The following is a 50,495-nucleotide window of genomic DNA, read 5'->3' as shown; positions in this document are numbered from 1 at the left end:
GGCTGAGACAACCGAGCCGTCACCCACGGCCCGAAATCGCGCCACAGAACCGGGAACGACGGCCGGACTGCCCCAATCGTCCTCACCCCGAACTGACCAAATCGTCCTCGCCCCAACTGCCCCGATCCGAGCCGCCCGCCCCCAACCGACCCGAACTGTCCTCGCCACGAGCCGTCCTCCATAGCGACACGAGTGCCAGAACCGCTACCCGACGACGCGACGACGGCCGAACGAGCCGAACCGTCCGTCCGTCTGTCCGGGCAGAGCGTCCGGGCAACAGTTCACGGCTCGCTAGACACGTTTCGTCGTCAGGGTCCACATGGCGACTTCAGCCGCCCACCACGCCCGTAATCACCACACCCACCCGAGCGTGGTGATTACGGGCGCCCACCACGCCCGTAATCACCACACCGCCACGGGTGTGGTGATTACGGGCGCCCAGCGCGCCCGAAATCACCACGCAGACCTTGACCGCGAAACGTGTCTAGCCCGCCGTGAACTCAGAGGGCCATCGAAGTCAGCCGCATATGGGCGGCCGCCACGAACGCCTTCTCGTCGTCCGCATGCAGCCGCAGCTGGGTGACCGGCGGGCTGGCGCCGGCCGGGAGTGGCAACGCGACCGGCGACCGCAGGTGGATGTCGACGTTCGTCTCGCTGCCGGCGACGAGGTGCAGGGCGCCGTCCTCGACCTGGATGCTCTTCGACGACGGCAGTGGGCGCACACTGCGTGTCACCGTGGTGATCTGCTCCCACGGCACGGTGATGTCGACGCCCAGGGCGGTGCGCGCCCGGATGCCGGCCGGGCCCACCACGTGGGGGGTGCGGCGCATCGCGGCCAGTAGGCCCAGCATCCACAGCAGGCCCCAGAGGCTCAGCGCCAGGGTGATCCAGCGGGCCGGTGGCCATGGGATCACGTGGCTGACGATCACGTCGAGGATCGGAATCTCGACGATCGACATGCCGATGAAGGCGCCGAGGATCGGGTTGACGATGCGGTGGTGGGTGAAGGCCTGTTCGCCGGGGGCCAGGTCGAGTGGGGCGCGCCGGAGCCATTGGAACAGGCTGCGCCACATCATGGCTTCGACCGCGGCCATTCTGCTCATCATCGTGACCTCCCCCGAACCCTTTGCAATACGACTGCAATGTAACCGGGGAACGGCTCGGGGCGCAAGGCGCGGCAGGGCGGTGACCAGGCACGGGAAGATCGCGTTGGGGGGTACGGGACTCCCCATCACGCGTACGAAAAAATGAAGAACGGCCTGGACCGAATCGCCCAGGCCGTGCCGAAAGAGAGATCTAGTGATGTGAGGGGTGGTCGCCGAGCAACTTGGTGGCCAGCACCGCGGCCTGCGTGCGACGCTCCAGGCCGAGCTTGGCCAGCAGGCTGGAGACGTAGTTCTTGACCGTCTTCTCGGCCAGGAACATCCGGCCGGCGATCTCCCGGTTGGTCAGGCCCTCGGCGACCAGTTCCAGGATGCGGCGTTCCTGATCGGTCAGCGACGCCAGCTCGCGGGGCTGCTCGACGCCGTTACGGATGCGTTCGAGGACACGCTGGGTGACCGCCGGGTCGAGCAGGGACTGGCCGGCGGCGACCCGGCGGACCGCGTCGACCAGGTCGGTGCCGCGGATCTGCTTGAGGACGTAACCGGACGCGCCCGCCATGATCGCGGCGAACAGGGCCTCGTCGTCCTCGTAGGACGTCAGGATGAGGCCGTTGATCGACGAGTCGACGGCGCGCACGTCGCGGCAGACGTCGATGCCGTTGCCGTCGGGCAGGCGGGCGTCGAGGACCGCGACGTCGGGGCGCAGTGCGGGGATACGCCGGGCCGCCTCCCGGGCGGAACCCGACTCGCCCACGACCTCGATGTCGCCGCCCGCCTGGAGCAGATCGACGAGGCCGCGGCGGACGACCTCGTGGTCGTCGAGGAGAAAGACTCGGATCATGTCTTATTCATACCGCCCGCCCGGCCCCACACCTAGGGCACAAGGTCCCGGCGACCCGGATCTCCCGACCGGCTAGCCTCGGACACGTGTCAGACGGATCTCCGCCCACCCTCGGCCTGAGCCCCCTGTCCCGCATCCGCCTGGACGAGCTGTTGCAGGAGATGCAGAACCGGGTGGGCGCCATCGTGTCCAGCCGGGAACGGCTGCGGGCGCTGCTGGACGCCGTGGTCGGCATCGGCACCGACCTGGATCTCAACAGCACGCTGCAGCGGATCGTGGAGGCGGCGTGCGCGCTCGCCGACGCGAGGTACGGGGCGTTGGGCGTGCTGTCGCCGGACGGTCCGAGCCTGTCCGATTTCGTGACGCACGGCATCGATCCGGCGACCCACGCCAAGATCGGTGACCTTCCGCACGGCCGGGGTGTGCTGGGCCTGCTGATCACCGAGCCGCGGCCGGTCCGGCTGCCGGACATCACCCAGCATCCGGACTCGTACGGCTTCCCGGCGCACCACCCGCCGATGCACAGCTTCCTCGGCGTCCCGGTCCGCACCCGCGACCAGATCTTCGGCAACCTCTACCTGGCCGAGAAGATCGGGGCCGCCGAGTTCACCGAGGATGACGAGGAGATCGTGGTGGCGCTGGCTGCCGCGGCGGGCGTCGCCATCGACAACGCCCGGCTCTACGAGGTGGCCCAGCGCCGGCAGCGCTGGCTGGAGGCGGCCGGCGAGATCACCGGGGTGCTGCTCGGGACCGTCCGCCGGACCGAGGCGCTGCGGCTGATCGCCCGCCGGGCCCGCGAGGTCGCCGACGCCGAGCTGGTCATGGTGCTGCTCTACGACGAGGAGAACGACCGCTACACCATCGAGGTGGTGGAGAGCGCCGACGCCGACTGCAAGGGCATGACCGGCCGGGTGCTGCCGGTCGACGGCCTCGGCGCGCAGACCTTCGGCACCGAGCGCTACCTGATGCTGGACAACCTGCGTGAGGTCGCCGAGTGGCCCGGTCCGGTGCCGGGGAGCGCCGCGCTGGCCGCCCCGCTGGCCGGCGCGGACATGCCGCAGGGCGTGCTGATCGTCAGTCAGGCCGTGCACCGGGCGATCCTCACGTCCGACGACGCGGTGCTGCTCTCCACGTTCGCCGGGCAGGCCGCGCTGGCCCTGGAACGTGCCCGTGCCCAGGAGCAGCGGGAGCTGCTGGCCGTCCTGGAGGACCGCGAGCGTATCGCCCGCGACCTGCACGACGTGGTCATCCAGCGGTTGTTCGCCACCGGCATGCAGCTGCAGGGCGCGGCCGCGCAGGCGTCCGGGGCCAAGCCGGAGGTGCTGCGGCGGGTCAACGCGGCGGTCGACGACCTGGACGCCACCATCCGCGACATCCGCCGGTCGATCTTCGAGCTGCGCGCCCCGGTCGGCGCCACGCTGCGCACCGAGCTGCGCGACACGGTCGACGCCGCCTTCGACACGCTGGGCTTCCGGCCGGTGCTGGAGACGTCCGGGCCGGTGGAGAGCGCCGTGCCGGACGACATCGTGCCGGAGCTGATGGCGGTGCTGCGCGAGGCCCTGGCGAACGTGTCCCGGCACGCGAACGCGACCGCCGTCCGCGTCTCGGTGCGTGCCGCCGGCGGCGAACTGATCCTGCAGGTCGAGGACGACGGCGTGGGCATCGACCCGGCGCTGGCCCGCGGCGGCATGGTCAACATGGGTGAGCGCGCCCACGACCTCGGTGGGGCCTTCGAGATCGCCACCCGGCCGGACGGCACGGGGGCCATGGTCACCTGGCGGGTTCCGCTGTCCGGTTGAGGGGGACTTTCGGCCCTTAACGGACCGGGCACCGGCACGGCACGGTGGAGGTACACCGTGAAGGAGAATCAGCCGTGACGCGCTACGACGAGTCCGACCTGCGGCGCGCCGCCGCGGCCGGGATCCATGCCCCATCCATGTACAACAGCCAGCCGTGGATGTTCCGGCTCCGCGACGGCGCCATCGAGGTCCTCGCGGATCCGGGCCGGCACCTGGCCGTCGCCGACAACGGCGGCTGGGCGATGCGCCTGGCCTGCGGCGCGGCCACGTTCAACGCCCGGCTGGCGCTGGCCTGGGCCGGCACCCCGGCCGAGGTGCGCCTGCTGCCCGACGGCCACGAACCCGAGGTGATCGCCCGGCTGACCCCGGGACGGCAGCGCCCGCCCACCTACATCGAACGTGACCTGCACGCCGCGATCGAACGCCGGCACAGCAACCGGGAGCCGTTCTGGCCGGACCCGGTGCCCGCCGACGTCCGGGTCCGCCTGATCGAGGCGGTGCAGGCCGAGGGCGGCTGGCTCGATCTGCTGGTCGGGATGACCGCACTGACCGGCTTCTCGGAGATCGCGCACAGCGCCGACCGGGTGCTGCGCCGCGACGTGCGCTACCAGTCCGAGCTGATCACCTGGACCGGCGCCGACACGGCCGAGGACGGCATCCCGGTGGCCGCCGGCGCGCCGGTCGCCGAGCACCAGGACCTGATCCCGCAACGGTCGTTCGCGCAGCGGCACCGGTCGCCGGGACGCGACTACGAGCCGGAGCCGCTGGTCGGCATCCTGGGCACCGCCGGGGACCGCCGGCTGGACCAGGTGATGGCCGGTCAGGCGCTGCAGCGGGTGCTGCTGGCCGCGACCGACGCCGGGCTGACCGGTTCGCTGATCTCCCAGCCGATCGAGGTGCCGGCCGCCCGCGACCAGTTGCGGCGGTCGCTGGGCCGCAGCGGGTTCCCGCAGATCGCGTTCCGGGTGGGCTACGGCTATCCGGGTCACCCGTCCGCCCGCAGGGACGTGGCGGACGTGCTACTAAGCTGACGGCATGAGCCTGCACCTCGACCGGGAGAGCCCGATCCACCGGCTCTCCCCCGAGGTGAAGATCGTGGCGATGCTGCTCTTCACCGTGCTGGTGGTGAGCACGCCACGCACCGCGTTCGCCGCGTTCGGCGGCTACCTCCTGCTGCTCGCCGTCGTCGCGGTGATCGCCCGGGTGCCGGCCGGCTGGCTGGCGAAACGGGCCACCATCGAGCTGCCGTTCGTGGTTCTGGCGGTGGCGCTGCCGTTCGCCGGGCGCGGCGAGCGGGTCGACTGGCTGGGCTTCTCGCTGTCGGTCGACGGCCTGCACGGCGCATGGAACATCTTCGCCAAGGGCACGCTGGGGGTGCTGGCGTCGCTGCTGCTCGCCGCGACCACCACGATGCGGGACCTGATCCTCGGGCTGGACCGGCTGCGCTGCCCGGTGGTGTTCACCCAGATCATGACGTTCATGCTGCGCTACATCGACGTGCTCGCCGACGATGCGCGGCGGATGCGGATCGCCCGGCTCTCCCGGGCGTACGATCCGCGGTTCCTCTGGCAGGCCAAGGCGTTCGCGGTCGGCGTCGGGTCGCTGTTCCTGCGCTCCTACGAGCGTGGTGAGCGGGTCTACCTGGCGATGCTGTCGCGCGGCTACACCGGTCGTCTCCCGGCCGTCTCCGACTCCCGGGCGCCCGCCCGGGAATGGGCGTTGTCGGCCACGCTCCCGGTCGCCACCGCCGCGATCCTGGCCGTGGTCCTCGCCAGGGGCATGTGACTCCTCCTCGTTCACACCCGCTGCGGGTGTGACCGGCTCCGCCTCTAGCATCATCGGCATGACCCCGGCCCTGAGCATCACCGGACTGCGTTTCGCCTATCCCGACGGGCGCGAGGCGCTGCGCGGCGTCGATCTGAGCGTCGCGCCGGGCGAGCGGGTGGCCCTGCTCGGGCCGAACGGGGCCGGCAAGACCACGCTGGTGCTGCATCTCAACGGCATCCTGCACGGCGGCGGCGGGCGGGTGGAGATCTCCGGGATGCCGGTCGCCCCGGGCGACCGGGCGGCGATCACCGAGATCCGGCGCCGGGTCGGCGTCGTCTTCCAGGACCCCGACGACCAGCTCTTCATGCCTTCGGTCGCGGAGGACGTCGCTTTCGGCCCGGCCAATCTGGGGGTACGCGGTGCCGAGCTCACCGCACGGGTGGACGAGGCGCTGGCCGCCGTCGGCATGACCGGGCACCGTGACCAGGTGCCGCACCACCTCTCGTTCGGGCAGCGGCGCCGGGTGGCGGTCGCGACCGTGCTGGCGATGCGCCCGGAGATCCTGGTCCTCGACGAGCCGTCGTCCAACCTCGACCCGGCCAGCCGCCGCGAACTGGCCGAGATCATCGAGTCGTTGCCGGTGACCGTGCTGATGGTGACCCACGACCTGCCGTACGCCCTGGAGCTCTGCCCCCGCTCGGTGATCCTGGACGCCGGCCGGATCGTCGCCGACGGCGGCACGCAGGCGCTGCTGGCCGACCGTGAGTTGATGGCCGAGCACCGCCTGGAGCTGCCGTTCGGCTTCGACCCCGCTATGCGGCGCGGCTGAGCGGGGCGCTGACGCCGCCGATCAGGGCCTGCCACGTCTTGGGCCCGATCACGCCGTCGACGGCGATCGGGGTGCCGCTCGCCAGGACCGCCGCCTGCACCTCACGGACCGCGTCCTGGGTACGCGGGCCGTACTCCCCGTCGGGTTCGACCGTGACGCCGGCCCGGTGCTGGACGCCGCGGACCGCGTTGCCGCGCGATCCCGGGGCGACCTCGACGAGCAGGGCGTGCCAGGTGTCCGGGCCGACGACGCCGTCGTCGGTGAGTCCCCGGGTCCGCTGGTAGGCGCGGACGGCCTCGCCGGTCTGCGGTCCGAAGACTCCGTCGACGGTGACCGTGTGGCCGTGCGCGAGCAGCAGGTATTGCAGGGTCGGGACGGGGTGGTCCTTGGTGCCCTGCCGGGTCGTCGGCCAGGGGTTCAGGGTGTCGGTCATGGGGGTCCCCTTCCTCATCGTCGAGCGACGGGTATGTGGTGCCTACCCCACCCTCTCTTCTAGAACCGTCGATTGAAAGGGTGAAGAATCTCTCGACCACGGAATCTTCGGCTCACCTGTTCGTAAGCGTTCGTTCAGCACGGAGATCACGCAGATGCGAACACAGAGTCGACAGACCGTGACACGTAGTGGGAAATGGCACGAGCCCGGCCCCTTGAGAAGGGCCGGGCTCGCCGTCGATGATGATCAGTTCTCCGCCCAGTCCCCCAGGGACCAGTCGCGGACCTCCGGCATGTCCTCGAGGTGCTCGACGACGTACCGCTCGTGACGCTCGAGCTGCTTCTCGCACCACGCCTTGACGTCCGACGCGCCGCTCGGCAGCCGACCCGCGTTGTTGATCGCGTCCATCACCAGGTGGTAACGCGACGCCCGGTTGCGGACCGTCATGTCGAACGGGGTCGTCGTGGTGCCCTGCTCGATGAACCCGCGCACCCGGAACCGGTCGGCGTCCGGCCGGCCGTGCACCAGCTGGTGGATGGCGCCCGGGTAGCCGTGGAAGGAGAAGACGACGTCCACGTGGTCGGTGAACAGCTCCCGGAACATGGTCTCGCTCATGCCGTGCGGGTGGTCCTTCGGCCGGGGCAGGGTCATCAGGTCGACCACGTTGACCACCCGGACCTTGAGCTGCGGCAGCTTCTCCTTGAGGATCTGCGCCGCCGCCACCGTCTCCATGGTCACCACGTCACCGGCGCAGGCCAGCACGATGTCCGGGTCGCTGGAGCCGTCGTCGGTGCCGGCCCATTCCCAGATCCCGGCGCCCTTGGTGCAGTGCTCGATCGCCTGGTCCATCGTCAGCCACTGCAGCTGCGGCTGCTTGTCGATGACGATCAGGTTGATGTACGACCGCGACCGGAAGCAGTGGTCGGCGACCGAGAGCAGGGTGTTCGCGTCCGGCGGCAGGTACACCCGGGCCACGTCGCCGCGCTGGGTCAGCACGTTCTGGATCAGGCCGGGGCCCTGGTGCGAGAAGCCGTTGTGGTCGTTGCGCCAGGCCGTCGAGGTGAGCAGGATGTTCAGGCTCGGCACCTTGGCCCGCCACGGCAGGTGGCTCGCCTCCTGCAGCCACTTGCCGTGCTGGATCGTCTGCGACGCGCTGACCATCGCGAACGCCTCGTAGGTGGCGAACATGCCGTGCCGCCCGGTGAGGTTGTACCCCTCCAGCCAGCCGTGGCAGTTGTGCTCGGACAGCACCTCCATCACCCGGCCGTGGCGGCTGATCTTGACGTCGTCGCCGGTGACCGACTCCATGAAGCCGCGGTCGGAGACGTCGAAGACCGCGCCGAGCCGGTTGCTGTTGGTCTCGTCCGGGCAGAACAGCCGGAACCGGTCGTCGTTACGCTGGTAGATGTCGCGCATCATCTCGCCGAGCTTGCGCGTCGACTCGGCACGCCCCTGGGCCGGCCGCTGCACGTCGATCGCGTAATCCCGGAAGTCGGGCATGTCGAGATCCCGGGTGAGCAGTCCACCGTTGGCGTGCGGGGTGGCGCTCATCCGCAGGTCGCCGTCCGGGTTGATCGAGCGCACCACGTCGGTCGGTGAGCCGGTCGCGTCGAAGAGCTCCTCCGGACGGTACGACCGCAGCCAGGTCTCCAGATCGCGCAGGTGCTCGTCGTTGCCCTTGACACCGGAGAGCGGCACCTGGTGCGAGCGCCACGTGCCGGTCACCGTGATCCCGTCGATCTTCTCCGGGCCGGTCCAGCCCTTCGGCGTACGCATGATGATCAGTGGCCAGTGCGGGCGCTGCCCGTCCCAGGTGCCGTTGCGGGCGGCCGTCTGGATCGCCCGGATCTTGCCCCACGCCTCGGCGAGCACCTGCGCGAACCGGTGGTGCATGCCGGGCAGGTCGGAGCCCTCGATCTCGATGACGTCGTAGCCGTGGCCCTCGAGCAGCTTGCGCACCTCGGCCGGGTCCTTGCGGGCCAGCACCGTCGGTCCGGCGATCTTCGCGCCGTTGAGGTGCAGGATCGGCAACACCGCGCCGTCGTGCTCCGGGTTGATGAAGGAGACGCCCTTCCAGGAACCCTCGAGGGGGCCGGTCTCCGCCTCGCCGTCGCCGACCACCGCGATGGCCAGCAGGTCCGGGTTGTCCATCACCGCGCCGAACGCGTGCACCAGGACGTACCCGAGTTCGCCGCCCTCGTGGATGCTGCCCGGGGTGGTCACCGAGACGTGGCTGGGGATGCCGCCCGGGCTGGAGAACTGGCGGAAGAGCGTGAGCAGGCCGTCCTCGTCCAGGCTGACCTTCGGGTAGACCTCCGAGTAGGTGCCCTCGAGGTATCCGGCGGCCACCAGCGCGGGACCGCCGTGACCGGGACCGGCCAGGTAGATCGCCTGCTGGCCGGTGGTCTTGATCAGGCGGGAGACGTGGGCGTACACGAAGCTCAGGCCCGGGCTGGTGCCCCAGTGGCCGAGCAGACGCGGCTTGATGTGCTCGGAGGTCAGCGGCTCCCGCAGCAGGGGGTTGCCCTGCAGATAGATCTGGCCGACGGTGAGATAGTTGTTCGCCCGCCACCAGGCGTCGAGGCCGGCGACCTCGGACTCGTCGGGAGCGGCGAGCTTCCGCACGAGTGCGTCCTGGTCGAGCGTGGCGGCCCGGTTTTCCGAAACGGCGGTCACGGTCATTCCTCTCGGGAGAAGCGTGTTCGCGTCCTGACGTGCTCTTCGCGTTCTTTCAAGGTCGAATCTAGGCTTGCGGAAGCACGGCCGCAGGGGGCCAAAGACATCGGTCCCGGGTCTTTCGGCCCACCCGCCCGGGACGTTACCCACCGCCGGGTCCCGTATGCCGTTCCGGGCCTCCCGATCAGGGACACTTGTCGATATGATCGGCCGCGTGCCCGCCGTCGAATCGGTTCTGGTGGTCGGTGCCGGTGCGGCCGGCTGTGCCACCGCGATCCTGCTGGCCTCGGCCGGCGTCACCGTCGATCTGATCGACTCCCGCCCCACGGTCGGCGCCGTGGGCTCCGGGATAACCCTGCAGGGCAACGCGCTGCGCGTCCTGCGCACCCTGGGCGTCTGGGAGGATCTCCGACCTCGGGGGTACGCCTTCGACGGCCTCGGCATCCGCGCACCCGGCCCGCAGGCGGCCCTGCTCGGCGAGGTCACCGACAACCGCACCGGCGGGCCCGACCTGCCGGCCACCTTCGGCACGTACCGCCCGGTGCTGGCCCGCATCCTGGTCGAGCGGGCGGCGGCAGCCGGTGCCCGCATCCGGTACGGCACCGCCCTGACCGGCCTCGACCAGGACGCCACCGCGGTCACCGCCCACTTCGCCGACGGCACCTCCGGCGTCTACGACCTGGTGGTCGGCGCCGACGGCCTGCACTCGACGACCCGGTCCGCGGTCGGCATCGACCTGCCCACCACCGACGTCGGCATGGACATCTGGCGTTTCGTCGCGCCCCGCCCGCCCTCGGTCACCCGCACCGAACTGATCTTCGGCGGTCCGCTCTTCATCGCCGGCTTCTGCCCCACCGGCGACGACTCCCTCTACGGTTTCCTGGTCGAACGCCCGCAGAACCGCGGCGACCTGCCCCCGGCCGAGGCGCTGGAGCTGGTGCGGTCCCTGGCCGAGCCCTACCACGGCCCGTGGGACGACATCGTCGCGTCGTCCCCGGTGAACTTCACCCGCTTCCAGGTCCACCTGCTGCCCCCACCGTGGAACCGCGGCCGCGTCGTCCTGATCGGCGACGCCACCCACGTCTGCCCGCCGACGGTCGCCCAGGGCGCCGCCCAGTCCCTGGAGGACGCCGCCGTCCTGGCCGAACTGCTGACCACCCGTCACACCGTGGACGACGACCTGTGGACGGCGTTCACCGAGCGCCGCTACGAACGGGTGAAGACCGTCGTCGACGTCTCGATGCAGATGTGCCACTGGCTGCTGGAGGGGGTGCGCGGCGACGTACCGGGCCTGCACGCCCGCGTCTTCCAGGCCGTCTCCCACCCCGCCTGACCCGCTTGCATCGACCTCCATGATGGAGGTTATGCCCCGGTCACTGAGTTACGCGGATGCCGTCCGTCTCCTGGGCGGCCAGGACAGCAGGACCGTCACCGCCATCGAGAGGGTCGCCGGTGCCCTGATGCTCGGCACCGCGCCGGTGGTCTCCGAGGTACTGGGCTGGTTCGACGCCAAGGGCGAACTGGTCCGGCTGAGCCACGACCTGGTCCGATCCCTCTCCGAACGCCGCAGCGGCCTGTCCCGCCACTCCCGCACCGAACGCCTGGAGGCCGCCCACACGGTCCTGGTGATCACGTCGTTCTTCGAGGCCCTGAACGACGTGCGGCTGCCACTGACCCTCGACGAACTGGCGCTGACCGCCGAGGAGCAGGCCGGTCTCACCGGCCGGCGCACCCTGGAACCCGGCAGGTCGATGGTGTTGATCCTGCAGACCAGCGGCCAGCCCCAGCCACAACCGCAGGAGGCGCCCGAGGCGTTCCGGGGCCGGCTGCTCGTCCACTACACGATCCTCCGCGGAGTCCTGCAGAAGTTCGTCGACGGGCTCTCCGTCGTGGACAGCCTCGACGACACCGGGAGGCGGCGACTCTCCGAAGCCTTCGACCGCGTCCCCGAGCACGCCTGCCGGCGCTACGACGAGTCGTTCCGGCGGTTGGCGGCCGACTTCCCCGAGGTCGCGTGCTGGGCCGGGCAGCGGGAACACCGGGCCACCCGGGCGGCCCTGGCCGAACTGGAGGAGGCACTCCAGGCGATCTCCACCGGCCGGGCGCCGGACGAACGCCGCGAAAGCCTGGCCCGGGCCTACCAGGCCGAGCTGAAACGGCCGGTCGTCGAGTCCGGGGACGCCCCGGAGGGGATCGTGGTGCCCGCCCTGTGCGAGGCCTACCTCCCGCCCCGCTTCCGGGCGGCCGGGGTCTCGCCCGCCGCCCGGATCAGCGAGGAGTCCTGGTGGTCCGCGCTCCCGGTCCGCGACGACCTGCGGGAGTTCCTGATCGGGCACCTGACGTCCCCGCAGGCCGTCCGGGCGCCGCTGCTCGTCCTGGGCCAGCCCGGTTCGGGCAAGTCGGTGCTGACCCGGGTGCTGGCCGCCCGGCTGCCGGCCGCCGACTTCCTGCCGGTCCGGGTGGTGCTGCGCGACGTCACCGCCGCCGAGGACTTCCAGGACCGTCTCGAACACGCGGTCCGCAAGGCCACCGGCGAACGCGTCGACTGGCCGGCCCTGATCCGCTCGGCACCCGACACCCTGCCGGTGATCCTGCTGGACGGCTTCGACGAACTCCTGCAGGCGACCGGCGTCAGCCAGACCGACTACCTGGTCAAGGTGGCCGCCTTCCAGCGCCGCGAGGCCGAGCAGGGCCGGCCGACGGCGGTGATCGTCACCAGCCGCACGGCGGTCGCCGACCGGGCGCGTACCCCGGAGGAGACCGTCGCACTACGCCTGGAACCCTTCGACGACGGCCAGGTGCGGGCCTGGCTGGACATCTGGAACGCGGCCAACCCCGGCACGCCGCCGGTCCCCGCGGCGACCGTGCTGGCCCACCCGGACCTCGCCGAACAACCGCTGCTCCTGCTGATGCTCGCGCTCTACGCGGGCGGCGGCGGCACTCTCCAGCAGGGCCTTCACACCCACCAACTGTACGAACGGCTGCTCCACGACTTCGCCGAACGCGAGGTCGCCAAGCACCGTCCGGGCCTGCCCGGCCGCGAGTTCCGGGACGCCGTCGAGAACGAGCTGCGGCGCCTGTCCGTGGTGGCGTTCGCCATGTTCAACCGGGGCGCGCAATGGGTCACCGAGGCCGGCCTGGACGACGACCTCACCGCACTCCTCGGCCACCCGGGTGCCGCCCCGGCCAGCGGCCTGCGCCCGGCGCTGCGGGACGCCGAACGCCAACTCGGCCGGTTCTTCTTCATCCACCGCGCCCGGGCCGCACACGACGACACCCGGATGGAGACCTACGAGTTCCTGCACGCCACCTTCGGCGAATACCTGGTCGCCCGCCTGACCTGCCAGGTACTGGCCGACATGGCCGCCCGCGAGTCCGCCTCGACGATGTCGTTCGGCGCGGCCGAGGCCGACGACGACCTGCTCCGCGCCCTGCTGTCGTTCCAGCCGTTGAGCGCCCGCACGCCGATCATGACCTTCCTCGCCGCCCTGGCTCCGGCAGATGGCCGCGATAATTTACGCAATATCCTGATCCGTCTGTTTCGAGCGGTCCCCTACACACCACCCGCCCACCGATTCGCCGCCTACCGGCCCAGCCCCGCGAGCGAGCCCGCCCGATACGCCGCCTACAGCGCCAACCTTCTCCTGTTGTGCGTCTTCCTCACCGGAGAGCTGGCAGCCTCCGATCTCTACGGGCCCGACCGCGACATCTACGACGCCTGGCACAGCGACACTCTCCTGTGGCACTCCCAGCTCTCCCACCCGAGCGGCTGGATCAGTCTGACCGAGACGATCGAGTTGGACCGGATCTGGTCCGGCGGACGGCGCGACCTACGGCTCGCCGCCCTGCCTCATCGATCGACCCGGATCAAACCGGTCGACGTCTTCTGGACGCTCGACATCAGTCCCGACCGGGCCGATCGCGCCGATCTCGTGTCACGGCGGAACAATCTGAGTCCCGCCTCCCTGCGCCAAACGGCCACCTTCGCCGTCAGTTCCGCCACCGACGTGACCCAGCACACCGTCGAACCGCTGTACACGAACCTGGGATTCGCCGTGACCAGCTTCGTGGGGTCCGTATCGGCAGCCCACCTTCTGATGCGGTTGTGGACCAACCCGTCGCCGGAGATCTACCTCGCCGCCACCGACGTCGTCACCCGCGACCTCCAGTGGACCGGCGCGGACCAACGGAGTTACAGCGTCCACATTCTCGACCGGCTGCAGACGGACCCGGAGGCGACGGCCGACCTCGCCCTCAGTGTCCTGGATACGCTGCTCGGCGCCCGGTTGTCCTTCGATTTCCGGCTGCTCCACGCCTTCCTCGGGGTGATGATGCGATTTCTGGGCCGGAACTCGGAGGATGACGCCCTCCAGCACGGCCTTCTGGAACGCCTCCCGATAGCCGAAATCGCCGCCGAGCCGACCGCCCCGGCCTGGCTGCTGGACCGGATCGCCGAGCTGACCGGCCGCGAACCGGGGTGATGGAGGGCAGCTCCTCCATCACCCCGCAGCGTCCAGACACGTTTCGTGGCTAGGGTGCGAAGCCCGTCCGCGTGGTGATTTCGGGCGCGCTGGACGCCCCAATTCACCACACCCGTGGCGGTGTGGTGAATACGGGCGCGCTCGACGCCCCAAATCACCACACCCCTGGCGGTGTGGTGAATACGGGCGCGCTCGACGCCCCAAATCACCACACCCCTGGCGGTGTGGTGAATACGGGCGCGCTGCACGCCCCAAATCACCACACCCCTGGCGGTGTGGTGAATACGGGCGCGCTGAGCGCCCGAAATCACCACAGAGGCAGACCCTGACTGACTCATTAGGTGTCTAGCAGGCGCCGAGGTTCTGCCACGGGCCGTACGGGTCGCCCGGCTGCTGGGCCCGCGTCCACCACCGGGCCTGCCACCGCCGGCCCGAGTGCACCACCACCTCGTCACCGGTGTAGATCCACGACGGCGTCCAGGCGGTGTAGCCTGCGGTCCCGCAGACGACCGGCGCGCCCACCTCGGCCCAGGGCCCGGTCACCGAGGCGCCGGGTGTCTCGCCGCGGGTCCACCACTGGGCCGCGAAGACCCGGGAGGAGTGCCGGACCCGGTCGCCGGCGACGTAGACGGCGTCTGCCGCCCAGGCGCTGACGGGGTCGCCGGTGCGGGCCACCGCGAGCCAGCTGATCACCGGGTCGGCGGAGCCGGTCTTCGCCACCGTGTAGGTCACGACTGTCGGGGTGGGCACGGTGAACGTGACGGTGCCGGTGGCCCGGGTGGTGGACGAGCTGAGCGCGACCGGGGTGCCGGTCACCGTGGTGCCGTCGACGGTGACGGTCTGCGACATGGCCCGGGTCTGGCTCCACCATTCGGCGAAGCCGGCGGTCAGCACATAGGTACCGGCGTCCAGCGGCAGCCGGTAGCGGATGGTCTTGTTGCTGCCCGCCCAGGTGCCGGTGGAGAACTTGTCGGTGACGTCGGTGCCGGATTTGACGGTGATGCCGTCGTCGACGTAGCCCCAGGTGGTGGCGGAGGTGGAGATCTGGTCCGGCACCTGGTTGACGATGCCGCGCACGGCGGCGAACTGCGGCGAGGTCTGCCCGGCGGGCACCCCGGCGTCGATGTAGTAGACCAGCGACGCCGGCACCACCTCATAACGGGCGGTGATCGCCTGCTTGCGGCCGTCCGCGTACGCCTCGTTCGTCCAGCCCTCCACGGTGACCGTCGTCCACAGCGGCCGGGCGGTGGTGCGGCTGGCAGGCGTCCAGGTGACCGCCCGTTCCCGCCCGTCGATGGTGACGCTCGCCGGCAGGTCGCCGGTGTTCTGCACCGCACCGGCGAGTCCCAGGTCGCGCACCGTGTCGGTGACGTTTGAGGGCCGCAGACCGTCGTACGCCGCGATGAGCCGGGCCGCGATCTCGTTGACGCCGATCGTGTCCAGGCCGGGCTGCCCGGAGAGCGCCGCCACCGCCTGTGCCCGGGTCGCGGCGAAGACCGCCCAGGTCCGCGCCGACCAGTCGGCTTCGGCGGGGGTTCCGACGGCGGCCAGGGCGTTGCGGATCGGCGCGGTGTCGACGGCGCCGGTCACCTCACCGGAGATCGCGGTGACCGCGTCGAGCACCAGGGTGCCGGTACGCAGCGTGAACGTGGCCCGGTGCGGGCCGGCGGCGAGGCCGCGCAGCGTGTACGTGGCCTGCCGTTTACCACTGGCCCGGGTGGTCGCGCCGAGGGCCAGTGGCGTCCCGTCGACGGTGACGTCCAGGGTGGCGCCGCCGGTGTTGCCGCCGATCAGGTCCAGTCCGGTGCCCTGGAATTCGGTCGTCACGGTGGAGCCGGCCACAGCGCTGGTGCTGGTGGTCCGGTGCCAGTCCATCGCGTCACCGGCCGAGGCCCGGTGACTCCACGTGCCGGTGTAGGCGAGAGCGCTGTCCATGTCGTCGACGAGTGTCGACGCGTACGCCGAGAAGCCGTCGATCTTTTCGATCTTGAGGTTGTCGAAGCCGGTGCGGTAGAAGTCGCTGGACAGGTTGACCCGCCCGGCCAGTTCCGGTGCCGGGTCGGTCCAGCTGTGGACCGCGGTGCCGTCGACGAACGCGGTGACCGTCGCGCCCTTCGCCTCGACCGCCAGCCGGTACGCACCGGCGGCGGGCCGGGTGCCGGTGGCGATGGTCGTGCCGCGCTTGAAGAAGGTCCAGGTCCCGGAGCGGTCGATGCGGATGCGGTAGGCGGCGCTGTCCGCGGTCATCCCGCTCTGCTGGCGGACGCCGAGACCGGCCGAGCCGCCCGCCGGGTCGGGGAACGACACGTCGGCGCTCGCCCGGTAGTTCTGCCAGCGGAAGTCACCGACCAGGGTGTTCGGGGTGGTGCGGTTCCACGCCGCGGTGTCCTTCATCGACTGGTCGAGGTATTGATAGAGCGTGCCGTCCGCGCCGACCTGCCAGGCGCCGGTCTGGTCGACGAGGTACCGCGGCTCGTGACCCCGCGACGCCAGGTACGGCTGGGTCTGCCGCTCGGCGCCGTTGCCGACGCCCACCTCGACCGGGCCCTCGTCGGCGTATCCGAAGTCGTCGGCGTAGAGAACGTCGCCGTCGTCCAGGACGGTGCGCTCCCCCGTCTCGGGCAGCCGCCGGCTGGTCTCCGGGTCGGCGCTGCGGTCCAGGGTGGTGAAGGTGACGATCGACCGCGGCTGCACCGCGAAGGTGTAGAAGCCGTCGTCGCCGGGCTGCAGCTCGGCCACCGGCCGCAGGTATCCGGCGGCCCGGGTCTCCCAGACCTCCATCGTGGGGTCCGCGCCGAGGTCCATCTCCTGGGCCTTGATGCGGTACGTCTTGGTGCGGTCGCTGTCGTTGACCGCGATCGTGGAGAAGTCCCGCCGGTCCGGGTCGGCCAGGGTCATGTAGCTGGCCGCGCCGTTGGATCCGTCGATGTTCTCGGTGCCGGTGACCCCGCTCCAGCTGGCTTCCGGCACGGTGCGCCAGATGCCCGCGGTGTTGTCGTCGTTCTCCCAGCCGACCGTGGCGAAGCTGGTGAAGTGGCGCATGACGTAGATCGCCGCGTCGTAGTGGATGGCACCCGACCACGGGTCGCGGGCGCTGAGCAGTTCCTTGTGGCTGTACTGCGCGCCCTCGTAGAAGGAGCCGATCGCGGGCTGGAAGATGTAGTGGGTCCGCTTGGACCGGTAGTAGCCCTTGACGCTGCGGTTGGCCAGGTCGAGGGCGCTCTGCAGGCCGCCGATGCCGGTGCTCGCGCCGTCCGGCCCCTCGTTGTTGTTGACCCGGTAGTCGGTGAAGCCGAAGGAGCCGACCCCCTCGCTGTACCAGACCTCCTTGTCACGCCGGGTGGCGAGTTTGGTGTACGGCTCGTAGGTGTTGCTGTCGGCGGCCCCGTCGTAGCGGTCGTCGGTGTTGTAGTGGTAGCCGACCGCGTCGACCATCGAGAACAGTTCCGGGTCGTTCAGCAGCGCCGGCCCGATGTTCTTGGTCTGGTTCTCGTCGGACGCGACGATCTTGATGCCGTGGTACGCCGTGGCGGCCGCGGCCTGCTTCTCGGCCGGAATGCCGTACCGCGGATCGGCGAAGTCGTCATCGGTCGCCACCGCGTCGACGTAGTACTTGATGAACGAGACGTCCGGGTTGCCGGTCTCGTTGGTGTCCGGGTTGACGTAGTCGACCATGTAGCCGTACTTCTCGTACGCGTCGAGGATGGTCTCCTTGTACCACCGGTACATCTCGTCCCGGCCGGTTCCGGCGCTCCACGCGGCCTGCACCCAGTAGGGCATGGTCCAGCGCAGGATCGAGACCTTGAGGTCCGGGTTGACCGTCTTGGCGTCGGCGGCGAGCTGGAATCCCGGCGACCGTGAGGCGTCGGCGAGTTCGTCGGCGGTCCGCATCGTCGCGGCGTCCGCGCCGGTGGAGTTGTTGGTGTCGGAGCCCATCTCCATCTTGACGTGGGTGATCAGCGGATGTGTCCCGCCGAACAGCACGTCGATGAGCTGCCAGTACCGCTGCGGGTGCTCCGCCTTGTAGTCCATCAGCAGGTTGCTGGTGCTGTTGGCGCTGATCAGGCCGAGCCCCTTGTAGGTGAGGCCGTTGACGTTGTCCTTGTGGACGTCGGTCCCGTCCACGATCACCTCGACGACGTCGTCGGCGTCGGCCGCGGCCGCGGGCGGCACGCCCACCAGCCCCCACAGCAGCGCCGCCGACATCGCGACGCATCCCGCCTTCCCACGTCCTCCGCGCAGTGCGCTGCTCATCCGCGTCGCGACTCCTCACCGGTGACGAACCTGTTACGGGAGTAAACCGCTCGCAATAAGACACGTCAATGCCTCAATCAATCAGAAACGATCAAAGACATTCAAAGAACACGGTCAAAATCCCTGTGATGTGTACGAATCGAAGCGCTCTCTTCCCGCACCGGAGACCCCGCGGCCCCCGCTCCCGAACCCGCAGAGTCCCGCCGTGATCGTTTCTGATCACTTTCCGGACGGCGATCCACAGTGAACTCTGAGGAAACGTCGAGCTTCCTATCGATGTACTTCAATTTAAGCTCCCAGGATATCCCCACACCTTCCGGACGACCGCGTCCGGATTCGGAGAGGACCTGTCGATGAGATCCAGCATTCCGCGGGGCGCTGTGCCCGCGGCGGCCGGGGCGTTCGCCGTCACCCTGGTGACCGCCTCGGCGGTGGCGATGGCGGCCGCGCCGGCCACCACCCCGGCCCCGTCGCTCCAGGCCGTGGCCCACACCCCGGGCACCGCGGCGTCCGAGGCCCGCACCCACCTCCGGCCCGACCACGAGAGCGCACGACCGGACGACCGGAACCGCCCGCACCCCGCCGAGCGCCGCATCCGCCTGACCGGGCGCACCGCCCGGGCCGCCGGGCCGGGCGTCACCGTGGACGGCGCGGTGGTGACGATCGGGTCACCCGGCACCTACCGCATCAGCGGAACCCTGACCGACGGTCAACTGGTGGTGGACAGCCCGGGCGACGGCGCGGTCCGGCTGATCCTCGCCGGAGTGTCGATCAGCAGCTCGACCACCGCGCCGCTGGTCGTCGCGGCGGCCGGGCGGGCCGAGGTGGTGCTCGCGCCGGGCACCGCCAACACGCTGTCCGACGGCGCCACCGAACGGGACGAACCGAACGCCGCCCTGTTCAGCGCCGCCGCCCTGACCATCGGCGGAACCGGCTCGCTCACCGTCACCGCCAACGCGGACGACGGCGTCACCAGCACCGACGGCCTGGTCGTCACGGGCGGCACGATCACCGTGAACGCCGTCGACGACGGGATCCGCGGCCGGGACTACGTGGTGGTCGACGGCGGCACGATCACCGTGACCACGGCCGGCGGCGACGCCCTGAAGTCGGACGGCGAGGAGGCGACCACCGGGTACGTCGCGGTCACCGGCGGCTCGGTGACCGCCACCGCCGGCGACGACGGCCTCTCCGCCGCCTCCGACGTGCTCATCGACGGGGGATCCGTCGCGGTCACCGCCACCGGCAAGGGCCTCCACAGCAAAAGATCGACACTGCTCAGCGAGGGTACGGTCACCGTCGACACCACCGATGACGGCGTGCATGCCGACGACGCGATCACCGTCGACGGCGGCCGTCTCACCGTGGGCAGCGGCGACGACGGACTGCACGCCGAGGGCACCGTGGGGATCAGCGCCGGCGAGGTCACCGTGACCCGGTCGTACGAGGGGATCGAGGGCCTCAAGGTCCTGATCAGCGGTGGCGTCGTCCGCGCCGCCTCGGCGACCGACGACGCGGTCAACGCGGTGGAGGAGGGTGTCGGCGACTTCGAGCCCGCGCCCAACGCGCTGATCGCGATCAGCGGCGGCACGGTGATCGTCGACGGCGGGACGGACGGCCTGGACTCCAACGGAACGCTGAGCATCTCCGGCGGTGTGGTCGTGTCCACCGGCTCGGCCCGGATCGGCGGTGGCGAGGGTGCCCTCGACGCGAACGGTCCCCTCCTGTTCACCGGCGGCACGGCCGTCGCCGCCGGCATCAACGTGATCGCCACCCAGGCGCCCACCAGCGGTCAGGGCTGGGCGATCTACGGCTTCGCCGCCAACCAGCCGGCCGGCACGGTGGTCCACCTGGTCGGCGAGGACGGCGTCCCGCTGCTCACCTATGTGGCCACCAAGGTCTTCAAGGGCGTCCTGTTCACGTCTGCGCAGATCACGACCGGCAGCCACTACATGATCTACACCGGTGGCGCCCCCGGTCCGATCGCACTCGCCGACGGCTTCTCCACCGGCGGCGACCTGACGGGTGCGACCCCGATCGTGGAGCTGACCGCCGGCACGGTCGCCGGCGACGGACAAGGCTTCCCCGGCGGGGGCGGACCGGGCGGCCCGCGCCCGAGCGGTTCGTTCCCCGGCGGCCCCCGGCCGAGCGGGTCCTTCCCCGGCGGCCCGCGCCCGAGCGGCTCGGTCCCGACCGGCCTCCCCACCCCGTCGGCTCCGGCCGACCCGTCAGTCACCCCCGACCCCACCCCGACGGACGACCCGCAGCCCTCGACCTCGACCTCGACCGCCTGACCCTCCAGACGCCGACGGCAGCCGCACCCGCCCATGGTGGTGGGTGCGGCTGCCGCCGGGAGCCGGTTACAGCGGAAGGGACGGCTGGTCGACGGCCCAGAGCCAGGATCCGTCCGGCTGGCGGCGGGCGATCTCGACCGTCAGCTGGCCGGTCGGCACGCGGGACGCGGTCAGCGCCAGGTCGCCGTTGATCAGGGCCGGCTGCTGGACGCCCGGCACCAGCACGAGGCCCAGTGCGACGAACTGCTCCATGGCCTTGCGGATCTCGTCGTGGCCGGTCGACAGGGTGCCCGGCGGGAACGCCAGCACCGCGTCCGGCTCGAACAACGCGACCAGCCCGTCGACGTCGCCCTCGTTGGCCAGCTCGATGAAGAACAGTGCGAGATCGTTCGGCTCGGCGGCCACCCTCTTCGTCATGCGGCCATCCTGGCAGCCGTCCGATCCCCGAAGAACCGATGAACCACGGCGCTCCGACCGAACTATCCATTCAGAGTGGACATTACCGAAATCGAAGATCTCCCTCATCCTGCGCCCCGCTCAGGAGGCAGAACGGCCGCCGTTCCGAGAACGAAACGACGGCCGCCTGGCTTCGGGAGGGGAACCGCTATCGCAGGGTCAGGGTGGCGGTGTCCTGGTCGGCGGCGATCTCGACGACCGTGTCACCGGCCTCGACCCGCCACGGCAGCGCGTCCCCGGCCCGCGTCACCCGGATCTCCGCGCCGTCGCGCACCACGGTGAAGACGCTCTCCGTTCCGGCCTCCAGGCCCGGCACCCGCACGGTCGTACTGTCGGCGAGGTCGGCGAAGAGGCGCAGGGTGACGCCGTCGCGGAAGTCGTAGTCGGGGCGGTCCCGGCGGGCGCCCACCGGGATCACCGCTCCCGGCCGGACCAGCAGCGGCACGCTGTCGAAGCCGTGCGTCTCCGTCACCCAGCCGGGGCCTTCGACGATCTCCCCGGTCCGGTAACGGGTCCAGCGCCCGGCCGGCACGTAGTACGTGACCTCGCCGCCGGCCGTGAAGACCGGCGCCACCAGCAGGTCGTCGCCGAGCATGTACTGCCGGTCGAGGTGGGTCACCGCCGGGTCGTCCGGGAACACGAACGTCGTCGGGCGCATCACCGGCACGCCGGTCTCGTGCGCCACGTGGGCGGCGCCGAACAGGTACGGCATCAACCGGTACTTGAGGTGCGTGAAGGTCCGCAGGACGTCCACGGCCTCCTCGTCGAAGAGCCACGGCACCCGGTACGACGACGACCCGTGCAGCCGGCTGTGCGACGACAGCAGGCCGAACGCGATCCACCGCTTGAACACCGCCGGATCGGGCATGCCTTCGAATCCGCCGATGTCGTGGCTCCAGAATCCGAAACCGGACGACATCAGTGACAGCCCGCCGCGCAGGCTCTCCGCCATCGACTCGAAGGTGCTGGAGTTGTCGCCGCCCCAGTGCACCGGGAACTGCTGGCCGCCGACGGTCGCCGAGCGGGCGAACAGCACCGCCTCACCCTCGCCGCGCAGTTCCCGCAGAACGTCGAAGACCACCTTGTTGTAGAGCTGCGTGTAGTAGTTGTGCATCCGTTCCGGGTCGGATCCGTCGTGCCACACCACATCGGTGGGTACGCGTTCGCCGAAGTCCGACTTGAACGCGTCGACGCCCATCTCCACCAGGGGACGCAGTTTGCTCGCGTACCATTCGCAGGCTTCGGGGTTGGTGAAGTCGACCAGGCCCATGCCGGCCTGCCACAGGTCCCACTGGAAGACGTCGCCGTTGGCGCGCTTCACCAGATATCCGGCGGCCGCGGCCTCGGCGAACAACGGCGAGCGCTGCGCGATGTACGGGTTGATCCACAGGCAGGTGTGCAGTCCGCGGTCGGCGAGCCGTTTGAGCATGCCCGGCGGGTCGGGGAACACCCGGGAGTCCCACTCGAAGTCACACCAGTTGAACTCGCGCATCCAGAACGTGTCGAAGTGGAACACGCTCAGCGGCAGGTCCCGGTCGGCCATCCCGCCGATGAACTTGTTGACCGTCTCCTCGTCGTAGGAGGTGGTGAACGAGGTGGTCAGCCACAGGCCGAACGACCAGGCCGGCGGGAGTGCCGGGCGCCCGGTCAGCGCGGTGTACTTGCGGATGATGTCAGCCTGGGTCGGGCCGTGGATGACCAGGTAGGAGAGCTCCTGCCCGGCGACGCTGAACTGGGTGCGGGTGACCATCTCGGAGGCCACCTCGAAGGAGACCTTGCCGGGGTGGTCGACGAGCACGCCGTACCCGCCGTTGGTCAGGTAGAACGGGACGTTCTTGTACGCCTGCTCGCTGCTGGTCCCGCCGTCCTCCTGCCAGATGTCGACCGTCTGGCCGTTCTTGATCAGCGGGCCGAAGCGCTCGCCGAGGCCGGTGACGACGTGCCCGACGCCGAGGTCGAGCTGCTCGTGCACGTAGGACCCGTCGGCCGAGGCGACGATCCCCATGCCCTTCCAGCCGCTGCCGGTGAGGCGGCGCCCGTCGGCGTCGAGGAAGTCGAGCCCCCACTTCTCCCCCGGGTTGAACCGCGCGGTCAGCGACCCGGACGTCAGCGAGTGGTCATCCACGATCACGGGCACCGGGGACGACGCGACCGAGAAGTTCGGGTACAGCGGACGTGTCCCGCTGAAATGGGAGACGTCGACCCGGATCACGTCGGCGGCCGGCGACGACACCTTTATCGTGATCAGCCCGGAGTTCAGGGTGTCCCCCCGGTGCGTGACCGGGCGCGTCGCCGCCCACACCGTCAGGGAATCGGGGGCCGCCGCGGAATCCTGGAAATGCGCGGGATGAAGAACCGTGAGACCAGCACGCTTACGCCAATAGCCGTCGGTGAACTTCATGATGATCCTTTACTTGATGGCACCGGCAGCGATGCCGCGCGTGAGGGTCCGCTGGAAGATCAGGAAGAAGAGCAGGGCGGGCAGAATGCCGATCAGGGCCGACGCGCTGGTCGTGGTGGCGTCCATCATCCGGTCGCCCTGGAGGACGCCCAGGGCCACCGGAACCGTCTGGTTGTCGTTCGAGACGAGGAAGACCAGCGGCAGGAAGAACTCGTTCCATGTCCAGATGAAGAAGAACGTGAACAGCACCCCGAGGGTCGGCATGCTGATCGGGACCACCACCCGCCAGAGCGTGCGCCACCGGCCGGCGCCGTCGACCTCGGCCGCATCCAGCAGTTCCCGGGGGAATTCGGCATAGACCGAGGTGAGCAGGTACGTGCCGAACGCGCTCTGGATGACGGTGAAGATGATGACGACCGCGATCAGGCTGTCGTAGAGGCCGATCTCCTTGGAGATGTAGTAGAGCGGGTAGACCAGCACCTCCTGCGGGAGCAGGTTGGCGACCAGGAAGAACACCAGGAACCAGACCCGGCCCTTGACCCGGCCGATGCCCAGCGCGTACGCGTTGAGAATCGACAGCAGCACGCCGAGCACGGCGACGACCAGGCTGGTGACGAAGCTGTTCCAGAGCTTCTGGCCGAAGTTCACCCGGTTCCAGAAGTCGACGATCCCGTCCCAGTAGAGACTTGTCGGTATCGACAGCGGGCCGTTGCTCGCGTACTCGGCGGGGCTCTTGACCGCGTTGATCGCCACCACGAGCAGCGGCGCGAGGATCAGCAGCAGCAGGACCGCCAGGACGGCGAGCACCACGAACCGGACCGGGTTGCGGTGCCGGGCGGCTTTCGGTGTCACCGGTGACGGCGGCGCCGCCGGGGGCGAGATGGTGACGGTCATGCCCGGTCCTCCGCCCGGTTCTGCAGGCGCAGGAACACGAACGCGAGGATGACGATCAGCACCGTCAACACCGTCGAGATCGCGGACCCGTACCCCACCTGGGCTTTCTCGAAGAAGTTCTTGTACGCGAAGTACGACGGCACCAGCGTCGCGTTGCTCGGTCCACCGCCGGTCAGCACGAACACCTGCCCGAAGATCTTCAGCGAGGCGATCGTGGTGGTCACCAGGACCACGTAGAACTCCGGACGGATCATGTAGACCGTGATCCGGCGGAACTTCTGCCACCAGCCGGCGCCGTCGAGATCCGCCGCCTCGTAGAGCGACGGGTCGATGCGCTGCAGGCCGGACATGAACATCACGATCGGGTAGCCGAGCTGGAACCAGATCATCACGCCCATCACGCTGTACAGCGCGTAGTCCGGGTCGCCGAGCCAGTCCTTGGCCAGGCCGGTGAGACCGACCGTCTCCAGGATCCGGTTGAGCGCGCCGTAGCCGGGGTGCAGGATCCAGCCCCAGACGATGCCGGTGACGGCGACCGGCAGCACCTGCGGCACGTAGTAGCCGGACCGGAAGAGCCCGGCCCACCGGTCGCCGAAGTGTTTGGCGATGTAGTCGAAGAGCACCGCTGCCAGGAGCAGGCCGAGCAGGGTGGGGATCACCGCCATCGCGATGATCAGCAGGGCGATGTGCCCGAAGGACGCCCAGAACAGCGAGTCGGCGAAGAGCCGGGTGTAGTTGTCGAAGCCGACCCAGCGGGGGCTGCCGACGCCGGTCCACTTGGTGAAGCTGACGTACACCGTCATCACCAGCGGGACGACGATGACGGCGACCGAGGCGATGACTCCCGGTATCAGGTAGGGCGCGTACCCATGGCGTTTCACGGCCGATCCTTTCCCGCCCGTCGCGGGCGGCGTCCGGGGACGCCACCCGCGGCGAGTCTCACTTGCCCAGGTCGGCCAGGTTCTCGTTGTACGGTCCGGCGATCTCGTCGAGCACCGCGTCCGGCGTCTTCGAGCCGCTGATCAGCCCCTGCATGCCGGCGACCAGCACGTCGTAGTAGCCCGGCGCGGGCCAGTCCGGGTAGAACGCGAGACCGTCACTGGTCGAGATCTTGTTGAAGTTCTCGATCAGTTCCTTGTTCTTCGGGTCGGTGATCTGCGAGACGTCCGCCGCGACCGGGACACCGCCGCTGTTGCCGAGCAGCGCCTGCACCTCGGGCTGCATGGTGATGTCGATGAAGTCGTACGCGAGAGCCTTGGCCTTGCTCTTCTCCGGCACGACCCAGAGGTTGCCGCTGGAGCCCGGGTGCAGGGTGTTGCCCGGGAAGAGGAAGGTCCCCCACTCGAAGTCCTTGATCTCGTCGGCGAAGCGGCCGTACCACCAGCTGCCGGAGATCAGGATCGGGAACTTGCCCTGCGTGAAGGAGACGCCCATGTCCTCGGCCTTGATGCCGGACGAGTCCTTGGGGATGTAACCCTTGGCTACCCAGTCGGCGAAGGTCTGCGCGCCGTAGGTCAGCTGCGGGCCCTTGAAGTCGACCTTGTTCTTGTAGAGCTGGTAGTCGTCGACGAACGCCCGGTCGGCCTTGGAGAGCGCCAGCTCGTAGAAGATCTGCTGGGCGGGGTACTCGGCGCCGCCGACGGCGAGCGGGGTCACCTTGTTCTGGACGAAGGTGTCCATCACCGTGGTGAACTCGTCGAGCGTGGTCGGCACGGCGAGCTTGTACTTGTCGAAGAGGGCCTTGTTGTAATAGACCATCACGTACTCGCCGTAGTTGGGCACGCCGTAGAAGTTGCCGCTGCCCATGACGCCGTCTTCGTCGTACTTCGCGGTGGTCTGCAGGCTGGTGCTCAACTTCTTGTCCCAGCCCCGCGAGGTCACCTCCTCGGTGAGGTCGGTGAGCAGGCCCTGCTTGGAGAGCAGGCCGGCGGTCGCGTTGCCCTTGTTGTACTCGAGGATGTCCGGCGCGCTGTCGGAGTTGAGGATCATCTGGGCGTTCTGCTGGATCTGCTCGAAGCCCTTCTCCTCGAACTTCACCTCGACGCCGGGGTGGCTGGCCTTGAAGAGCTCGATCGCCTTGTTCCAGGCGATGCCCATGGCGCTGTTCGGGCCCTCGTAGTGCCAGAGGGTCAGGGACTTGGCGTCGGCGCCCTCGTCCTCGCCGCTGCCGCCGCCGCAGGCGGTCAGGGCCAGGGAAGCCGACAGGAGAAGGGCACCGGCGGCGAGGCCGCGTCGTGATCGAAACATGAACGTCCTCCCAGAGGGACTGGTCGAGGAAGCAGTGAGGGGTTGACTGTCGAAGCGCTTCGACGATGGAGGGGAATCCGTCGAAGCGCTTCGACGACTACTCTGCGCCAGACGCTAAGGAACGAGCGCCGTTCATGTCAACGGTGTGTCGGCGAGATTTCGCGACAGCTGTCCCGCTCCACCAGCTCAGGTGCCAGAAGACGGGTGTACTCGACCCGGCGCCCGTCGAGCAGCCGCATGACGGTCTCCACCGCCAGCGTGCCGACGTCGTGCGCCGGAATGTCGATCGAGGTGAGCTTCACCGGCATGGCGGTCGCCACATCCCGCGGGCACACCGCCACCACCGAGATGTCCTCCGGCACCCGCCGCCCGCTGGCCTGCAACAGGTCCAGCAGCGGCCGCAGCGCCTCCTCGTTGTGCACCACCAGGGCGGTCACCCCGGGCAGATCGGTGTCCAGATCCGCCAGGCACTCCCGGGCCCCGGCCGCCCCCGGCTCGCACGGGTGCGACAGCGTGCGCAGGTTCAGCTCCGCCGACGCCTCCAGGAAACCGGTGAGGAACCGGTCCGCATAGGTCGTCTGCCGCCGGTAGACGGCCGGCGACGGGCCGACCAGCCCGATCCGCTCGTGCCCCAGACCGGCCAGATGGGTCAGCGCCAGTTTGGCCGCCGCCCCGAAATCGAGATCCACGCAGGCGAGCCCGGCGTGATCCGCGGGCAGCCCGATCATCACCGACGGCTGCTTGAGCCGGCGCAGCGCCGGGATGCGCACGTCGTCGCGTTCCAGGTCCATCACTATCAACGCGTCGACCATGGTGCTGTGCGCGACGCGTTCCAGCCCGGCGGTGCCCTCGTCCTTGGTCAGCAGCAGCACGTCGTGGTTGTGCGCGCGGGCCGCGGTCACCACCGCCGTCGCGAACTGCATGATGACCGGCACGTTGACGTCCACCCGCAACGGCGCGACCAGCGCGATCACATTGGTCTTGCTGCTGGCCAGGGCACGTGCCCCGGCATGTGGGTGGAAACCGAGCTCGGCGATGGCGGCCTGCACCCGGGCGCGGGTCTCGGCCGAGATCGGGCGCCGCCCGCTCAGCACGTAGGACACCGTGCTGGCGGACACCCCGGCCGCCCGGGCGACGTCGTTGATCGTCGGCACGGTGCCTCCCCACGTCGACCGGTCGTTCCCGGCGGCCCTCCTACTGCTCAAGGCCACTCCTTTCGTCGGATCCTACAAACACGCGTGATCGCCGCGGCGCTGCCGGTTCGGTCACGTGATGCTGAACTCGGCCAGGCGCAGGCCGGGCGAGGGCACCAGGTAGACGTCGTGACGTCCGGTCACCGGGGCGATCGGGGCGCTCACGGAGGCGTACTCATGAACGGACGTGGTGTCCGCAAGCGTCAGCGTGCCGAGAAGCCTGCCCCGCGCCGAGCCGATCCGGACCTCCACGGTTCCCGCACCGGCGGCGCGAGCCCGGAAGGTGGTCCCGCCGCGCAGCGCGGCATCCTTGAAGGCGATCCACCCGCCGGCCTTCGTGCTGGTCACCGCGGTGCCGCGACGCTTGGTCTCATCGACCAGATCAATATCGTGGTACGCGTCGAAGGTCTCCCCTCGCGTCAGAGGTGCGAGGTCCCGAGCGGGTATCCGTTCTCCACGCACCGTCATCGCGGCGCGGACACGGATGTCTGCGGACGACGGACCGGCCAGCACGTCGTGCACTGACGACTCGACCACCCAGCGTTGCCGGGTCACGTCCCAGCGGGCCAGGTCGGCCGCCGCCAGACCGAAGGTGACCGTGGTGCTGCGGCCCGGCGCGAGGTGCACCTTGCGGAACCCGCGCAGCTGCTTGACCGGTGTGACGTCGCGTGACGTGCGCTGATGTGTGTAGAGCTGGACCACCTCGTCGCCGGCCCGCGTCCCGGTGTTGGTGACGGTCACCCGCACCCGGCCGTCGCCGACCTGCGGCGTCCCGTAACGGAACGTGGTGTACGACAGCCCGTGCCCGAACGGATAGAGAGGCTTGTCGGTGTCGTAGAGATAGGTCTGCCCACTCTTGATGATGTCGTACTGAAGGAGATCCGCCGGGAGCTGCGACACCGAGGAGTACCAGGTCTGGGTCAGCCGTCCGGACGGGTTGACCGCCCCGTAGAGCACATCGGCGACACCGTGACCGGTCTCGGCCCCCGCGTGCGTGGTCCACAGGATGCCCGGCACGTGCCGCTGCGCCCAGGTGATGGCCTGCGGGTAGCTGCTCTGCAGCACCACCACGGTCCGCGGGTTGGCCGCCCGCACCGCCCGGATCAGCGCCTCCTGACGGGCGCCGAGGTCGAGCGTGGCGCGGTCGTGCACCTCGCGGCCCGCGACGAACGGGTTCGTGCCGACCACGACCACGGCGGTGGACGCCTTCCGGGCGGTGGCGGCGGCCGCGGCCACCCCGTCGACCAGCAGTTCCCGGCTGAACCGGGCCGCACCGGCGGCGGTCGCGGAACCCAGCGTGAGGTTCCCGTCGGCGCCCACGGTCACGTAGTGGTTCGCGCCGAACCAGGACTCCTGCGTCTCGTACCCGGCGTAGTTCAGCACGACCGTGCCGTCGCCCTGGTCCTCGATCCGGAACTGCTGCTGGACGAACCAGCCGCCCGGCTCGTCGGCGTTAGCCCGGAACGGCCCCCAGTCGTAGGAGACCAGCTTGCCGGTGGAGACGCTGCGCAGCGTGGACACGCCGTCGCCCCAGTCCTCGCTGTCGAACTGCGCGGCGGCGACCGGGGTGTCCGCGGTCACGCCGAGCGCCGTCTCCCCCACGGTCACGTACCGGCCGGTCGCGACGTCGCGCAGCGCGATCCGGTCCGCCCCGCCGGCCGTGGTGACCGTGGCCGCCCGCTCGGCGATCGCATCCCGGGTCGAGACACGGTACGGCAGTCGTCCCCCGTACCAGTCGGTGTGCACCTTCTCGGCGAGCGGACCGACCACCGCGACCGTACCGCCGGGCTTGAGAGGCAGCAGGCCGTCGTTCTTGAGCAGCACGGCGGCCTCCCCTGCGGCCTCCCGGGCCAGCGCCCGGTGCTCCGGACTGTCGATCACCGCCGGGGTGATGCCCGCGTGCGGACCGCCGTCCGGGTCGAACTCGCCGAGCCGGAACCGGATGCTCAGCGCGTTGCCGACCGACTCGTCGATCTCCGCCTCGGTGAGCAGTCCCCGGTCCAGGGCCTGCCGGACGGCGGTGATCGTCGGCTGGGCGTCGGTGTCGTTCACGGTGAAACTGTCCAGACCGGCCTGGAGCACCGCCGCGTCCGCCTCGGCCTGCGTCGGGAAGTACGCCTGCGAGCCGGTCAGGTTGGTCGGCGCCCACGCGTCGCTGACGTTGAACAGCCGCCGGTCGCTCCAGGTCGGCAGCAGCTCACCGAGATCCGGGTCGACGGTGGCCGGCCGCCCGTTGATCAGGTTGTAGGAGGCCATCACCCCGGTCGCCGCGTCGTTCTCCAGCGCGATCCGGAAGGGTGCACGGTCGTACTCGTTCAGGACGCGCTGCGGCACGTTGGACGAGGTCACGTCCCGTTTGGCCTCGTTGTTGTACGCCGCGTAGTGCTTGAGCGTCGGCGCGACCAACAGATGATCGGGGTCGTCGCCCTGCAACCCGTGCCCGTACGCGGTGGCCATCGCCCCGGTGAGCAGCGGATCCTCCGAGTACCCCTCCTCGTTGCGCCCCCACCGCGGATCGCGCAGCGGGTTCACCACCGGCGCCCAGGCGTTCAGCCCCCAGACCACCGGGTCCTGCGCGTGCAGCCCGCGCAGCTCGTCGCCGACGGCCGCGCCGACCCGCTGGACCAGGGCCGGGTCCCAGGTGCTCGCCAGGCCCACCGCCTGCGGGAACACCGTCGCGGTGGCGTCGACCTTGGTGTTCGTCCGGTGGTCGTTGGACCAGGCCACCCCGTGCAGCGCCTCGGTGCCGGTCTTGAACAGGCCGATGCCGAGGCGCGGGATCGCCGGCTGGTACTGGTGCAGCATCGCGATCTTCTCGTCCAGGGTGAGCCGGCCGACCAGGTCCTCGATCCGCGTCTCCAGCGGCAGGGCCGGGTCCCGGAACGGCGGCTCGGCGGGTGCCGCCCCGATGAGCAGGGGCGCGATCAGCAGAAGCACGGCGGGTATTCGCACGGGGTCTTCCTTTCTCGGGGCGCGTTTGTCCACCGTTCGTCGAAGCGCTTCGACGAACGGTTGTCACGATGAGTCCAGAAAGGGTTGCGGTGGGGTCACCATAGATTGCCGCTGATGCGGGCGGCAACCATCTGTCGCAGCTTCCCGGAAATCACGCGGTAACACTTCTCCACGCTTCTCCCGGCGGGACGGGGCAGAATGGGCGCGTGCGACTGATCGTGATCGGCGGCGACGCGGCCGGAATGTCCGCGGCCGCCCAGGCCCGCAAACGCCGCAAACGCGACGACCTCGAGATCCTCGCGTTCGAGCGGGGCGACTGGACGTCCTACTCGGCGTGCGGCATCCCCTACTGGATCGGCGACCTCGTCGACGGGCCGGACGCCCTGGTCGCCCGCACCCCGGCGGCCTTCCGCGAGCAGGACATCGACGTGCGCACCGGCCACGACGTGATCGGCATCGACCTGGACGCCCGCACGGTCACCGTCCGCGACCTGGCCGCCGGCCGCGAATTCCGGGAGGGGTTCGACGAACTGGTGTACGCGGCCGGCGCGACCCCGGTCCGGCCCGGCTGGGCCGAGACCGAGGCGGACGGCGTCTTCGGCGTGCAAACCCTCGGCGACGGCACCACCCTGCGCGGCTGGCTGGATGCCGACCCGAAGCCGACGACCGCGGTGGTGATCGGCGGCGGCTACATCGGCGTCGAGATGGCCGAGGCCCTGCACCGGCGGGGCCTCGCCGTCACCCTGGTGGAACGCTCCGCCCAGCCGATGGGCACCGTCGACGAGGACATGGGCGCGCTGATCGCCGACGCCATCCGCAAGATCGGCATCGACCTGCGCACCGGGATCACGGTCCAGGGCCTGGACACCGCCGGGGGCCGGGTGCGTGCGGTGGTCACCGACGACGGCCCGCTGCCGGCCGACGTCGTGGTGCTCGGTCTGGGCGTACGCCCGAACACCGCGCTCGCCGCCGCCGCGGGCCTCCCGCTCGGCACCCACGACGGTCTCGTCCCCGACGTGCGCCAGCGGGTCACCGACGGCGTCTGGGCGGCCGGTGACTGCACCGAGGTGCTGCACCGGATCACCGGGAGGCACGTGCACATCCCGCTCGGCACCCACGCCAACAAGCAGGGCCGCGTCGCCGGCATCAACATCGGCGGCGGCTACGCCACGTTCCCCGGCGTCCTCGGCACCGCCGTCACCAAGATCTGCGACGTGGAGGTGGCGCGCACCGGCCTGTCCACGACGGAGGCGACCGCCGCCGGCTACCGTTTCGTCACCGCCACCGTCGAGTCGACGAACCGGGCCGGCTACTTCCCCGGCGCCGTCCCGATGACCGTCAAGATCCTCGCCGAACAGGACACCGGCATCCTGCTGGGCGCCCAGATCGTCGGCAAGACCGAGGCGGCGAAACGCATCGACGCGTTCGCGGTGGCCTTGTGGAACCGGATGACCGTCACCGACATGACGGCGCTCGACCTGGGCTATGCGCCCCCGTTCGCCCCGGTCTGGGATCCGGTGCTGATCGCCGCCCGCAAGGCCGCCGACGCCCTCTGACCGCACGCGAGAACCGGTCGAAGCATCCGCGGCCGAGGTCCAGGAGGTGGCTGTCCGCCGTCAGCTCGTCATGACCGGAAGCCTCGCCCGGAACAGGTGCCACTCCCTGTCACCTACTGCTGGAAATCTTGGTTCTGCGCCGGTCACCACGGCGTCAACCCCAGCTTCCGCGGATCTCAAGGAGTCACCCATGGCCATCACCACCACCCCGCACCTGAACTTCCGCGGCGACGCGCGGGCGGCGCTGGAGTTCTACCGGTCGGTGTTCGGCGGGCACCTCACCGTCGTCGCGTACGGCGACTTCGGCATGCCGAAGGAGGCGCCCGACGCCGACAAGGTCGTCTTCGGTCAGGTCACGGCCGACAACGGGTTCCGCATCATGGCGTACGACGTACCCGGCCAGAGCCCCGCGGCCGCGCCGGCCGCGGCCACCACCCGCGAGCACGGCATGACCCTGACCGGCGAGCGGTCCTTCGTCTCCGTCCGCGGCGAGACCGCCGAGGAGGTCAGCGTGTTGTGGGACAAGCTGGCCGACGGCGCCGCGATCGTCGAGGAGTTCGGCCCCTCGCCGTGGGGGCCGGGCTTCGGCATGCTCACCGACCGGTTCGGCGTCACCTGGATCCTCGACGTCGCCGTGGCCTACGCCGGCTGACACCGCGCACCGACACGGTGTCCGGCGATCGCCGGTACGAGAGTGCGCGGTTCCGTGTCCCCGGCCGGCGGGGGGCACGGCCCGCGGGTGGGTCTGTCAGTCGCGGGCGGCCAGGTGGACGAGGACCACCGGGGTCTCCTGGCCGGACCAGCACGCGGTCAGGATGCCCTCGTTGGCGTCGTCGACGGCGACCGTCGGGATGCGGTTGACCGTCAGGAGCAGGGTGTCGGTCTCGATGACGGTGGGCTCGCCGTCGCGGTGGGCGGTCAGCGACGCCGGCGCCGGCACCTCCGCGCCGCTGCCGACCAGCCGCAGGTCGGGGTCGCGGGAGTCGCCGTTCTCGAACTCCTCGGTCGCCTGGTTGCCGGCGTCACGGATCACCCGGGCCAGTTCGACGACGTAGACCGGGTCGCCGGTGGCGTCGTACACCCAGCGCTTGCCGAGCACGCTGTGCTCGGTGGTGCCCACCAGGAACGCGTCGGCCCCGGCCAGCGGCGCGCCCCGGTAGGTCAGCGGCACGTGCAGGGTGGGGCCGTCGCCGGCGCGGACCAGCAGCGTCTCGATGCCGACCTCGCCCGCCGGGTCGTCGAAGCGGGCCGCCGCCACCCGGGTGATCTCGCCGCCCGCCGGGCCGTCGAACCAGGGGCGGGTGGGCAGCCAGGAGGAGAGGAGCTCGAGCTTCGTGGGGGTGATCGTCGCCTTGTGGAGGAGAGCCATGACCCGCAGCCTAGTGGCGCACCGCCCCTTGTACCGGCCGCCGCAGCACCCCCGGGACGCCATGTTTCACAGGCATGTCGGGCCGGGGGGTGACACTACCGTGACCAGGGCCGGGAAGGCTCGCGAGCATGCGGACATTACGACATCCAGCGGTGTGGTCAGTTCCCGTCGCCGCGCTGCTCGTCGTCGTGCTGATGCCGGTCAACGACGCGTTCTACGAGTTCTGGATCAACTACGACCCGCAGGGGGACGGCCAGCAGTGGGAGTGGGGCTTCGCGACCGACCTGATGCGCGGCACCTCCGGCGTGCTGTGCGGCCATTTCGTGGCGTTCGCCGCGGGGCTGGCCGCCGCCCGCCGGCACCGGCACCGGGTCGCTCTCGGTCTGTCCGTGCTGCTCGGCACGGTGATGGCGCTGGTCGCGGGGCTGGTGCTGTGGTTGCGCGGTGAGCGGGTCGGGGCGGTCGCCGAGCAGGTGTGGCGGTCGGCCGGGGTGGCCGGCGACGGGCCGCCGGTCGGCACGCTGCTGCTCGCCCTGGCGGTGGCCTTCCCGCTGTACGCGGCGGCCGGGGCCGGCCTGGGTGCGGCGTTCGGCCGACGGGTCTCCCGGCACACGGTGGTCACGGCCGGTGTGCTCACCGGGATCGGGTGGACCGTCGTGACGCTGGCCGGCCTGCTGCAGAACGACGATCGGGGCTTCCCGGCGGTGCTGCTCTGGCTGATCCCGCCGCTGGCCGCGGCGACCGCCGTCGGGCTGGGCTGCCTGTCGCTGGACGCCTGGAGTGTGCCGCCGGTGGTGACCGGTGACTGGGGTGACCAGGCGATCACGGCGCTGCTGGTGGGCCTGACCGTCTTCGCGCTGATCCTCAACGTGCTGGCGGTCCGGGCGCCCGCCGGGGAGCGGCCGGTGCCGACGGATGCCGGATAGCTCAGCAACCTCACAGGCCTCACCAGCCACCGCCGAGGACCGGCCCGCGGGCCGTCGCTGACCGGCCGCCACAGCCGGCCGGCGTCCGCTGTGGACGCCGGAATCCGGCCGGGACGGGATCGGAGTCGCGCCCGCGGCAGCGGGCGCGAGCCGGCAGTGGCTCGCGCCCGGGACAGACATGAATGGAACGGGTAGCGCGTACCCCCTGATGGGTCTTTAAAGCCCCATGTCCTTGGCGATGATCATCTTCATGACCTCGGACGTGCCGCCGTAGATCCGGTTGACGCGGTTGTCGGCGTAGAGGCGCGCGATCGGGTACTCGTTGATGAACCCGTAGCCACCGTGCAGCTGCAGGCAGCGGTCGATGACCCGGTGCGCGACCTCGGTGCAGAACAGCTTCGCCGAGGCGGCCTCCGCCGCCGTCAGCTCGCCGGCGTCCAGGGCCTCCAGGGCGCGGTCGGCGACGGCCTGCGCGGCGTCCACCTCGGCCTGGCAGGCGGCCAGTTCGAACTTGGTGTTCTGGAACGAGGCGACCGGCTGGCCGAACACCTTGCGCTCCCGGGTGTACTCGGTCGCGAACCGCACCGCGGCCGCGGCCTGCGCGTAGGCGCCGTAGGCGATGCCCAGGCGCTCCTGCGGCAGGTTCTGCCCGAGGTAGGAGAAGCCCTTGTTCTCCTCGCCGAGCAGGTCCTCGACCGGCACCTTCACGTCGGAGAAGGCGAGTTCCGCGGTGTCGGAGGTCTTCAGGCCGAGTTTGTCGAGCTTGCGGCCGACCGAGTAGCCGGGCGACGTGGTGTCGACGACCAGCAGGGAGATGCCGAAGCGGCGGTCGTCGGGCTTGGCCGGCGACGTCCGCGCACAGACGATCACCCGGTCGGCGAGCACCCCGCCGGTGATGAACGTCTTGGCGCCGTTCAGCACGTAATGCGTACCGTCCTCGGACAGCTTGGCCGTCGTGCTCATCCCGGCCAGGTCACTGCCGGTGCCGGGCTCGGTCATCGCGATCGCGAACATCGTGTCACCGGCCACGAAGCCCGGCAGCCAGCGCTGCTTCTGCTCCTCGGTGCCGAGCTTCAGCAGGTACGGCAGGCAGAGCGCGACGTGCACGCCGGAACCGCCGAAACTGACGCCCGCCCGGGACGCCTCCTCGTACTGGATGGCGGCGAACTTGAACGAGGCGATGCCGGCGCCGCCGTACTCCTCGGGGACCTCGATGCCGAAGAGTCCCAGTTCGGCGAGCTTCTTGTAGAAATCGCGCGGCACTTCACCGGCCGCGAACCACTCGTCGTAGCGGGGGACCACCTCGGCCTCGATGAACTCCCGCAGGGTCTGCCGGAAGGCCTCGTGGTCCTCGTTGAAAATCGTGCGGCGCATATCGACGTTCCTTACAAATCTAGAGACGGCGTCCGCCGTCGACGTAAAGGGTCTGGCCGGTGACGAACGACGCGGCGTCGGAGGCCAGGAACGCGACCACGCGCGCCACGTCCTCGGGCCGGCCGACCCGCCGCAACGGGGTGATCTCGGCGGCTTTCGCACGCATCTCGGTGGCCGAGATCCCCACCCGGGCGGCGGTCGCGTCGGTCATCTCGGTGACGATGAAGCCGGGCGCCACCGCGTTCACGTTGATGTTGAAAGGACCCAACTCCATCGCCAGGGTCCGGGTCAAGCCCTGGATGCCCGCCTTCGCCGCGGCGTAGTTGGCCTGACCGCGATTGCCCAGCGCGGACACGCTCGACGTGTTCACGATCCTCCCGGATCGCTGCGGGACCATGTGGCGCTGCGCGGCGCGGCTGCACAGGAAGGCGCCGCGCAGGTGCACGCTCAGGACGATGTCCCAGTCCGCGGCGGACATCTTGTGCAGCAGGTTGTCCCGCAGCACCCCGGCGTTGTTGACCAGGACGTCGAGTCTGCCGAGGTCGGCCGCCACCTTGTCGACGACGGCGTCGACCTGGGCCTCGTCGGCGACGTCGCAGCCGAACGCGACCGCGGTGCCGCCGCCGGCGGTGATCCGGTCGACCGTTTCTGCACATGCCGCCTCGTCCAGGTCGAGGACGGCGACGGTGGCGCCCTCGCGGGCGAACTGGAGGGCGGTGGCCGCGCCGATGCCTCGCGCGGCGCCGGTGACGACAGCAACCCGGCTCATGCTGGATCCCCTAATCTCAGAAGGCGCTGATCCCGGTCAGCGCGCGGCCGATGAGCAGTTTCTGGATCTGGCTGGTTCCCTCGTACAGCGTGGTGACCCGGGCGTCGCGCAGTGCCTTGCCGACCGGGAACTCGTCGACGTATCCGTATCCGCCGAACACCTGGACGGCCTGATTGGCGGCCTTGACGGCGGCCTCAGTGGCGAACAGCTTGGCCATCGACGCCTCGGTGCGGAACGGCCGTCTCCGGTCGACCAGATCGGCGGCCCGCCAGACCAGCAGACGCGCCGCGTCGGTCTCCACGGCGATGTCGGTGAGCATCTCCTGGACCAGCTGGTGCGCCGCGATCGGTTTGCCGAACTGGGTGCGCTGCGTGGCATACCCGATCGCCGCCTCGAGGCAGCCGCGGGCCAGCCCGACCGAACCGGCCGCCACCGCGATCCGCCCCTTGTCCAGCGCGCTCATCGCAATGGTGAAACCGGCACCCTCGCCGCCGAGCCGGTCGGTGTCGCTCACGCGTACATCCTCGAAGGTCAATGCGGCGGTGGCCTGGCCGCGCAGGCCGAGCTTTCCCTTGATCTCGCGCCGGCCGAGGCCGGGCGCGTCGGCCGGAACCAGGAAAGCGGTGATGCCTTTCGGTCCCGCTTCCTTTCCGGTACGCGCGAAGCACAGCACCAGTCCGGCCCAGGTCCCGTTGGTGATGAAGATCTTCTCGCCGTTGAGGATCCAGTCGTCCCCGTCGCGAACCGCCCGCATGGTCAGGTTGCCCGCGTCGGAACCGGTGCCCGGTTCGGTGAGCGCGAAACAGCCGAGCGTCGCGCCCGAGGTGAGCCCGGGGAGCCAGCGGACCTGCTGATCCTCGGTGCCGTGCGCCTGGATGCTCTTGGCGACCAGGCCGAGGCTCACCGAGACGATGCCGCGAACCGAGGTGTCGCCGCGGCCCAGCTCCTCCATCATCAGGCAGTAGCTGAGGAAGTCCCCGCCCGAGCCGCCGAGCTCCTCGTCGATCCCGAGGCCGAGGAAGCCCAGCTCACCGAGCTGCCCGACGATCTTCAGGTCGACGTGCTCGGCACGGTCCCACTCGGCGGCGTGCGGCACCACCTCGCGGTCGACCCAGTCCCGGGCGAGCGTGCGGAACTGCTCCTGCTCCGGCGTCAGGCTGAGATCCACGGCGGCTCCCCGGGCTTTAATTGAACGCTGTCAGGTTTTCTCGTCGGCAGGTTAACCTAACGGCGTTAGTCTTCTCAACGGGGAGTTTTCGTGGCCAGACCCAGCACCCCACTGCTCAGCCGGTCCGGCCTGCGCGCCGCCGCCCTGGCGATCATCGACGCGGAGGGCCTCGACGGCCTGAGCATGCGAAAACTGGCCGCCGCGCTGTCGGTGAGCGCCCCCGCGCTGTACTTCCACTACCCGACGAAGGAACACCTGCTCGACGACATGGCCACCGAGATCATGGCGACGGTCGACGTGACCGCCTTCGCGATCGGCTGGCGCGAGGGCCTGCTCGGCTGGGCCCGCTCCTACCGGGCGGCGCTCGCCGCCCACCCGAACTTCGTGCCGTTCCTGGCGCAGGGCCCCGGCCAGCGTGAGGTCTCCCTGCAGCGGGCGGACGCCATCCACGGCGGCCTGGTCGCGGCCGGCTGGCCCCCGCGCGAGGCGACGATGATCGGCGCCTCGACGAAATACCTGGTGGTGGGGGCGGCGATGGGCTCGTTCTCGCAGGGGTTCGTCGACGACGTGCAGGTCTATCTCGACCGCTATCCGCACCTGGCCGACGCGCACCGCCTGCGGGAGCATGCCGAGGCGGTCGACCGGGACAGTTTCGAGTTCGCACTGACGACGTTCGTCGATGGTCTGGCCGCGCGTCTCGGGCATTAGAGCGTCCAACTGTAAGGCCGTTCCCCCGCCGATGATTGGTACCGTCGGCGCGGCCATCACCATTCCATCTCGTCGGGTTTCTTCGGGGGAACACATGAGACGTTTCGCGATCGCTCTCGCCACGATGGCGGCCCTTTTCGTGGCGCCGGCCCCGGCCTCCGCCGCGGAGGACTACTGGCACTCGACCCTGAACTGGCGCAGCACGAAATGCCTGGAACAGGTCTGGGTGAGCGGCGCCGAGACGACGGACGTACAGGTCGCCACGTGCACCGGTGGCGACAGCCAGCTGTGGGCGTCCACCCGGGTCGGCACCGGATACGTCGTCGTGACCATCAAGAACAAGAGTGGCAAGTGCCTGGAACAGAGTTATGTGGACGGCGCCGAGACGACGACCGTCAAGGTGGCAGAATGCACCGGCGCCACCAATCAGCAGTGGGAGATCTACCAGGCGGAATACTACGTCACCGGCTATTTCCTGAAGAACATCAACAGCGGGAAACGGCTACAGCAGAACTACGTCAACGACGTCGCGACGCCGACGGTGAACGTCGCCGCCGCCAACGTCTGGGGCGACTACCGCAACCAGATCTGGCGCTGAGAGCGGACCGGCCGGAAAGGCGGCACCGCACGCGCGGTGCCGTCAACCGATCCCGTGCCGGCGCCGGTGCTCGGCCGGCGCGGCGCCGGCGCCGTACAGCAGAATCGCCATCTCGGCGGCATCCATGTAGTCGAGGTCGGTGTCGTCAGCCAGACCCGCGTCGCGGCTGCCGCCCAGGAAAGCAGCAAGACTTCGCGACAGCGCGACCACCCACGTCCGCTGGTCGCGTCGTCCCCGCTCCTCCAGGCTCCGGATGGCCGGAGCCTGGGTACCCTGGTCGAAGGCTCTCAGAACAAGATCGAAGAAAGCGGTGTTCTCCGTACGGTTCTCGCCACCGGCACGGCGATAGTCCAGATAGTCGCCGATCGCCCGCCTGCGCGCGGCAGCGGCGGCGTCACGGTTTCCGGCGGACCTCTCGAGACTCTCCCACAATGCCCACACCGTCCACGGCTGAGCATGGGCACCGAACGGCTCCACACAGACTGCCGCCCGCTGGAGCTCAGGCCGGGCTTCGTCGAGACGGCCCAGCACGATGAGTGTCTCCGCCAGGTTGTTGCGGGCGATCCCCTCGGACAGGAGATCGCCCTGCTGCCCGCTGATATCGATCCCACGCCGGTAGAAAGCCACGGCATCGTCAGGCCGGCCCATGTAGTTGTAGAGGCCTCCCAGTTCGGTCAGCGCCGAAACCTGATTGGAGAGATCCTTCTGTCGCACCGCCATCGCCAGGGCGTCGCGATAGGCGTCCTCGCTCTCCTCGAATCGTCCGGCCTTCCGGTGCACCATGCCGATCTGGTGCATCGCCGGGAGCGCGATGGACTCATCACCCAGTTCACGACCGACATCACGGGCATCGTGATAGGCGCGCAGCGCCTTGTCGAGGTTCCCCTGCAAGAGGTGCACGGTTCCGAGTCGATAGCTGGCCACCGTCCGTACCCGGACGTCACCGGAGGCCACCGCCAACGCGATGGCACTCTCGCATGCCTTCGTTGCTTCTTGAAAGCGGCCCAGATCGCACAGGCATGCACCGATCTCCGCCAAGGTCGTCGTCACGTTCCTCGCTGCCTCCTCATCCCCGGCAGCGGCCAGATGCCGAAAGCACGATTCCGCTTTCAGCAGCGTGATCAGTCCAGCATCGGGCGAACCGGCGGCATGTTGTGCCGTTCCCAGCATCGCCTGGGCCTGTGCCGTGTCGAAGGCGGCGTCCTCGTATGCGTCATCACCCGCCGCGATACATCGGGAGAGGACCTGCTGAAATCCAAGCAGCGCTCCGGCATCATCGCCCTGGACAGACATCACATTCGCCCGGGACGACTCGTCCACGAACCGGGCATGTGACCACTCGCCCAGGCGACTCGCCGCCTGCCTGCGGATTCCGGCAGCACGGGCAGCGGCGTGGGCGCGTCCCAGATCCTTCATCAGGGTCTCCACCTGCGAGGCGAGAAGAACGACGTCCTCGGGCGGCCGGACCTTCTGCAGCTGGTCGAGCATGGACAGCAGGTGGGGGACCTCCAGCGCGGCGAGCCGTGCCGCTTTCGCCGCGTTCTGGTAACGGTCGACGTAAAGCAACGCCGTCACGGTCTCCATCGCCTCGGCCCACTGTCCGCGGAGCAGCTCGGCACGCTCGGTGTCCAGCCCGTCCATCAAGTAGGGCGCCAACCCCGGGTCCAACCGGAGGTACCCCTCCTCCGCAGACTCGGCCAGCCCGACCTTGACCAGATCAAACGCGAGACGGGCGCATTCCCGGGGCTCGAGGCCCGTCAGTGCCTTCAGAACCACGAAATCGGTCCCGCCGGGGCAGACGGCCAGGACGGCGGCGTGGGTACGGGAGCCGGGTGGGAGCCTGCGCAGCGACAGCTCGACGCTCGCGTAGAGCGAGTTCTCCCGGTCGCCGGGATGCCGTCGTTCCAGGCTGACCATCACCTCGTGCAGGTCGGCCGTCGCCGCGGTCACCCCGGCGCGGGCCACCTCCGGGGCCAGCAGGACCAGGGCCCGCGCGTGCCGGCCGACCGCCTCCACCAGGTCGGCGATCTGTTGCGGGGTCTCGCCGGCGTCCTGTTCCGGCGGGACCAGCCCCTGCTGCTTCAGGACCTGGCCGACCAGCTCGATCGCGGACGCGGAGTCCAGGGCGCCGAGGGCCCGCTCCGGACGGTCGAACGGCGCCGGCAACGACTCCCGGGTGGTGAACAGCAGGCGGGTGCCGTCGCCGGCCGCCACCAGGGTCTCGCACAGCGCGAAGATCGGGCCGGGTTCGCCCAGCAACGCGGACTCGCAGTTGTCGACCACCAGGATCGTCGGCCGGTTGCGGAGGGCGCGTTCGACGGGCTGCAGAGCCTCGGTCAGGTCGTCAAACTCCGCGACCGAGTAGCGCGGGCCGGCCAGTTGGCTGCCGATCGTGTCCAGGACGGCCCGGTCGTCGCAGTGGTGTTCCAGGCTCACGAAGGCGGCCTGCCCGAACCGGCCGGTCCGGACCAGCCAGCGGGCCAGTTCGGCGGCGAGGGTGGTCTTGCCCTGGCCGCCGGTGCCGCGGACCACCGCCCACGACGACCGGGTCAGCAGGCGTTCCAGGGCGAGCAGGTCCCGGCTGCGGCCGTGGAACCGGTGGCCCGGCGGTTCGGGCAGCGCGCCCAGGCTGAACCGGCGCCGTCGGCGTTGCTGCTCCCGGACGTCGCCCGGCGCGATCCTGGTGATCAGTTGCGGGTCGTGTTCCTCCTGGTAGAGCACCGGCACGAACCAGTCCTGCAGCCGCAGTTCCCCGGCGCCGCGGACCCGGCCGCGGACCGGGTCCGCGTGGAGCGCCTGCTGCCCGGCCAGCATCGCCGTGCCCACCCGGGCACCCCGGGCCAGCGCGGCGTAGAACGCGTGCACGAAACGCCGGGCGGTCTCGACCAGCACGCTGTGGCTCATCGCGACGACCGAGGTGACACCCTCGTTCAGCAGCCGGGCCGCCACCGACGCGGTCGGGTCGTTCTCCGCGGTGGCGCTCTGGCAGGCTTCCAGGAAGACCAGGGGGATCCGGTGCCGCCGGACCAGCCCGGCCAGCCGGTCGGCGTCCACCACCTCGAGCAGGGACGGGTCGGTGGCCGCCTCGAAGCACAGGCCGCCCAGCCCGATCCGCCGGTCGTAGACGCCGTGGCCGTCGAAGTGGACCACGTCGAACGGCCGACCCTGATCGCCGTCGCCCAGGGCCTGTTCCAGAGCGGCGTAGCTGGGTTGCGGCAGCACCGTCAACCGTGCCAGATCACCGAGTTCCTCCACCGCCTCGACGAGCGGCCTGGCACTGGAGCGGTGATCGAGGTAGCTGACCCGGCCGCCGCGGCCGTCGTGTTCCGGGCGGGGGCTGACCAGCAGGATCCGGACCGGCAGTGCGGCCGGGCGGGCCGGGGCGACCTCACGGTTGGGCAACCGGCGGCGGACCCGGACCGCGTCCCGGCCCTGGAACAGCCAGCCACGCTCGTCGTGCAGCAGCTCCCAAGGCAGGGTGAGCAGCACGGTGGCGGCCTCCCGGGCGGACGCCTGCGCCTGCGTCGACGCGGATCCCGTGGGCAGGTCGCCGTCGACCATCACCGAGAACCGGCGGTCGGCGCCGTCCGCCGCGGTCTGCCAGGCGGTCAGCGCCGCCCGGGCCGCCGGATCACCCAGTGCGGCGGTGTGCAGGGCGCGGCCCCAGACCGGCAGCCGCTCCTGGATCTCCTCGGCCCGCCGCCGGAACACCCCGGCCGGCCAGCGGTAGTAGCTCTGCAGGTACCACGCCAGATCGTCCGCGGCGATCGAGTCCCAGGGCGCGGTGAGGACGAACCGGCGGCTCTCCACGTGGCGTGCCCCGCGGGCGGCCGGTTCGTAGATCAGCGTGGCCGTCGCCCGGACCCGCCGCCGTCCGCCGGCCTCCTCGAACGTGGGGTCGGTCAGTTTCAGGACCAGTTCCTCGACCGGTTTCGTCCCGGCTTCGCGGAACGGTGGTGCGTCGTCGGGGAGCCGCCTGCCCAGTGCGGCGAGGATCCGCGGTGCGGCGGCGCTCAGCCCGCCCGGCCCACGGTCCACCTCGATCGCGACGGGCTCCTCCGGGAACCACATCGTCAGGGCCGCGGGGGTGATACCGGGGAGCAGCAACGGGATGACCGGCCGGCCCACGGCCAGGGCGGAGGTGATCTCACGGCGTACCCATGGCGAGTTGATCGTGGCGGGGCTCAGGACCGCCACGACGTGGGCGGCGTCCCGGATGGCGGCCTCGATCTCCGGTGCCAGGCGACTGCCGCCGCGCAGTTCCCGCGAGTCCACCCAGACCGGGATCCGGCAGTCCTCCAGCAGGATACGCAGTTCCGCGACGAACGTGTCATCGGCGGAGGCGTGCGAGACGAAGACCGGGGCGGGGAGCGTCACCGGTCCACTGTGATGCGGCGCCGCCCGGCGCGGCAACCCGTCAGGCGGGTTTCCAGCCGAGCGCCGGGCCCAGCTTCGTGGCCATGTCGGTGAGGATCTGGACGTAGTCGTCGTGCTCGAAGGTGAACGGCAGCGCGAACGCCACCTCCTCCACCTCCCGGAACGCCACGTGCGCGGCCAGCTGCTCGGCGATCTCGGCGGACGTGCCGACGACGTCCGGGGCGAACATCATCCGCGCCGGCCCCTGCGGCTCCCGGGTGCGGGGCAGGCGTTTCTCCGCGTACGCCGCATAGCGGGCCCGCTGCTCCGGCGTGGCGCTGTCGGTGGGGATCACGACGAGGCCCTGGGAGATCCGGCCGGCCGGGTTGGCCTCGCGGTACGCGCGGATGTGCGACAGCTGGATCTCGGCGAAATCCGTCGACTCCTCGGCCTTCACCACGCTGCTGGTCAGGAAGTTCATGCCGTTCTCACCGGCCCACCGGGCCGATCGCAGGCTGCCGCCGCCGTACCACATGCGCGACGCGAGGCCGGGCGAGTGCGGCTGGACACGGCCGGAGAACTGCTCGAATCCGAGGGTGCCGGAGAAGTCGGAGACCTGCTCGCCACGGACGGCGGCCAGCAGCCGGGTCACCCGCTGGTAGCTGAAGTCCTCGGCGTCGGCGGTGTCCGGGTAGAGCGCGTCGCGGACCGTCGCGTAGTTCATCGGCGGGCCCACGCTCACCCCCGGGTTGATGCGCCCGCCGGACAGGATGTCCACGGTCGCCAGGTCCTCGGCGAGGCGCAGCGGGTTCTCCCAGCCGAGCGGGGTCACCGCCGTGCCCAGTTCGATCCGGCTGGTCCGCTGGGACGCCGCGGCCATCACCGCCACCGGTGACGAGATGCCGAACTGCAGGTGCCGGTGCCGCAGCCAGGCGCTGTCGAAGCCGAGCCGCTCCCCCAGCGAGATGATCTCCAGGGTGGACTCGTGGCCACGGCGGGGATCCGCCTCGTCGAACAGCCCGATGGTGAGGAATCCCAGCTTGCGCAGCATGTCTCACACCCTAGTCCCGGCAATCCCTGCCGATGGCATAGGAGTTACCAAGACCACGCCCGGACCAGCCGCCGAACCCCGTCGTCGAGCAGTTCGGGCGGCGCCGCGGCGTAGGTGAGCCGCAGGAACTCCCCCGGTGGTTCCGCCGCGAACCACGGCCGCCCCGGGAACACCACCACGCCGGCCGCGGCAGCCGCGGTGACCAGGGCGGCTTCGTCGACACCGGACGGCAGCCGCACCCAGAGGTGGAACCCGCCCCGCGGCACCACCGCGGGCACCAGCGTCGGCAGGTGCCGGCCCAGCGCCGTGAGCAGCGCGTCCCGCCGCTCGCGCAGCGCCGACCGTAGCGCCCGCCGGTGGCGCGGCCACACCGGGGACGTCACGAACTCCAGGGCCGCCCGCTGCAACGGCCCGGCCACGAAGAAGTCGTCGAGCACCCGGGCCGACCGCAGTCGCTGCCCGGCCGCCCCGCGAGCGCCGAGCGCGGCCACCCGCAGTCCGGGCGCCACCGCCTTGGTCAGCGAGCGCAGGTACATCACGTGGCCGTCGACGTCGGCGGTCACCAGCGGCGGCGCGGGTTCCCCGTCGATGGTGAGGTCCCGCGCGTAGTCGTCCTCGATCACGAACGCCCCGGCGACGCGGGCGGCGTCCAGCACGGCGGCGCGGCGACCCGCGGCGAGGACGGCACCGGACGGGTTCGCGTACAGCGGCTGGCAGTAGAACAGCCGGGCGCCGGTGCGTGCGAAGGCCGCGGCGAGCAGCTCGGGGCGTACCCCATCATGGTCGGCCGGAACCGGCACCACCCGGCGGCCTGCCGCCCGGGCCGCGGCCAGCACCCCCAGGTAGGTCGGCGATTCGACCAGGACGGGCTCGCCGGGCGCGGTCAGCGCCCGGATCGCGGTGGTGAGCGCGGCCTGACCGCCGGGGCAGATCACCATGTCCTCGGCGCGCAGCAGGCCACCGCTCTCCCGGGCGAACCAGGAGCGCAGGTCGGGATGTCCGGCGACGTCGCCGCGGTCCCAGCTCGCCGGATGCCGGGCGGCCCGGGCGAGGGCGCCGGCGAGCGCCGCGGTCGGTTGCAGAACCGCATCGAGGTAGCCGCCGGACAGCGGGATCGCCCCGGGCGGCGGCACCGCGAGCAGCGCCTGCAGGGCTTCCTCGCCGTCCGGCCGGGCGCCGAGCGCCACCGTCTGCCAGTCGAGATCCGGCACGCCGGTGCCGCGCGGCGCGGTCGCCGCGAACAGTCCACGACCGGGGACCGCCTCGATCACACCCTCGGCGGTGAGCTGCCGGGTCGCCCGGGCCACGGTCGCCGGCGACACCCGGTGCCGGCTGATCAACTCGCGGACCGAGGGCAGCCGGGATCCCGGCCCGGCCGCCGCCGCGCGCCGCAGATCGTGGATAACGCGAGCGCTTGCGTTATCGTCATTCATGAGAGCACAGAGTAACGTCATCGGCGGAAATGCGGTAACGGGCACCGCCCTGGGAGCGCTCGGCGTGCTGGCGTTCAGCCTGTCCCTGCCGGCAACCCGGGCCGCCGTCGCCGACCTCGACCCCTGGTTCACCGCCTTCGGCCGGGCCGTCGGAGCCGGCCTTCTGGCCCTCGTCTACCTGGGGATTCGCCGAGCATCGCGCCCCACGAAAGAACAGTGGCGGCGCCTGACGGTGGTCGCCCTGGGCGTCGTCGTGGGGTTCCCGCTGTTCACCTCGCTGGCCCTCACCGTGCAGCCCGCCGCCCACGGCGCAATCGTCGTCGCGTTACTGCCCGGCATCACCGCGGTGTTCGCCGTGCTTCGCGGCAGGGAACATCCACCGGTCCTCTTCTGGGCCGCCGCGGGCGTCGGCGTGGTCACCGTGCTCGGCTTCACCGCCCTCCGCACCACCCCGACCGGCACCGGATCATCGTGGGCGGACCTGTCGCTCTTCGCGGCGGTCCTTCTCTGCGGTCTGGGGTACGCGGAAGGCGGCGTCCTCGCCCGGACCATGGGCGGCGCCGTCACGATCTGCTGGGCCCTGATCCTCGCCCTGCCGCTGACGACGGCCGCCACGGTCGCCGCGATGCTCCACCGGCCACCGGTGGACGCCACCCCGCGGGCCTGGCTCGGTTTCGGGTACCTGACCGTCGTCTCGATGTTCCTGGGGTTCGTCGCCTGGTACGCCGGACTGGCCCGCGGCGGCATCGCCCGGGTCGGCCAGGTCCAGCTGGCCCAGCCGCTGCTGACCCTGCTCTGGTCGGCGCTGCTGCTCGGCGAGCACGTCACCTGGCACGCCGCCGCGGTCGCCGTCGCCGTGCTGGCGTGCGTGGCGGCCACCCAGCGCGCGAAGAGCACCGGTGCCGCCGTGCCACCCGAGACCGATCCCGCACCGGCCCTGACCAGCCGTTGATACACCACCGGTGCCCCGCCGTGCCACCCGAGACCGATCCGGCCCCGGCCCCGGCCCTGACCAGCCGTTGATACGCCACCGGTGCCCCTGCCGGAGAAGACCTTCTCCGGTGTGCGGTTCGCGCCGGCCCTGTCCGCCGCGGCGGCCGTAGAGAACAACGTCCGCGACCAGCCGGCCTCGGGTCGCGACGTGAAGCACCCGCCACCACCGACGACGATGCCGAACATGCCGCCCCGCTGACGGGGAATCGCCGTAACCTGGGCGGATGCCGAGCGCGCACCACGCCGCACCGTCATCCGCCCGCGGCCGCGCGGTCCTGCCCGCCGCCGGTCTCACCGCCGCCGTCGTCGCTCTCGGGGCCCTCGCCGGCCTCACCCGCGGCGACGCGACGGACCACTCCGGCCGGGCCGCCGGGGCCGTACCGCCGGCTGCGGTAACCCCGTCGGCGACCGCGCCGGCCGTGGCCGCGGCGCCGGGTACGCGCCGGGCCGTCGCCGACCCGCCGGACGGCCTGCCGACGATCACCTATCTGAAGGGTCCACGGGGCCTGCCCGCCGACCCGGACCCGCACACGCTGACCACCCCCGCCGAGGCGGTCCGGCTCACCCGCCGGATGGTGCTGTACGACGCCCCCGGCGGCCGTGCCCGCGCCTACCTGCCGCCGCGGATCAGTGGCCTGCCGGTCGTCGCACCGATCGTGGCCCGCCAGAACGGCTGGGTCGCCGTGCTGGCGCCGACCGCGAACCGGCGGATCGGCTGGCTCCCGGACCGCGGATGGCGGCCCGAACCCCTGCGCGACCACCTGATCGTCGACCTGTCGTCGCGGAGGCTCACCTGGACCCGTGACGGCGTGCAGCGGCAGTCCTGGCAGGTGTCGGTCGGCTCGTCCGCCACGCCGACACCGAGCGGGCGGACGTTCGTGCTGGGCCGCACCGGCACCGAGGGCACCGTCTACGCCGGTCTCGACGCGCTGGTGCTGGCCTCGGTGCCGGAACGCCCGGAGAACCTGTCGTCCGCGCTGCGCAAGGCACACACCGGCATTCACGCCTGGTCGCGGCGCGGCGCGTTCGGCCGCGGCATCTCCAACGGATGTGTCCGGATGCCGGCGAAGGCCCAGCGCACCCTGCTGAAGCAGATCACGCCCGGCACCCCGGTCACCGTGGTCGCCTAGACACGTACCACCCGTCGGCTGATCATGGTGCACCGCAGCCGGGCCATGCTGCGCGGGGCACCGCCGCCCACCGCACACCGCGGCGACGACCCACCCTGCGCACTGCGCGGCGACGAGCCGCCCTGCGCACTGCGCGGCGACGAGCCGCCCTGCACGCTGCGCGGCGACGACCCGCCCTGCACGCTGCGCTGCGTGGCCAGGCCCAGCCGCAGATGCGCCCGCGGGGCCGGAACGTCCCGCAGCATCTCCTTACGGACCTCGTCGAGCAGGTCCGGCATCGGCATCCCGAGGGCCCGGCAGATCGCCGCCAGCACCTCCGACGACGCCTCCTTGGTGCCGCGTTCCACCTCGGACAGGTAGGGCAGCGACACACCGGCCGCACCCGCGACCTGCCGCAGGGTCCGGCCCTGACGCTGGCGTACCCGCCGCAGAACCGCCCCGATCACCCTGCGCAACAGCGCCATGCCGCCTCCCAGCGAAAGTCCGTGCCGACCCCGCCATCATCGCGCCTGATGGCCAGCGGAAGCCAACGGTGCTACGGTTACGGCATTCCGGCCCCCGGATGCCGGCAGCTCCTGCCACCCCCGGGCCGCGCACCACCTCATCACCTTCGCTCCCTGGGCAGCGCACTCTTCGCGCACCCCGGAGCAACCCCACTCTTGCTGGAGGACCAGTGAACACCTCGGTACCCCGTACCCAAAAAGAAGATCGACCCCTCGAAGCCCTGCTGGACCACAACGTCCTGCGCGTCGACGGCTACCTGCCGTCCCCCGGCGACATCCCGGTCAGCGCCGCCGAGATCCGGCGCCACCGTCTGCGCCCCGGCGACCTGATCACCGGCGTCGCCCAGGCGAACGGCCGCCTGCGGGTGGACACCGTCAACGGGCGCCCGCCCGGCCCGCGCACCGACTTCTACCAGCAGACCTCCATCCACCCGCGGGACCGCCTGCGCCTGGAGACCGAACCGCACCTGCTCACCACCCGCATGATCGACCTGCTGATGCCGATCGGCAAAGGACAACGCGCCCTGATCGTCGCCCCGCCGAAAGCCGGCAAGACCACCGTGCTGCAGCAGGTCGCCGACGCGATCGCCCAGAACCATCCGGAATGCCACCTGATGGTGGTACTCGTCGACGAACGCCCGGAGGAGGTCACCGACATGCGGCGCTCGGTCAAGGGCGAGGTGGTCGCGGCCACCTTCGACCGCCCACCCCAGGAACACGCCGCCGTCGCCGACCTCGCCGTCGAACGGGCCAAACGCCTCGCCGAACAGGGCGAAGACGTGGTCCTGCTGCTCGACTCGCTGACCCGCCTGGCCCGCGCCCACAACCTGATCGCCCCCGGTCGCGGCCGCACCCTCTCCGGCGGGCTCGACGCGTCCGCGCTCTATCCGCCGAAACGTCTGCTCGGCGCCGCCCGCGCCCTCGAAGGCGGCGGTTCGCTGACCATCGTCGCGACCGCGCTCGTCGAGAACGGCTCCGGCATGGACACGCTCATCTTCGAAGAACTCAAGAGCACCGGCAACGCCGAACTCAAACTGGACCGTCGCCTCGCCGAATCACGAATCTTCCCGGCCATCGACGTGAGCAGCACCGGCACCCGCCACGACGAACTCCTGCTGAACCCCGGCGAGATGACCGTCATCGGTCAGATGCGGCACGCGCTCACCGGCCAGGACCCGGCCGCCTGCCTCGCCCGCCTGCTGACGCAACTGCGGACCACCCCCGGCAACACGGCCTTCCTGCAGAGGGTCAAGGCCTCTCTGGGGTACGCGTAAAGTACTCCCGCTCGAGCCGCTCCACGTCCCGTTTCGCATCCGCCAGCGACACCCCGGTCCGCTCCCGATAGACCTTGATCGCCTGAATCCTGTCGCCCGTGACGAGCAGCCCCACCACCTCGGGATACTCCGCTTCCGGCTCGACGATCCCCAGATGCCGCATGATCGTGTCAAGTTTGCGGTCGACGACCATCAGACGCCGGTCGAGCCGTTGCCTGGCCCGCTGCCGACCACTCACGGCGAGCATGACGAGCCCCACCGCCAAGAACAGCTGCGCCACCGCCGTCACCCACGACACCGCGCCCATCTCGTGCTCCTCCCCCGGTCGTGGAGCCTCACGCTCAGGCTATCCTGCGGCACTGGGGGACGTATACCGTGGTCAGCGAGTTGCTCGCCGCGATGCCCGGCGGACGGACCCACCTGGTTGCGCCCGGTCGACGGCGACTCGCGGATCGCCGCGGTCGGAGGCTGGCGTCGGCGCACTCCATCCGTTCATGGTGAGCGGCCCCTCCGAACGCTGCACACCCGAGTGCCGCACTCCCGCACTCCCGCACTCCCGCACTCCCGCACTCCCGCACTCCCGCACTCCCGCACTCCCGCACTCCCGCACTCCCGCACTCCCGCACTCCCGCACTCCCGCACTCCCGCACTCCCGCACTCCCGCACT

At 70.7% G+C, this 50,495-nt stretch carries 37 protein-coding genes; 16 read left to right on the top strand and 21 right to left on the bottom strand.

Annotated features, from left to right (window positions below):
• Window positions 1–500: 500 nt before the first annotated feature.
• Window positions 501–1,106 (bottom strand): hypothetical protein, encoded by a 606-nt coding sequence (locus QSK32_RS22675; RefSeq protein WP_285473078.1) that lies wholly within the window; start codon window positions 1,104–1,106, stop codon window positions 501–503.
• 190 nt (window positions 1,107–1,296) lie between these two features.
• Window positions 1,297–1,944: a response regulator gene (locus QSK32_RS22670; protein ID WP_045746243.1), complete on the bottom strand. Its 648-nt coding sequence runs from the start codon at window positions 1,942–1,944 to the stop codon at window positions 1,297–1,299.
• Between the two features lie 161 nt (window positions 1,945–2,105).
• Between QSK32_RS22670 and QSK32_RS22665 the strand changes: the two genes are divergently transcribed.
• The 4 genes from QSK32_RS22665 (at window position 2,106) to QSK32_RS22650 (ending at window position 6,339) form a co-directional block, all read left to right on the top strand.
• On the top strand, window positions 2,106–3,743 hold the full coding sequence (locus QSK32_RS22665) for a GAF domain-containing sensor histidine kinase (protein WP_285473283.1): 1,638 nt from the start codon (window positions 2,106–2,108) through the stop codon (window positions 3,741–3,743).
• Window positions 3,744–3,817: 74 nt separating this feature from the next.
• The gene (locus tag QSK32_RS22660; protein WP_045746221.1) at window positions 3,818–4,774 is read left to right on the top strand and encodes an Acg family FMN-binding oxidoreductase; all 957 of its coding nucleotides are present in this window, start codon (window positions 3,818–3,820) and stop codon (window positions 4,772–4,774) included.
• Window positions 4,775–4,778: 4 nt separating this feature from the next.
• Window positions 4,779–5,528 carry a cobalt ECF transporter T component CbiQ gene (gene cbiQ / locus QSK32_RS22655; protein ID WP_045746222.1) on the top strand — a complete coding sequence of 250 codons (750 nt, stop codon included), beginning with the start codon at window positions 4,779–4,781 and terminating at the stop codon, window positions 5,526–5,528.
• A 58-nt stretch (window positions 5,529–5,586) separates the two neighbouring features.
• Window positions 5,587–6,339 (top strand): energy-coupling factor ABC transporter ATP-binding protein, encoded by a 753-nt coding sequence (locus tag QSK32_RS22650; RefSeq protein WP_045746223.1) that lies wholly within the window; start codon window positions 5,587–5,589, stop codon window positions 6,337–6,339.
• Here QSK32_RS22650 and QSK32_RS22645 read toward each other — a convergent pair.
• Together QSK32_RS22645 and QSK32_RS22640 are read right to left on the bottom strand one after the other, a co-directional pair.
• Window positions 6,323–6,772, bottom strand: coding sequence for a peptidoglycan-binding domain-containing protein (locus QSK32_RS22645; protein ID WP_045746224.1), 450 nt, complete (start codon window positions 6,770–6,772; stop codon window positions 6,323–6,325). The genes QSK32_RS22650 and QSK32_RS22645 overlap by 17 nt on opposite strands.
• A 246-nt stretch (window positions 6,773–7,018) precedes the next feature.
• Entirely contained in the window at window positions 7,019–9,454 is a 2,436-nt protein-coding gene (locus QSK32_RS22640) for a phosphoketolase family protein (protein WP_045746225.1), read from the bottom strand.
• A gap of 208 nt (window positions 9,455–9,662) precedes the next feature.
• On the opposite strand from QSK32_RS22640, the gene QSK32_RS22635 reads away from it, so the two are divergent.
• Together QSK32_RS22635 and QSK32_RS22630 are read left to right on the top strand one after the other, a co-directional pair.
• Window positions 9,663–10,781: an FAD-dependent monooxygenase gene (locus QSK32_RS22635; protein WP_285473077.1), complete on the top strand. Its 1,119-nt coding sequence runs from the start codon at window positions 9,663–9,665 to the stop codon at window positions 10,779–10,781.
• 31 nt (window positions 10,782–10,812) lie between these two features.
• Complete coding sequence (locus tag QSK32_RS22630) at window positions 10,813–13,929, top strand: NACHT domain-containing protein (RefSeq protein ID WP_285473076.1); 3,117 nt, start codon at window positions 10,813–10,815, stop codon at window positions 13,927–13,929.
• Window positions 13,930–14,274: 345 nt separating this feature from the next.
• Here QSK32_RS22630 and QSK32_RS22625 read toward each other — a convergent pair whose 3' ends face one another.
• Window positions 14,275–18,183, bottom strand: a complete 3,909-nt coding sequence (locus QSK32_RS22625) for a carbohydrate-binding protein (RefSeq protein ID WP_285473075.1) — start codon at window positions 18,181–18,183, stop codon at window positions 14,275–14,277.
• A gap of 353 nt (window positions 18,184–18,536) precedes the next feature.
• Between QSK32_RS22625 and QSK32_RS22620 the strand changes: the two genes are divergently transcribed.
• A complete protein-coding gene (locus QSK32_RS22620) occupies window positions 18,537–20,477 on the top strand; it encodes a carbohydrate-binding domain-containing protein (protein ID WP_285473074.1) in 1,941 nt (646 codons plus the stop codon).
• 66 nt (window positions 20,478–20,543) lie between these two features.
• On the opposite strand, the gene QSK32_RS22615 is transcribed toward QSK32_RS22620, so the two are convergent.
• From QSK32_RS22615 to QSK32_RS22585, 7 genes are all read right to left on the bottom strand, one after another.
• The gene (locus tag QSK32_RS22615) at window positions 20,544–20,894 is read right to left on the bottom strand and encodes a YybH family protein (RefSeq protein WP_211275534.1); all 351 of its coding nucleotides are present in this window, start codon (window positions 20,892–20,894) and stop codon (window positions 20,544–20,546) included.
• A gap of 187 nt (window positions 20,895–21,081) precedes the next feature.
• Window positions 21,082–23,334: an alpha-xylosidase gene (yicI, locus tag QSK32_RS22610; protein WP_285473073.1), complete on the bottom strand. Its 2,253-nt coding sequence runs from the start codon at window positions 23,332–23,334 to the stop codon at window positions 21,082–21,084.
• 9 nt (window positions 23,335–23,343) lie between these two features.
• Window positions 23,344–24,228, bottom strand: a complete 885-nt coding sequence (locus QSK32_RS22605) for a carbohydrate ABC transporter permease (protein WP_083449460.1) — start codon at window positions 24,226–24,228, stop codon at window positions 23,344–23,346.
• A complete protein-coding gene (locus tag QSK32_RS22600) occupies window positions 24,225–25,109 on the bottom strand; it encodes a carbohydrate ABC transporter permease (protein ID WP_285473072.1) in 885 nt (294 codons plus the stop codon). Before QSK32_RS22600 ends, QSK32_RS22605 begins: the two co-directional genes overlap by 4 nt.
• Before the next feature lie 58 nt (window positions 25,110–25,167).
• Window positions 25,168–26,475, bottom strand: coding sequence for an extracellular solute-binding protein (locus QSK32_RS22595; RefSeq protein ID WP_045746228.1), 1,308 nt, complete (start codon window positions 26,473–26,475; stop codon window positions 25,168–25,170).
• Between the two features lie 137 nt (window positions 26,476–26,612).
• Window positions 26,613–27,629, bottom strand: coding sequence for a LacI family DNA-binding transcriptional regulator (locus tag QSK32_RS22590; protein ID WP_045746229.1), 1,017 nt, complete (start codon window positions 27,627–27,629; stop codon window positions 26,613–26,615).
• Between the two features lie 111 nt (window positions 27,630–27,740).
• Window positions 27,741–30,620 (bottom strand): glycoside hydrolase family 3 protein, encoded by a 2,880-nt coding sequence (locus tag QSK32_RS22585; RefSeq protein WP_502872546.1) that lies wholly within the window; start codon window positions 30,618–30,620, stop codon window positions 27,741–27,743.
• Window positions 30,621–30,826: 206 nt separating this feature from the next.
• On the opposite strand from QSK32_RS22585, the gene QSK32_RS22580 reads away from it, so the two are divergent.
• Both QSK32_RS22580 and QSK32_RS22575 read left to right on the top strand, forming a co-directional pair.
• The gene (locus QSK32_RS22580; RefSeq protein WP_285473071.1) at window positions 30,827–32,176 is read left to right on the top strand and encodes an FAD-dependent oxidoreductase; all 1,350 of its coding nucleotides are present in this window, start codon (window positions 30,827–30,829) and stop codon (window positions 32,174–32,176) included.
• Window positions 32,177–32,366: 190 nt separating this feature from the next.
• Window positions 32,367–32,828, top strand: coding sequence for a VOC family protein (locus tag QSK32_RS22575; RefSeq protein WP_285473070.1), 462 nt, complete (start codon window positions 32,367–32,369; stop codon window positions 32,826–32,828).
• Between the two features lie 96 nt (window positions 32,829–32,924).
• Here QSK32_RS22575 and QSK32_RS22570 read toward each other — a convergent pair whose 3' ends face one another.
• Window positions 32,925–33,545: a CG0192-related protein gene (locus QSK32_RS22570; protein ID WP_285473069.1), complete on the bottom strand. Its 621-nt coding sequence runs from the start codon at window positions 33,543–33,545 to the stop codon at window positions 32,925–32,927.
• 152 nt (window positions 33,546–33,697) lie between these two features.
• Here QSK32_RS22570 and QSK32_RS22565 point away from each other — a divergent pair, with 152 nt between their 5' ends.
• Complete coding sequence (locus QSK32_RS22565) at window positions 33,698–34,471, top strand: hypothetical protein (RefSeq protein WP_285473068.1); 774 nt, start codon at window positions 33,698–33,700, stop codon at window positions 34,469–34,471.
• A 216-nt stretch (window positions 34,472–34,687) separates the two neighbouring features.
• Here the strand turns inward: QSK32_RS22565 and QSK32_RS22560 are convergent, their stop codons facing one another.
• From QSK32_RS22560 to QSK32_RS22550, 3 genes are read right to left on the bottom strand one after another with little or no spacing between them, the layout of a single operon-like run.
• Window positions 34,688–35,845: an acyl-CoA dehydrogenase family protein gene (locus tag QSK32_RS22560; RefSeq protein ID WP_045746233.1), complete on the bottom strand. Its 1,158-nt coding sequence runs from the start codon at window positions 35,843–35,845 to the stop codon at window positions 34,688–34,690.
• Between the two features lie 19 nt (window positions 35,846–35,864).
• Entirely contained in the window at window positions 35,865–36,614 is a 750-nt protein-coding gene (fabG, locus tag QSK32_RS22555; protein WP_045746234.1) for a 3-oxoacyl-ACP reductase FabG, read from the bottom strand.
• Between the two features lie 16 nt (window positions 36,615–36,630).
• Window positions 36,631–37,782: an acyl-CoA dehydrogenase family protein gene (locus tag QSK32_RS22550; protein ID WP_285473067.1), complete on the bottom strand. Its 1,152-nt coding sequence runs from the start codon at window positions 37,780–37,782 to the stop codon at window positions 36,631–36,633.
• Window positions 37,783–37,872: 90 nt separating this feature from the next.
• Here QSK32_RS22550 and QSK32_RS22545 point away from each other — a divergent pair, with 90 nt between their 5' ends.
• Both QSK32_RS22545 and QSK32_RS22540 read left to right on the top strand, forming a co-directional pair.
• Entirely contained in the window at window positions 37,873–38,490 is a 618-nt protein-coding gene (locus QSK32_RS22545) for a TetR/AcrR family transcriptional regulator (protein WP_045746236.1), read from the top strand.
• 94 nt (window positions 38,491–38,584) lie between these two features.
• A complete protein-coding gene (locus QSK32_RS22540) occupies window positions 38,585–39,088 on the top strand; it encodes an RICIN domain-containing protein (RefSeq protein WP_045746237.1) in 504 nt (167 codons plus the stop codon).
• Between the two features lie 42 nt (window positions 39,089–39,130).
• Here QSK32_RS22540 and QSK32_RS22535 read toward each other — a convergent pair whose 3' ends face one another.
• Genes QSK32_RS22535 through QSK32_RS22525 form a run of 3 tightly spaced genes read right to left on the bottom strand, consistent with a single transcriptional unit; the run spans window position 39,131 to window position 45,928 of the window.
• Complete coding sequence (locus tag QSK32_RS22535; RefSeq protein WP_285473066.1) at window positions 39,131–43,465, bottom strand: tetratricopeptide repeat protein; 4,335 nt, start codon at window positions 43,463–43,465, stop codon at window positions 39,131–39,133.
• Between the two features lie 40 nt (window positions 43,466–43,505).
• Entirely contained in the window at window positions 43,506–44,495 is a 990-nt protein-coding gene (locus QSK32_RS22530) for an LLM class flavin-dependent oxidoreductase (RefSeq protein WP_045746238.1), read from the bottom strand.
• Window positions 44,496–44,539: 44 nt separating this feature from the next.
• A complete protein-coding gene (locus QSK32_RS22525) occupies window positions 44,540–45,928 on the bottom strand; it encodes an aminotransferase-like domain-containing protein (protein WP_285473065.1) in 1,389 nt (462 codons plus the stop codon).
• Between QSK32_RS22525 and QSK32_RS22520 the strand changes: the two genes are divergently transcribed.
• The 3 genes from QSK32_RS22520 to QSK32_RS22510 all read left to right on the top strand — a co-directional run bounded on the left by QSK32_RS22520 (window position 45,927) and on the right by QSK32_RS22510 (window position 48,051).
• Window positions 45,927–46,880, top strand: coding sequence for a DMT family transporter (locus QSK32_RS22520; protein ID WP_285473064.1), 954 nt, complete (start codon window positions 45,927–45,929; stop codon window positions 46,878–46,880). The two genes, QSK32_RS22525 and QSK32_RS22520, sit on opposite strands and share 2 nt — an antisense overlap.
• 81 nt (window positions 46,881–46,961) lie before the next feature.
• Window positions 46,962–47,120: a hypothetical protein gene (locus QSK32_RS22515; RefSeq protein WP_285473063.1), complete on the top strand. Its 159-nt coding sequence runs from the start codon at window positions 46,962–46,964 to the stop codon at window positions 47,118–47,120.
• Window positions 47,121–47,145: 25 nt separating this feature from the next.
• Window positions 47,146–48,051, top strand: a complete 906-nt coding sequence (locus QSK32_RS22510; protein ID WP_285473062.1) for a L,D-transpeptidase — start codon at window positions 47,146–47,148, stop codon at window positions 48,049–48,051.
• Here the strand turns inward: QSK32_RS22510 and QSK32_RS45530 are convergent.
• Window positions 48,048–48,515, bottom strand: a complete 468-nt coding sequence (locus QSK32_RS45530) for a helix-turn-helix domain-containing protein (protein WP_353050984.1) — start codon at window positions 48,513–48,515, stop codon at window positions 48,048–48,050. The genes QSK32_RS22510 and QSK32_RS45530 overlap by 4 nt on opposite strands.
• Window positions 48,516–48,724: 209 nt before the next feature.
• Here QSK32_RS45530 and rho point away from each other — a divergent pair, with 209 nt between their 5' ends.
• Entirely contained in the window at window positions 48,725–49,828 is a 1,104-nt protein-coding gene (rho, locus tag QSK32_RS22500) for a transcription termination factor Rho (RefSeq protein ID WP_045746241.1), read from the top strand.
• On the opposite strand, the gene QSK32_RS22495 is transcribed toward rho, so the two are convergent.
• Entirely contained in the window at window positions 49,803–50,135 is a 333-nt protein-coding gene (locus tag QSK32_RS22495; RefSeq protein WP_045746242.1) for a hypothetical protein, read from the bottom strand. The genes rho and QSK32_RS22495 overlap by 26 nt on opposite strands.
• Window positions 50,136–50,495 lie beyond the last annotated feature (360 nt).

Origin of the sequence: Actinoplanes sp. NBRC 101535 (genome assembly GCF_030269225.1) — a bacterium.
GTDB classification, from domain to species: Bacteria; Actinomycetota; Actinomycetes; order Mycobacteriales; family Micromonosporaceae; genus Actinoplanes; species Actinoplanes rectilineatus.
Note: the sequence above shows the minus strand (reverse complement) of the source record. Positions and strands in the feature narration are given on the sequence as shown.

Coding starts and splice junctions, on each gene's coding strand:
- QSK32_RS22670 (WP_045746243.1), bottom strand. CDS start 1,944: ATGATCCGAGTCTTTCTCCTCGACGACCACGAGGTCGTCCGCCGCGGC.
- QSK32_RS22525 (WP_285473065.1), bottom strand. CDS start 45,928: ATGAATGACGATAACGCAAGCGCTCGCGTTATCCACGATCTGCGGCGC.
- QSK32_RS22530 (WP_045746238.1), bottom strand. CDS start 44,495: ATGCTGCGCAAGCTGGGATTCCTCACCATCGGGCTGTTCGACGAGGCG.
- QSK32_RS45530 (WP_353050984.1), bottom strand. CDS start 48,515: ATGGCGCTGTTGCGCAGGGTGATCGGGGCGGTTCTGCGGCGGGTACGC.
- fabG (WP_045746234.1), bottom strand. CDS start 36,614: ATGAGCCGGGTTGCTGTCGTCACCGGCGCCGCGCGAGGCATCGGCGCG.
- QSK32_RS22595 (WP_045746228.1), bottom strand. CDS start 26,475: ATGTTTCGATCACGACGCGGCCTCGCCGCCGGTGCCCTTCTCCTGTCG.
- QSK32_RS22575 (WP_285473070.1), top strand. CDS start 32,367: ATGGCCATCACCACCACCCCGCACCTGAACTTCCGCGGCGACGCGCGG.
- QSK32_RS22520 (WP_285473064.1), top strand. CDS start 45,927: ATGAGAGCACAGAGTAACGTCATCGGCGGAAATGCGGTAACGGGCACC.
- QSK32_RS22495 (WP_045746242.1), bottom strand. CDS start 50,135: ATGGGCGCGGTGTCGTGGGTGACGGCGGTGGCGCAGCTGTTCTTGGCG.
- QSK32_RS22630 (WP_285473076.1), top strand. CDS start 10,813: ATGCCCCGGTCACTGAGTTACGCGGATGCCGTCCGTCTCCTGGGCGGC.
- QSK32_RS22675 (WP_285473078.1), bottom strand. CDS start 1,106: ATGATGAGCAGAATGGCCGCGGTCGAAGCCATGATGTGGCGCAGCCTG.
- QSK32_RS22645 (WP_045746224.1), bottom strand. CDS start 6,772: ATGACCGACACCCTGAACCCCTGGCCGACGACCCGGCAGGGCACCAAG.
- QSK32_RS22615 (WP_211275534.1), bottom strand. CDS start 20,894: ATGACGAAGAGGGTGGCCGCCGAGCCGAACGATCTCGCACTGTTCTTC.
- QSK32_RS22540 (WP_045746237.1), top strand. CDS start 38,585: ATGAGACGTTTCGCGATCGCTCTCGCCACGATGGCGGCCCTTTTCGTG.
- QSK32_RS22650 (WP_045746223.1), top strand. CDS start 5,587: ATGACCCCGGCCCTGAGCATCACCGGACTGCGTTTCGCCTATCCCGAC.
- QSK32_RS22570 (WP_285473069.1), bottom strand. CDS start 33,545: ATGGCTCTCCTCCACAAGGCGACGATCACCCCCACGAAGCTCGAGCTC.
- yicI (WP_285473073.1), bottom strand. CDS start 23,334: ATGAAGTTCACCGACGGCTATTGGCGTAAGCGTGCTGGTCTCACGGTT.
- cbiQ (WP_045746222.1), top strand. CDS start 4,779: ATGAGCCTGCACCTCGACCGGGAGAGCCCGATCCACCGGCTCTCCCCC.
- QSK32_RS22560 (WP_045746233.1), bottom strand. CDS start 35,845: ATGCGCCGCACGATTTTCAACGAGGACCACGAGGCCTTCCGGCAGACC.
- QSK32_RS22665 (WP_285473283.1), top strand. CDS start 2,106: ATGCAGAACCGGGTGGGCGCCATCGTGTCCAGCCGGGAACGGCTGCGG.
- QSK32_RS22640 (WP_045746225.1), bottom strand. CDS start 9,454: ATGACCGTGACCGCCGTTTCGGAAAACCGGGCCGCCACGCTCGACCAG.
- QSK32_RS22510 (WP_285473062.1), top strand. CDS start 47,146: ATGCCGAGCGCGCACCACGCCGCACCGTCATCCGCCCGCGGCCGCGCG.
- QSK32_RS22620 (WP_285473074.1), top strand. CDS start 18,537: ATGAGATCCAGCATTCCGCGGGGCGCTGTGCCCGCGGCGGCCGGGGCG.
- QSK32_RS22625 (WP_285473075.1), bottom strand. CDS start 18,183: ATGAGCAGCGCACTGCGCGGAGGACGTGGGAAGGCGGGATGCGTCGCG.
- QSK32_RS22605 (WP_083449460.1), bottom strand. CDS start 24,228: ATGACCGTCACCATCTCGCCCCCGGCGGCGCCGCCGTCACCGGTGACA.